Genomic DNA, 57,671 nt, shown 5'->3' with positions numbered 1-57,671 from the left:
CCTGGATCATCGACTTGTTGCAAACCGAGTTCATTAATCCATTGCTTCAATGATGGTCCTGACATTGCTCCGACTGAGGTAAATGCGCCAGAGCTCTTTACCCGGAAAGTGATGTGCTTGGAACCACCAATGTTTGAATTTCGGTCTCATTTGGCGCAATTTTGTCCACGCGAACCTCACCCGCTTGCTATCGTTCACTCAAATATATCAGTGAGCGCAAGTACATAGATCTAGCCAACACCGAAATCGCTTCACGCAAGGATTATACAATTGCGCCAAATTGGCTATGAACACCTTCCGGGACGTCGTGTGCGGGCATGGTGGTCTTTTGTCCTGCACGTGGAGACTCTCGGCTCACGGCCAACCAATCACGGCTGCGCGTGTTGGCTGCCCTAGGCGATGCCCTCATAGTACCTCTGAAGGGCGGCAGCCATGAACAGCGAGGTTTGTCTAGCTGCGTTTCCCGTCTCGGCGACTCGACCCCTTTTCGCGGAACCTGATCCGTGATGTCGAAAGGCTATTTCCGAGCCGAATGGCACAAAGGGATCGCGCGATGAAACAGAGGCGCGGAGAGGACAGGCTTCGATTTAGTAATTGAAAAAAGCATGCGCGCCGGCAGCTCGAATACCCACATGGCATTGAGCAGGAGAACCCAATGTGGGAGTTAATCACAGACCCTACTGTCGAAGCAAAGGTATCCATCCGGCGGGGTCTCCACCGAATGGATACAAGCAAAGCGCATGCAAATAGACTTGGCGTCGCTCGTCGACGAACCGCTCGAGCATCGAGCAAGATCGACGCCAACCAACGATCGAATATTGCGCAATCGGCACGTATTGTGTTCAGACGGAAATGCGAGTGAAAAGCTAAGTTGTGAGATTGTGGGTGTCTGCACACCGACGACAGCGCGTCGGCTGCGACACCCGGCTATCACCAATACTGCAACTGGTCGGGGGCGTCATAGACAAACCCAGCTCACTTCACGGTCTCCGCTACATCACTGACCCCTGTCGCTATCGTCGTCATCGGGGATCATTCGCTGCAGGAGCCGAATAAGATCGCGCGTCGTGCCGTTCGGAAGTCTCCTGAGAACCCGAGCCAGTGTGAGACAATCCTCGGCCTCCTCCGATGTACGGCCCCAAAGATGTGGCGCAGCTTCAAAGATCATATCGATAGGCATAAAGCCAAGAATCTCACACAGATGGATCATCCGGGTAACAGTCATTTTGGAAAATGCCCGCTCGTAGCGTCCGTATACAGGGATGGACAGACCAAGCATTGGAGCAACGTCCGCACGAGACAGGCCTTGCGCTTCGCGTGTCTTTTTCAGGAACGCGCTGATCAATTCCTCCATGTGTCCCAGGGATGTAATTTTGCCGTCGAAACCTGGCTTTCGACAGATCGGCTTGTCAACCTCCGGATCGGCGGTGCTGACGAGGCCTCTCGAACTTCTGTAGCTTGTTAGATCTTCCGTCACCGCACGTCCCTGTTTTCCTGCCACTCGTTGTAGGCGTGCGCCAACTGAGCGGATTTGAACCACTTGTCATCGCCACACTACAACCGTTTTAAATACCCATTTTGGGCATTTTTTGCGTTATAGCAAATATTTGAGGGTTTAGCCAAATTGCTTCAGGAATGCATGCAAAACAGGCGCTGAGACCGGTCGCCCAGTTCCGTGAAAGATCTGTTGCTATGGCCGCACCCGCCACTGAATCATCTAGGTTAGCGTCGAATTTGAGCGAAAATTCACATTCAATGCTCAACATCTTCTAAGCCGTCATCGTTGAGGACGATAAAAAATAATCTCGAAAACCGATCCATTTCCCCGTCCCAGGATATCCCATTTGGCTAGCTGGGAAAGCTCCGCCGTGCTGGAGATCACCCAGCCAAGAACCCATATCGGTTACCGCTCCCGCAAGCGTGTAGGTTCGAAATTCCGCCTCCTTCAACCAAGCTATCGAAGGAGAGCGCTGCATATCCACCTGCTCCGACCTTTTAGTCCGCTAGCAAAAGGCGGTCGGGGACCGACTTCTCGAAGCGGTTTCCTGCCGGCCGACTAGGGCTACGGCAGCGCCGAAATCCTCGCCAAGCCGGTCGAGTTTAAGGCTTCGGCAACATCGCGCCGAAGAGCAACAGGAAGGGCTCAGTCCTCTTCTCCGCTGGGTCTATCGGCAGCGTAACCTCGTGAAGCGTCAAAAGCATTGGTTCGATCGCAATTGACGCAAAGATAACAGTCGCGTGCGATCGCGCACATTGACAGGTTGGCATGATGCAAGTGCCGACGTGCATTGTGAGCTCGACCCAATTCACTCCCAATGCTGGGTCGGCCTTCGGACGGATCGCTCGCAAGGTTGACGGCGTTCACATACTAGGCGGAGTGGCACAATCTACGACTCCCGACACACGGTGAGCACCGGAAGGCGCCTTCTGCCGCCATTGAACCATTCACTAACAATGCTCTGGTGGCACATCAATTGCTTGTAAGAGCCCAGATCTCTGCCGGCAATGGTTCCGGTCCAAGCTCCAGTGGTTACTATCGACGATGACCAACACTTTTAGATGTAAGGCCCATCTTCGCCCATGTCGTACCCTACGAACGGAGCTCGTCAGCGATCATCACGCGCGGCGGCGTGCAGCCGATCCAAAGAGCTTTGTCACGAGCCACTGCTCAGCGCGGGAGCCTCTTCGGCTTTGGATCAAGACGTCGAGAGCAATGCCATTCTGGCCGACAGCGCCGCCAGAGCCAATGTTTTTCGCACGCGATCGAAATAACCGAATTCGTCCAGATGTCATGTCGCCGCGAATGGGACTGCTTCGAGGGATTCCAGCGGGAGATCGCCTTGCCGAGTTAGGGCTCCCACTGGCACGCGGGTTCATTGGTGACGCCGGTGCCGCATGTTGGCCGCCGCACCCCGCTAAACTTAACGGCGCCCTGGAACCTGAAGAGACACAGCGAAATTGGCCTTTTGTTTGGCACCGGTTGGACTAGGCCCGATGTTCGTTTTCGTCTCAAAAGTGGAGATGCGATATGATTTCGAATCACCAAGCCGACGTCGTTGGCGATAGCGACAAGCTCATCGAGCATGCGCTGCGAGCTGCCATGGATAGTGCTTCTAAGTCCGGCTGCGCCGGCTCACCTGCGTGGAGCGCTAGACGCGGCAGTGTTTCCAGGTGGCTCCCGGATGCGCCCCAAGCTCTGCTTGAAAGTCTCCTATGTGTGCGGCGAAAGACATCCTGAGCTGGCGACAAGAGCCGCGGCAGCAATTGAATTGCTACACTGTGCCTCGTTGGTGCATGACGACTTGCCTTGCTTCGATAACGCCGCGCTACGCCGCGGCAGACCGACGGTGCACCGGCTTTTCGGAGAGCCTATCGCCGTTTTGGCTGGCGATGCCTTGATTGTGATGGCTTTCAAATACCTCAGCCTGCAGGCTGCGCTAACACCTGAGTTGGGCGCGCGCATGATCGAGGTGGTTGCGGAGGCGGTCGGCCCCAGTCACGGACTGATCGCCGGACAGTCGATGGAGGCAATGACGCACGTCCCAATCGACCGCTATCACCATTACAAGACCGGCTCCCTCTTTGTCGCAGCGGCCACGTGCGGTGCCCTGGCAAGTGATGTTGATCCGGCCCCATGGTCTAAGGTGGGGGAATTGCTCGGGCATGCGTATCAGATCGCCGACGACATCGCAGATACAGTCGGTCGCGCCGAAGTGCTTGGCAAATTGCCTGCCGTGGACACGCAGCTGAAGCGGCCCAGTATCGTTCGCGGCGAAGGATTGGACAGCGCAGCCGCCAGATTTTACGCGTATCTCGAACAGATAGGTGACACCGTTCCTGCCAGCCCTCACAAACGGTCCTTCGTTAACTGGCTGAATCATGCACTTTGCAAAGGCGTGGCGGGACCGGGAAAAGCCGGGCTAATTCAACAAGCGGCGCTGGATTGCGCACCTTTATGAGCTCCGAATTCCGTTACGCATAACCTAGCTAACCGGCGGCATCATTACCGCTTCATCGTCAACAGCTGCCTCATGAACACTTCGTTCCCTGTATCGAACCCGTGGGCCAGGTGGATTAGAGGTCTAGCTTTAGCGTTAACGGTTTTTGCAACCAGCTAGGCGCCGGCCGACACGAGCGAGCGACGCCGGCATCATCCAGCTGGCGGATGCGCGGAGGGCAACAAGCGCGCCTGGCGCAACGTCGCCAGATTAGGTGAGCCGGTGCAAAAGCAGGCGACGGCCAACTGGCGGATGACGACCTCGAAATGCGCGACGACCGCTTCGGTCGATACCGTAGCCGCTGGCAGCACGCCGGCTGCCTGCCCGGCGATGTCCGCGCCCAGGCGAATGGCCTTGGCCACGTCGACGCCATCGCGGATCCCGCCGGAAGCGATAAGCTTCACCGTTGGCAGCGCCCGACGTACCGCCTGCAAACTGGCCGGTGTCGGGATCCCCCAATCGGCGAACGCCATCGCCACTGCACGGCCGGCGGCATCGCGGGCGCGCTCGCCCTCCACCGCGGCCCAACTGGTGCCGCCGGCTCCGGCGACATCAATCACCGCAACACCCGCCTCGACGAGCGCGCAGGCCACCGAGGCGGACAGGCCCGACCCCACTTCTTTGGCCACGATCGGCACGCCCACGCTACGCGCGGCGCGAGCCATCTGCTCCAGGACGCCGCGCCAGTCGCGGTCGCCATCCGGCTGTAGCGCTTCCTGCAGCGGATTGAGATGGACGATCAGCCCATCAGCCTCCAGCGCATCGACAGCCCGGCGCGCCAGATCAAGGCCGTCGGCCTCACGCAGTTGCGCGGCGCCGATATTGGCCAGCAAGGGAATGTCAGGCGCCAGGCGGCGAAGCGCGCGCGTCAGTCCCTGGGAATTGCGCGATTGCAGGCTCACGCGCTGCGAACCGACGCACATGGCGATCCCCAAGGCTTGCGCCGCCTCGCTCAGATGCCGATTGATGGCCTCGGCGCGTGGCATTCCGCCGGTCATGGAACTGATCAGCAGCGGCGCACGCATGGGCTTGCCTAACAGCGAGGTGCGCAGTCCGATCTGCGTCAGGTCCAGCTCGGGTAGTGCGCAGTGTTCGAACCGGATTTGCTCCCAGCCGGCGGCGACCGTGGCTGGCGCCGTTCGCCGATTAAGCACGAGGTCCAGATGGTCGTCCTTGCGCCGGGTCAGGGCGTCGTCGCACATGCTCGCTCGATCCGCCGTATTGGGCGTTGGCGTTGCGTCGGATCGGACCGAGGGCGCTGCGCGCACGCCGCCGCCTCCCGCGCGTTCACGCCGGCGCACGCTGGCCTCTCCCCGCAGCATCGTTGCCGTAGCGGCTGATCGAGGTCTCGTAGTACTTCGCGCGAATGGCCGCCATGGCCTCGATTAACGGTCCCCATGGCGCAGGAAAGCGTTCCTCCACCATCACTCGGTGCAGCATGCGCTCATGGCCGGCCAGCTCGTCGTTGAGGAAATCCTCCACAGGCATAGCCGGATAACGCTGCAGGAGCAGGATGGCAGCGTTGTCGGCCTCTCCCGCCGACCTATCCTTGGCGCGTCCATGCAGATCGTTCTGCAGGCGCCCTATCGTGGAGATGAGCCGCAGTACCTGGCGAAACGCCGGACGCGCGCGCAGGGTCGCCATGTCCAGCCCCCAAAGCAACGACAGGCAACAGAACACGTTCGCGTAGGCGATCGAATCGATGGAATTGTGCAAGTATTCGGCGTAAGACCAGCGTTGCGCCCCCGCCGCCTGCGCGTGTCCGGCGCGAAGCGCCGCGCAGTAGCACTGGGTATCGTTAAGAAGCTGAGTATAGTCGCGCCTATCGTAGGCGAGCGCGGCCAGGGAAGCGCGCAGCACAGCGCAGCCCTCGAACCCGGGGATCGCGCATGGGCCGCCCTGCCCCAGCGCCTGCTCCACCGCGGCCAGCTGCTCTGGCGCGATCAGGCCAAGGTCGTTGCAATCGTCGAGCCAAAACAGTAGCGCCAACTCGCGATAAAACGCCACGATCAGCTTTTCGTCCTGCGGATCCCGGCCGGTGCGGGCGCTGGTATCGTGCAGGCTCGGTTGGATACGCTGCAGGATGTACTGTCCGCCCCTAACTGCTTCCACGGCATGCTCGTCGGCGAATCCGGTTAGAGAACGCCCCCACTCCAGTACTTGCTGCAGCGCGCTTTCGGTCGGGATCATTGCGCTATTCCTCCTGCTCCCTCGGCCGGGATGCGCCGCCCCCAACGAAGAGCCAGCCACAAGCCGGCGAGTTCGATCACGCGCACGACCCGGGTCGGGCAATACAATTCCTTGCCGATCCACAGCGGCGTCTGCGGCAATTCATGCGCCTCATGGCGAGCGAGCATCCACTCCAACGCGTGCGCGACCGCCAGCGCGATGCGGGCGCGCCCTGTCGGCTCTTCGCGCCCATCCATCACGTGCAAGGCGAACAGCGCATAGGCGGTTTCCTCAAATGTTGACGCGCGACCGGCGCCCCAGCCGCCGTCGTCGCACTGCGCCTGCAACAGCGCCGCCAGCGCGCGCTCGTCGCGCCACTGGGGCACGCCTTGCGCGAGCGCAGCAATTGCATGCGCGGTGGGATACAGCCACGAAACGTGCCATTTTTCATTGTCCCATAGACCGTCCGGGTTGCGATTGGCCTCAAGGTAAGCGCTGGTGCCGGCGGTGGGCTTTCCCAACAGTCTGAACGCATGCAGGGCGTGGATGTTGGTCGACACCGAGGCATTGCGCTCGCCGGGGAAGGTAACGAACAGCCCGCCGATTTCGAAATGGCGCAACGCGTCGGCAGCCGGGTTGCGTCCTGCTAGGCGCAGGATGCACAACGCAACGGCGGTGTCGTCCGCATCGGCCGCGAAGTGCAAGGCCGGACCCAGACCGCGCACGCCCAGACAGGCATCGAGCTGCGCGACGATCACGCCTACCGCCTCGGCGAGCGCGGGATGCGAAAACAACCCGGCCAGATGCAGGGTGTACAGCGACCAGCATGGCTCGAATACGTTGATCGGCCAGACGCTAGGAACGACACCTTCGATGCCGCTACGCGCCGCGCGCGATGCGGCCTGAAGATACCTGTCGGCACGCCCGACCTGTGGCGCGCTCGCCTGTGTGAGGGCGTGCGCACGCCAGGCGGCGGTTGCCGCCGGGCTGATGCCGATGCTGCCGTCGTCGTCCAGGCATGCCGTGGTCGGCGACGTGCCCCAGGCTTCCCAGGAGTGCAACAACGGATGGCCGCTCGGCAGCGGTCCCACCGTCCCCAACTTGGCCAGGCACGCCTGCCGCAACGGCAACAGCGCCGGGTAGCGCGGAAACACCACGTCGTCCACCAAGGATGCGGCCTCGCCGGAGATCTGCGGCAGGATCAGCTCCGCGCCTACCGGCGCGTCTTCCGGCACCGCATCTGCGTAGGGATCCGGCTGGCGCTCGAGGAACCGCGTTGCAGCCTGAACTGCGTCCGCAGCGCCGGGAAGAGGATCGGCACGCTGCAATGCAAGCAACGCCGCCCACGTGGGTGCATGGCGGAACAGTGGGAAGTCAGCACTTCCCCACCCGCCATCAGCCTGTTGCTGCGCCATGAGCCACGCGTATGCGTTCTGCCGACCGGTGACGTTGCCGCGGAAGTGCAAAACGCGCGCCGTGTCGTAAACGGAGGGACTGACGCTGCCGCCATCGCGCGTCTCGTTCAGCAGGTGGCGCAATTCAGAAAGGATCTGTTCGGACAGCGCATTCATGCGGGATGTTCCCTCTGCAGGCAGTTGACGAGAAGCAGGATGGGGCGGACGCCGGGCACCGCCGCGGGCCCGTCGCGGCGAAGCGCACCTATGCTGGCGGCGGTCCGCCGGACAGCGCGGCGGACCGCGGTGGGCAACCGCTGCGATCTGCGCCGTGGAATCGGACACAATGTAGCATCTAGCGCTGCCGCCGGCGGATCGCAGCGGTACGGCGGCGCCTCCGTGCCGACCGGCGCCCATGCGCACGGCGCGTGCTTGAACAGATACCCTTTTGGCCCGCTGCACGGCCTGCGCCAACCGCTCCGCACGCGGCCGCAGTGGGGTGATGGCTTCCTCGGCCTCGGGCCATAGGCCCGGCATTGACTGGCGCGCTGCATGCAGCTCCGTGATCGGCACGCCGGTTGCATTCTTCTCCGCCACATGCTTGCCGGGGGCTTGCCCAGCGTCGTGTCATCCGCTGGCGTGTCATCCTCGACCACCTACGATCCGAAACAGGCGCGATAGCGATCCAGCGCGCGGAACAGCGTAACGCGCGGCATCCTCCGCGACGGCGCATAGCGCGACCATGCGTACGGACGCGCGCACCGGCACTCCGCCGCACGCCTGCGCGCCCAATCCGCCGAACGGGGAAACGCCAGTTCGGTCGTCGTTTAGCATGGAACCCGTCTGCATGTTGTTCATCTCCTTGTACGTGACAGAGAATGCCGCGGCGAGCGGCGAGCCGCGGTGTTGCCGGCGTCGCACCGGGCGCGCGCGCCGAGTGCAGCAATGCCGCCCATCGCCGGCGCCGCTGCCTCCTGACACGGGGCAGACGATCCCAGCTCATGAGAATCCGATGCGGATTGTCATGGACGGATGTGCGGTCGGGTAATAGCGCCGGCCATTTTCGACGCCGCTCATCAACCGCGGCCGCACCCCGGCCTCCTGCATGGTCAATGCCAAGGCGATGCTGAACTGCACCAGCTCCAGCCATACTAGATGATAGCCCATGCAGACGTGTGGGCCGGCACCGAACTGCAGCATGTCCACCGGCCGGATCGGCTCCGTGCGTTGCAGCCATCGTCCCAGACGGAACTGATCAGGCGCTTCGTGCAGCAGCGCCGAGGTCGAGAAATGCAGCAGTGGGATGCACAAATGAGTGCCCGCAGGAATGTGCCGCTGGCCGAGTTGTAATTCCTGCATCGCGCGACGCGGTACGAGCGAGGAAGCCGGATGCATTCGTAGCGTCTCCCGAAACAGTGCCTCTGCGACCGGACATTGCGCCAGGTCCTCGTGCCCGGTCGGCACCGCGCCCACGCGTTGCGCCTCTTCGACCAGGGCGTCCCACAGCTCTGGCTGCTGCGCCAGCTCAATCACCATCCAGGCCATCGTTGAGGCGGAGGTCTCGTGGCCGGCAAGCAGCAGCAAGCGGATATTGGCGACCAGGACGTCATCGGAGAGTGCGCCGTCGCTGCGATCGAAGGCGCTCACCATGTCGTTGATCAACCCGGTGCGCGCGGCGCGCGCGCGCGCGTCCCGGATGAACTGGCGCGACTGCGCGTCGATCCAATCGCGGGCGGCGCGGCCGCGCCGCAATGGCATCCCCGGCAGGTCGATCGGGGGCGCGACCATCAATTGTAGCAGTTGCCGGTACTTGCGATGCCACTCCGACAGGTCTTGGGCGGGGATGCCCATGAGACTGAAGGTGAGTTTAAGCATCAGGTTGCGGGTGTCTGGCAGGATAGCGACTTCACCGCGGTCGCGCCACGCCCTGACCTGAGCCCGAATAATTGGTTCGAACAGCTCGCCAATGCCGGCCTCGGTCAGACCCCTGGGCAGAAACGCCGCATTTATCCCATCGCGCGCCTGCCGGTGCGCGCTACCGTCCAAAGTGACCAACGTTCCGCCAAGGATGTCGGGCGCCATCTCTTCGATCAGTGCCGAGGACACTTCCTTGTGCCGGAGCAATGCGAGCGCATCCGGATCCAGGCATGTCATCAGGTGTCCGGCCGGGCCGAAATCCAGCCAGAAGTGGCTGCCTAGCGTCCTTTCGGCGCGCCGCAGCAGGCGCGGCAGATCGCAGACGATGGCGGGAAGATGCCCGACCAGGGGGAAAGCGCCAGGCATGACCGGGATGTCGTCCCGTAGCCGGTGCCAGCGGTTCAGCGGGTTGAGCAGCATGTCCATCACCAGTGCGACGTTGCGGCTGCTTCGGCGGCGTCACCGGCCGGCAGAGCCGCGCTGTTGCCACCGTCGGCGTAGGTTGGAACATGCGACAACATGCCGCCGTCGATACACAACACCTGGCCGGTGATGAACGCAGCCTCGTCGGAGAGCAGGAATGCGACCAGCGCGGCTACGTCCTCGGGGCGGCCGACGTGCGGCAGGAGCTGGTGCCGGTGTAGATGCCGTTGCATGCACTCGTCCAGCTTGGCGAAGAGGCGTTCCGTCATGATAAGACCTGGCGCAACCGCGTTGCAGCGGATCTTCGCGTGTCCATACTGCGTGGCAAGCGAGGCCGACAGCATGTTCATTGCGGCCTTCGACGCGGCGTAGGACGTCAGTGCGGTGTCGCCGCTGAGCCCTTGGCACGATGACATGTTCACGATCGCGCCACCACCGCGGGTGATCATTTGTGGGATGGCCTGCCGGCAGCAGAGGAGCGTGCCGCGCAAATTGGTCGCCATGGTCTTGTCCCAGACCGCCACGTCCAGGTCGAGGATCGCGCGGTCGTGCGGGGTCAAATGCATGGCGCTCGCATTGTTCACAAGCACGTCTACCCCACCGAAGCGCCGCTTCGCCGTTTGGAAAAGCTCTGCCACCGCCTGCGCATCTGCGATGTCCATGGCCACGGCCAGCGCTTGGCCCGCTTCGGCTGCGATCTGTGCGGTGCAGGCGATGGCAGCGGGGCCATCAATGTCGGCCACCACCACTCTTCCGCCCTCGCGTGCGATGGCGAGGGCGCATGCCTTGCCGATCCCGGCGCCGGCGCCGGTCACCACGGCCACCTTGCCTTTAAATCGTTCCATCATGTTCTCCTGGATTGCGTAGGTCTTCGCTGCATGTCGCTCAGCGTCTGCCTGAGAGGGCGTAGGGCCGGGGTTGGTGCAGTGGTTATCGCCGGCTTCGCTTTCGATCACCCGAATGGCCGCGACCGGGCACTGGCTTTCTGCTTGCCGCACGGCGGCGTGCAGCGCCTGCGGGACCGTCGCCATGCACACTTCGGCCACGCCGTCCGGTTCGCGCTGACGAAAGGCGCCCGGCAGCGTCAACACGCACTGACCAGTGGTTCCGCACAGGTCCTGGTCGACCACGACGCGAACCTCAGCCGCCGCCTGCGCGTGCAGCCGCACCGGCAGCGCGCGGAACGTCCTAAGGAACGCTGAGGGCTCCCGGGTCGGCTGCTCGGCCAAGGCCAACGTGGGGAAGCGCGCCTGGATCTGCGGCAGGCTCTCGGCCAGCTGCACCCTGGCGAGTTGCGCACCTAGGCAGAAGTGGATGCCATGGCCGAAGCTCAGCATAATCTTTCCGTCGTTCGACATGCCAGGCCTGGTGCCGTAGAACCGCACCGGATCGAATTGGTCGGGATCAGCGAAAGCGTCCGGGTCGCGATTGCCGGCCGCGATCAGCACGCGCACGTCCGCGTCCTTCGGGATCACCACGCCACGCAATTCGATGTCGCGCTGGGCGATACGCGGAATGGAGCTGAACATGGCGGGCGCCTCGCAGCGCAGTACTTCTTCCACGAATGCCTCCACCCCTGCGGCGTCTCCCTGCAGCCAGTGCCGCTCCTCGGGGTAGGCCAGCATCGCCAGCACCGCATGGTCGATAGTCGCAGCAGTGGTGGCGAAGCCGCCCAGCAACATGCCCCACAGCATGCTGATCAACTCCGCGTCCGAAAGCGTGTCGGCATCGTCGCTGTGTGCGCCGACCAGTGTCGACACGATGTCGCGGCAGGGATCGGCGCGCTTGCGCAATATGAGGTCGCCGAAATAGGCCTTCACCCTGGCGCTGGCCACGTCCGCCGCGGCGAGCTGTGGATCGCTGGCGTGCGGGCTCAGGCCTTCTAGAATGGCGCTGACGATCGCTGAGAGCTCGAAAATGTCGTCTTGGGGCATGCCGAACAATTCAGCGAAGACAAGCATGGGCAAGGCCAGTGCGAATTCCCGATGCAGGTCCACCGCCTCTCCTCGCTCCAGTGCGGGCGCCATGCCATCCAGGCGGGCTGCGACGATGCGCGCGATGCTCGGCCGCAGGTTGTCGATATGGCCCACGGTGAAATCGCGCGAAATCAGCCGGCGCAGACGCGTATGCGTCGGTGGTTCCTTCATGGCTAGCGTGGACGCCAGCAGATTGAGCGACAGGCTGCTCGCCGCACGCGGGAAATAGCGCGCCAGTTCGGATGGCGCCGGTCCCCGAAACGCATCGCCCGTGGCCTTGAACGCCCAGTAGATGTCGGCGTGGCGGCTCAACAGAAAGATGCCCGACGCCGCGCGGTGCACCGGATCGTGCTCTTGCAACCACCGCATGAACGGGTACGGGTCTTGGATGCATGCTGGCGACGCCAGCTCGGCGAAGGCGTCGTGGCATGCTGCCTTGGTTCCTTGCACGTCCATCTTGGTTACCTGTCGGGTGGCTGATCTGACCGGCGCGCGCCAGGCGCCGTCAAATGAGAAAATTGCGATACCGGGCGGCGTCCGCACCAGATCACCGGCATCTCCTCGAACCCGCCGGTGATGATCTCCTTGCGCAACTTCAGTTCTTCGGGCGCCACGGCCAGGCGCAACGCGGGAAAGCGCTGGAAGATCGAACCGAATACGGCCTTCAGTTCCAGCCTGGCCAGCGCCGCCCCGATGCAATTGTGCTGCCCGTAGGAGAACGCCAGGTGGGGATTTGCGTCGCGTCCGATGTCGAAGACTTCCGGGTCTTTGAAATGGCGCGGATCAAACGAGGTCGCCGGCAGGCCGACCAGTACTTTGCTCTCCGCGGGTATATGCACGCCTGCGATGGTCACGTCGGTCCGGGGATAGCGCATGATGCCGTCCCAGCCCGCACCAGGCGAATACATGCGCAGTATCTCCTCCACCGCCTTGTCCACCAGGGACGGATCGCGGACCAGGCGTTCGCGCTGTTGCGGATGGCGAAACATGGCCAGCAGGCCGAATTCGATCTGCGCAACGGTGCTCTCGTGCCCCGCCACCAGCACGCCCGCCGCGAGGCCGATCGCCTCTTCCTCGGTCGCTTTGCCCTGGTCGACCGCGGCGAGCAGATCCGTCAGCAGGTTATCGCCCGGCTCCTGTCGCTTGCCCCGTATTTTGCCGTGAATGTAGGCGCGGAGCTCTTCCCAGGCCAGGCCCGACGCGCTGCGCGGGCCGCTTTCATGCTGGTGCGTCATCACCTCGTCGGAGAGTCCTGCGAAAAAGGCGTGTTCCTCGAAGGGCACGCCCATCAGCGCGCTGATTACCTTGGCCGGAAGCGGAAAGGAGACATGGCGTCGCAAGTCTGCGGGCTGGGGCTGAACCGCCAGCGTATCGAACAACTGCACAGTGATCGCCTCGACCTGCTGCGTAAGCAGCTTCACCCTGCTGTTGCTGAAGGCCGGCGCCACGATCGTGCGTAACCGAGCATGCTCGTCCCCTTCGTGCGAGACCAGCCATCCCGGCGAACCGAGAATGACCGAATCCGGGGTGAAATCCGTCGGAGGCATTCCCGCGGGCCGGAATGCCGCGTCAGACAGCACCGCCTTGGCCTCGTCATAGCCTGTCACCCACCAGCATTCGTGCCCGGACGGAAGGCGCACGCGGTGGATCGGACCTTTGGCACGTAGCGCCAACATCTCGGGCGAGGGCTCGATGTGATCGACCCGCCACATCGGCAGCGCCGGCAAGGATTGTTCGGACATGGTGACGCTTTACTCTCTGAGCCTGGAAGGGGCGGAAGATGATGGGCAGACTGCGGGCAGCAAATGAGCTAAGACAGCGCGTAGACGACGTCCTCTGCGGCGATTACCAGCGCCAGATCCTCCGACCGCACGAACGGCGGGGGAAGGCACTTCCCAATTCCGGGCGCGCCAGCGCAGCGCCCAGGCACAGATACAGCCCTTAGCCGAGCGGCAGGTGCGGGTTGTGCAGCCGGTTGAAATCGAACATGTCGGTATCGCCATAGGTCGCCCGACCGTAGGAATTGGCGCAGCAGGTTCGACCGCACCCACCTACCGACCCGTCCGCAAACATAACTTCCAGACCAGTCCCACACCCCCGGCTTCCCTCCTGGCTCAAGGTCTGCCGCTTTGGCTGTACCGCCCGCGACGTGGGCGATCGTTGTGGCTCGCAAATGAAGAACTCTAGATCGCATCCAACACTCCTGAGATTTTCCCGGTCACAACGGAGCCACTATCATTGCCACAGCAAACCATCGGGACCTCACGAGACGCGAACAGCGACGCACCGCCCGAAGACCATCGCGCTGCGATTGGCGACATACCGTGACCAGAGCAAATCGCGTGCCGGGGTGAATTCGTGGGCTCAGCAGGCATTTCGTAGCAGCGCGTAGTGTCAAGCTCCCGCCATTCAGTCTCAATGCCGACAACCGCTGAGTACATGTCTGACAAAAGCCTGCTCTAACGCCGGTCTGCGTCCGATAGTCGGCGACCTGCATTGGGATGTCCCCGCGGCGGGCTTTCGTGCAACAATCCGCGCCATCTTCGACGTCGAAGTTGCCCCGCCAGTTTTCGTCCGATGGGCGGGAACGTCGTCGACTGCGCCGAGGCCGCCGCGTTAAAAGCGCCGGCCCTGGGCAAATCTCACTGGACCCGCCTCGACTCACCGTCCGGAACACTGCAATAAAGTTTGCGGAGCTTATTTCCGCCAAATGCAAGTTGCGAACTTGCAGTCATCTCGTTTTGACGTTGTTCTCAATGTTTCCACCCCCGCGCTTACCGAGACGGTCGAGCTTCTCGATCGGCGTAGGTCCAAAAGGCAAACGGGAAACGCTCAAATTTTCGAGGCATGTTCTCTTCCGGAAACATGTCATCTAATCAGAAGCGGCGGTCGGCAACAGTCGCCTTAGTCGGAGGTGCTTTCTAAACCAGACGATGCCCCCAGAAGCCTCCTGCTTGACGATTTCGATCGTCCAGTCACCATGGCCGCACATTGCTCGCCTCAACTAATCTTCTTGCCTGCATCATAGCCGGATATTCCGCCGCTTTCCGTGGTCTTGACGCTTTGGCTGTCGATAATCCCTGCCGTCGGTTGCGCCTCCCGTCCCTCGATTTCCCGCGCCGCCATCACCAGAAGCTGGTTGATGCTCTGCCACAGTCCGATCGCGCGCCAAGCATAAAAATAACCGCGCACTGTCGAAACCGGCGGAAAATCGCCCGGCAGCATGCGCCATTGGCAGCCGCTCGAGGGGATATAGAGGATCGCCTCCACGACCGGGCGCATATTCGTCGTCCGACGCCGCCCGCCACGACGCGCTGGCGGGATCAGCGGTTTGATCAACGTCCATTCCCGGTCCTTCAAATCACTTGGAAAACGAAGCACGTCTCGGTTATGCCCACGGCGAGCGATAGCAGTCCAGCTCATCGAAACCCCATTTGATTTAGCACCAATAGGGAATCACAACTGCCTGTTATCGCACAACTTCTTTTAAATCGGGCTCTTAGACATGTTCCACCTCGATTTCGGAGAATACTTTCGGTTGAAGCGCTTCCACAATATTTGGATGCGTTATTCTTGTTCCAAGAAGACGCTTGTGCTCGCTAATATCGATCCGGGATGGGCGAAATACGTCGCGCAACGCGGCGATACTCGCGTACGGGTCTAGCGAACCACAAAAAAATACGTCTATCGCGACCATGCGTTCTTCGTGCCAGGTATTTACGCAAATGTGCGATTCAGCGAGAATTGCGAAGCCCGTGACGCCCCCATCTTCGCTATATTTTCTATAACTCGATTCCAGCATCGTGGCGCGGCAGTCATGAACGGCTTGCGCTACCGCCGCCTCAATCGCTTCAGTATCTCCCGTATTTTCTGCATCCCACATATCGATAAAGAGATGGGTTCCGGCGCATACTCGGTCTGAGCTAGGGTAATTTATTCCGCCTTTAGGCGCTCCGTTCAGCATATATATGCTCCGCTTCTTGGTTTTGCATTGGGTGTGCAGGCGGCATAGCCATGATCTCCGTGGTGGCTTGGAGAATATCCTTTACGGAGGCTTCGTCTGGGTTTGTACCGCCGGCAATTGGATAGATCTCAGAGGCTTCGCCAAAATTCCTTAACAACGACAGCATGGGACCGGGCGACACCGCCCAATCCAAATAGGTATATTCATTCCCCTGAACCGTGTTTCTCAAAGGGTGTTGGACGGCCCAGTTCATGCTGATTGTGATCAGAGAGCCCGTTTTCCGCCAGCTTTCTAAGGCCGAAAACAATTGCTGCCTTTCAGCAGCTCCCTCGCCCATGCCAAATAGGAGGGATACCCCAACCTTGATTCCGGCTTCGGACAAGATCTCAACTGCTTTGTCCGCGCGTTCCATCCACGAACCCTTCTTGGTGGCGATGTTCTTGTGAAGACCTCCAACAAGTTCTGGGCGCGGTGTCTCGACCCCGATGAAAAGATACTCCAGGCCCATGCGGCCTAGTCTTCGTGCAAGGGCTGGGTTATTAACGATTTGGTCAATGGTCGCTTGTCCGCCAAGCCGCACAGGATTTTCGAGTGGGTCGAATACCTTTTCAAACTGGGCTACGAGGGCCGAATTCCATCCAAGAAGAGTTGAGTCTTCAATGAACGCCGAGACAGGAAAGTTTTCGCCGTAATCTGCCTTGACTACGCGGTGGGCTGCTGCGAGCTGGCCGCATAACCGGTGGGGGCTTGTCTTGAACTGTCGAGGAGGCCCGACAACGCTGACCCTCTCACTGCAGAAGATACAATCATAGATACATCCACGCCCGATGTCGCTGAAGACGTGCGCGGTAGGCGCGCCACCAAACACGTCAAAGCTAGTTGTAATTCCGAACATTTCGGCTGGGGATGGCATCCCATTATAATCGAGCGGCATGCCCGAAGAGCACACAGTGTGGACCTGATCGTCCATGATTGTGCCGGCGATCCAGTGCCCCGGGGTGGTCGTCAGGTGGCCCAATGAGAATTTCGCCTCCCTTGGCGAAAAACCTCTTGCTTCCAAGGAAGCTACGACGCACCCAATTTCCGCGATAAAGTGTTCACCATCTCCGGAGAGCACGATGTCGAAACAGTTGGAAACTTTTCCGTCAGCAATTAGCCGCAGAGGGGACGCTAGATGATGTCTTACACGATTTTCGTCATCCCGATATATTGTTTCGGTGGCGTGGCGACCGCCAAGAACGATACAAACGTCATCGCCTAGAAACTCTCTGATGTATTTCGCTGTCTCAATCGCACCACGGAAGCATATCGACATCGCTCCTATGAGAACTAAATTGGGCCGGACCCGGACTAATAGCGGCGTTAGCCTTCGCTGCACATCGTCCATGTCAGATAGCAGAAGCGTTGATTGTCGCCTGTCACTCCTGGTGCCGCGCCAATTGCTTTCGCCCCATGCACCTTCCGCCTTGGATGCCAGTGACGCAGCATATCTGCAGGCATTGTAGAGGCTTGCCGGATCGGCGCTTGATAATGCCATTTCGCCCGCCTCGCCGTGAGAAAACTGGGGGGCAGAACACGCGATTACACGTAAGCCCACGGGCTTCCTCCACTATCTATAATATTTTTTGAAATGATTCGGGCGGTTAAGCGATCCTTTCTTCGGTATTAGACTTGGTCGTATCCGATGGCATAAGTATTGATACAGCAAATATGCTAGTATAACCGCGACGTACGCAGAATACACCAAGTGGTAATGCTCGGTATATTTGATAATCTGTCCTCCGCCGAAATTGCCTTAAGGGGTGCGCCGTTTACGCCTTGGGTCAAGCTGGGGGACGTTGGACTGCTCAGTTTCATCGCGATCACGTTTTTGTGGCTGGTCTGCCTGCCAAGTTCCTGAATGTATCGACCTGTCGCTCTCGCGCGTGGGCCGGAAGGACATAAATAGCAGGCTCAAGAAATAGATGACCTGAAGCAAAAACGAAGCCGCTAAGGTTACGGCGAACGCTTTGAAGATGGAAAGCGAGGCAGCGTAAGCCGAAACAGCACTGGTGCACGTGACCAGCAGCAGGATGCAAAAAAAGGTTCTAAAGGGCAAGGTCTTGCTCCCCGTTCGTTCGTCCAATGTTTCAACTGCGTCAACGCCGACGATTTCGCCCGATTCGTCCACCCTATGAACGTGCATGACTTCGCCGTGAGCAGGCGTTGAAACAGCGTCTGCAATCAATGCGGGCTGCGCCGTCGACAGCGATCAAATACTTCGGCATTCAGCTGGTGCCATAGGTTGCCAAAAGCCGGGTAAGCGCGAATACGCCAAAGTGGCGACTTCTTCCTTCGCGGCTTCCAACTCGGCAAATGCAATGAATGTCTTCCGCCCTTCAGTGTTGACCTTGTCCAGTGGAACGGGAGGCCTTCGGCAACGTAGTAAACGCCGCAATTTTGAGGCGTCAGCTTTCCGTTTCTCGTGCCCATGGCGCCACGCTCGCGGACTCTGAGCGAACCGGCGCGATAGAGTTCATTCTCGCGGATCCTATCATTCGTCATTGCGCTCATAGGAGCACCGGGGAGCGGCGATCAATACGCACTTGCAAGCTTTCCAGTGCGCCCGCAACGATGAGGCCCTTGTTCACTACTCGGTCCATCGGAACAAACACAGGATCAAGCACCGGCCGGCAACATTCAAAACGTCGCGCGGCTTCCGTCATCATTATTGACGGCGAACGATAAGGTTTACTACCATCGCCTCCCAAAAGCGCTATTTTCCCGGCAAGAGGGATCGGGTACCCGTCAAAGATCGTAAAGGCGGTTAACCCAGCTCGCAAAGCTTCTTCCCCAACAAATAGCGAGTGCATGTCGTCGAAGCGGATCATCTGAATAAGATCACTGCCAATTAAACCGGAGATCGATGCAATGCTGTTGCGATCAGGGAGCTCAGCGGCGCGAAAGATCGCACTTTCCGACTCCAACAGATACACAAAATTTTCCATATCCTTGCCTTCTAATTTCTTGAAAAGAGCCCGTGCCCAGCTGCTTTTGGCTGGAGCGAAAGCGACTTGTCCATCAACTCGGGATAGCGACAACGCGCGGCAATATGCAGATTTCAGTGTGCTGTGTAAATGGTCCTGCGCCAATTCGGTTCGGCTTAAACCAAGCTTGGCTCCGGACGCGGCGCTCCGATAGCGATCATCATGTTGTATTTGATGTGATATTATGATTGGCATGTTTTTATTCCGGCACGCCCCTATACAGAATTCGCGCCAACAATGTACGCGACGATGTTAAACCATACCGGCGGCCGCGCAGTCGACCAGGGCGGGTTCAGCAATCGAACGTGGCGGCCATCGGCGTCGCCGCTCGTATGGCTCGACATTTGTCCCACTTTTGCGGAACGGAATCCCGACCTTGGGCAGATTATGCAAACGAGTGCGTGTTCCAGATTTGACGAGATCTTTACGTTGTACGAATACCCGGCAGAATTAGAAACCATCTCCCACCGCTGCAGACGCGAGCGCCTGAACTCGAAGCTGACGAGTGGAGCTTCTATCAATGCACTCCTTACGACGTTGAAAGCAGAAAGAAAATCTGCAATCGGCGAGTTCCATCCGAGCATCACGACATTTGGCTAGCGCAACCGGGGCAACAGCCGCGCTCACTGTTGGCTTACTCAAGTGCGCTGAGTGCCGCGGTCGCGAATTCGCCCTCGGTCCCCAGGCGTTTTTGGTGCCGCGTTTTGAGCGTTATTCAAAACGCAAATGATGACATCCAATCAATCTATTTTTCCTGATTGGCGACCTTGGTGCATGACGGAGGTGTCTAACCAAGGAAGCCGATCGCGACCGCAGCGGAGAGCGTACAAAAATGCAATAGATAGGAAGCGGCAGATTTTATTGCGTATCCCGGAGAGATACTGGCGCCGCCTTGTTGCTCGCTATGGCGGCGGCCTTCGGAGCGCGGCGAACAGGCCCGGTCTCCAACTACTCTGAGGACTATAGAAGAGACATATGGATAACTCTATCGGCTAACGCGTCTTTGCGCAGGCGTTGATCTTTGATCTTCGCTCGGATTGCTGCATTCAGACTGCTCGATCGGCGCCGCAGATTGAAAGCCTGCGTTTGTCCGTTTGGCGACCACTGGAGGCGGGATCGCCTCCCCGCTGCACGGGCGATCGAGGCTTCAAGTGTCACTTGCTCAAGCTGGCACAATCTTTGAATGTTCGCCTTGCGAGGGCCAAAGCAGCCAACTGAATTCGATTATTGGAGAAAGTGACGAAGCGCATGCCAAATGTGCATCACATCGGGGTCTCGACGATAGCGGACGCAGCACGTCAAACCAGCATAGCCGTCGACCACTGCGACGATTGCCAAACACTCTATGTCAGCCGACCATGCCAGATGGGTCTTAGGTTATATTTTGATGACTATGTGCTCTTCCGCGTTTTTTCGCGCGCACTTGAAGAAATTGAGATGGGGATTGCCACCGCGACCGAGGCAACCGGCCTTTCACTTAGGGAGCTGCGGGATATTCCAACCCGCAGTTTCCCGGCAAGGCTCATCCGCGCCTTTGCCCTGCAAGAGGCGAGTGATTGCGTGCGTGATGCGGAGGAGCAACTGTTGCGCGATATGCTTCTAGCGTATGTCCGGCCAGGCGACCCTGAGGGCGTGCGTTTCGCTAAGATCATTGCGCGACGTTCCATGCGTGAAGACCACCTCTGGCGGGATCTCGGCTTGCTTGACAAGACCGAACTTGGCAGATTGCTGTTCGCGCATTTTCCGGCGCTGGCGGCAGGCAACACCAACAACATGAGGTGGAAGAAGTATTTTTACCGCAAGATTTGCGAAGCTGAAGGCTTTTCCCTTTGTAGCGCTCCCAGCTGCAAGGAATGCGGCGATTTTAATGAATGCTTTCTGCCTGAGGAAAGCGGAAGTCTTTCTGGAGCGGCAGAGTTCGTCGGGCGCCAGATCTTGAAAACGTGAAGGCCCCAGATGCAACCTAGCGGGCTTGTCCGGCGACGTTGGACCGAGAACGGGGATCCTTGCTCCCGATATTTGCGACTGTGCGGCACGCGCAAATGCCACTTCCTTAAAGATGAGCGGTGATGTCGTCGTCGGATGGTGATCATCGGGCGATTTTGATAGCACCTACTAAAATTGCCATAAGCTCTTCGCCGTATTCGACTACGCGATCCACAATTTGTCGGAGCTGAGCGTGCGCCTGGAAAAAAGCATCTGCGACTAGCGCTTTTACTTGATACCTTGCTCCGATCTTTGCTGTAGCCTTCGAGCATTTCCTCAGAATTGACCCGCTGACGATCGAAACCGGCTCTGTTGTCAATCTCAGCCTATGGCGAAACAATCCGGCCGCAAGACTGCAGCTGCCAAGCTGGCGGCATTCCTCCTATGTGTTCATGGAGACAGCATAACAGCGAGTTTGTTGTAAGCGACAATCTCTACTGTGCCTTCATCTGCGTTCTGCTGATCATCCGGCCTTAATCCGACGCGTGGTGCGAAGCCGATCGGCCATCAAGACGGTATCGATCTGTTTGGCTCTACGACTTGCCACACTACTTCTGTCCCTTCGCTTGGGATGTAGGGATACGGACGACATTTGTTGATCTTTGAGGCTAGCGATTTCGAACCGACAAAACCTCACAGCCGCTTCGTCCAGTTTGGCGGCTTCGGGACAAGAGTTTGTCGAACCCGCCTTCGAAAGTTTGGAATTAAATAGCTGAAGATCAGCAAACCAACTGTTTTATATGCTGCTGCCCACATGGCACGGGTTTTGAAGACTGCCCTGGGAGGCGGCGCGAGCTGCCGGCCTTTTACTCAGCGATGGATGGAACGAAAGAAGGAAGGCGATATGTCAGATTTGCGTCAAATCGCATTTTACGGCAAAGGGGGGATCGGCAAGTCCACCACCTCCCAAAATACGCTCGCAGCGCTTGTCGACCTCGGGCAGAAGATCCTGATCGTCGGATGCGACCCGAAAGCCGACTCCACCCGGCTGATCCTGAACGCCAAAGCACAGGACACGGTTCTGCATCTGGCAGCCCAGGAAGGTTCGGTGGAAGACCTTGAGCTCGAGGACGTGCTCAAGGCCGGCTACAAAGGCATCAAGTGCGTGGAGTCCGGCGGTCCGGAACCGGGCGTCGGCTGCGCCGGGCGCGGCGTCATCACCTCGATCAATTTCCTCGAGGAGAACGGCGCTTATGACGATGTCGACTACGTCTCCTATGACGTGCTTGGCGATGTGGTGTGCGGTGGCTTCGCGATGCCGATCCGTGAGAACAAGGCCCAGGAGATCTACATCGTGATGTCCGGCGAGATGATGGCGCTCTATGCCGCCAACAACATCGCCAAGGGCATCCTGAAATATGCCCATTCCGGCGGCGTGCGGCTCGGCGGCCTGATCTGTAACGAGCGCCAGACGGACCGCGAGCTCGACCTCTCCGAGGCGCTGGCTGCCAGGCTCAATTCCAAGCTCATCCACTTTGTGCCGCGTGACAACATCGTCCAGCACGCCGAGCTCAGGAAGATGACGGTGATCCAGTACGCGCCGGACTCCAAGCAGGCCGGGGAATATCGGGCGCTAGCCGAGAAGATCCATGCCAATTCGGGCCAAGGGACCATTCCGACCCCGATTACCATGGAAGAGCTTCGAAGACATGCTGCTCGACTTCGGCATCATGAAGAGCGACGAGCAGATGCTGGCCGAACTACAGGCCAAGGAGTTAGCGGTGGCTGCGGCTCAATAACTGCCGCTGTCGACAGGACGCGCTGGCCCTTGAGCCAGCGCGTCCTTCCACGAAAGACGCTTCGTCGACGACGACCTAACCCGAACCTTGAAAGGGGCAGGGGCCCATGAGCCTTGATTACGAGAATGACAGCGTTTTGCATGAAAAGCTCATTGCGGAAGTGTTAGCGCAATATCCAGACAAGGCGGCAAAGCGCCGCAAGAAGCACCTCAGCGTCGCAACGAGCGGCGACGAGCCTGGCGATGAGCCGAAGGCGCTTTCCGAATGCGACGTCAAATCGAACATCAAGTCCATTCCGGGCGTGGCACGTGCCCAATAGGACCCAGCTTTCGAGGGAAAAAAACGTGTCAAATATTGAATGTGAACGTGACACGGACTGCAGGCGAAAGTCTGTGCGCGCACCGTCGTCGATTTTCGTTCCGAACACAAATAGCGGGGCGCAGTTGCCTTGGTATACTATCTACCCAACAATACAGGAGTTTTCTCCAGAAATCGGCGCCCACACTTATGAGCAATGGCTGAGAAGCCAGGGAACTGATGACGCTGTCTCGCTCTATCTCCACATTCCATTCTGCCGCTCGATGTGCTGGTATTGTGGTTTTCCGACTAGCATCACTCGTCGGGATACTTTGATAACCGATTATCTAGCAATGCTGCGCGAGGAAATCCGCCTGGTCGCCGAGCAAGTGCCGCAGGCACTCTCCGTGGGTGACGTGCACTTTGGCGGCGGATCCCCGACCATTATGCCATCGGCAGACTTCCTGTCGCTAATGGAACTCCTGCGCGGCCGTTTTGCGCTTGAGCGAGGCGCAACCATTGCCATTGAGGTCGACCCGCGCACGTTCACCACCGATATGGCCGAAGCCCTAGAAAGAGCCGGTGTGAATCGCGCAAGCGTCGGTGTGCAGAGCTTCGATCCCGTCGTACAAAAAGCGATCAACCGGATTCAGAGCGAGGCGCAAGTGATGACCGCCGTCGAAAACCTCCGCCTGTATGGGGTCAGGCGTATCAATTTCGATCTGATGTTCGGTTTGCCGAACCAAACCGTCCAGTCCTGTCTAGAGAGCGCAATGTTAGCTATTGCGATGCGTCCCGACCGTCTCGCGGTTTTCGGTTATTCCCACGTTCCATCTTTTCGAAAAAATCAGCGCTTGATTGACACCGCAGCACTGCCCGATATAGCCGCGCGAGCTGAGCATGTGATTAGGCATGGAATAAGGACCCCGCATTTGGGGTGATCGGCGTCCAAACGGGACCCCCATCTGCGATGGGGTTACAACAGCCTCCGGTTTCATCGGAGGCTTTTTGTTTGGATGCTTATTGTGGAAACAATTCTGAAGATACGACGGCTGGCCCATGTGCAAGGCAAGTCGATCAAGGCGATCTGCCGGGAGTTGGGCATATCGCGGAAAGTGGTGCGGAAGGTTTTGCGCACCGATGAGACGGAGTTCAAATACGAGCGAGCCCGTCAACCTCAGCCGAAGCTCGGACCATGGCGCGAACAACTCGATCGGATATTGCTTGCCAATGAGGCCAAGGCTTCCCGCGAGCGCCTGACGCTGATCCGGATATACGAGGATTTACGCGACCTCGGCTATGAAGGCGGTTACGACACCGTTCGGCGTTATGCGAGGACATGGTCGAAAGAGCGCGGGGCCGTGACGGCGGAAGCCTATGTCCCGCTTTATTACGCGCCCGGCGAAGCCTACCAGTTCGACTGGAGCCACGAGATTGTCGTACTGAACGGCGTGACGACAACGGTGAAGGTGGCTCATGTCCGGCTTTGCCACAGCCGAATGATGTTTGTGAGGGCCTATCCGCGAGAGACGCAGGAGATGGTCTTCGACGCCCATGACAAGGCGTTCGCGTTCTTCGGCGGAGCCTGCACGCGCGGCATCTATGATAATATGAAGACGGCGGTGGAGACGGTCTTCGTTGGCAAGGAACGGCAATATAACCGTCGTTTCCTGCAGATGTGCAGCCATTTCCTTGTCGAGCCGGTGGCCTGCACGCCGGCGTCCGGCTGGGAGAAGGGCCAGGTCGAGAACCAGGTCAATCTGGTGAGAGAGCGCTTCTTCACCCCACGTCTGCGCTTCAAATCCTACGATGAGCTGAACGGCTGGCTGCTGGACAAGTGCATCAGCTATGCCCGCGCCCATAAGCATGTCGATCAGACGGAGCACACGATCTGGGAGGTGTTCGATGCGGAGCGGCCGCATATGATCAGTTATCCCGGCAAGTTCGATGGCTTCCACGCCGTCCAGGCCTCGATCGGCAAGACCTGCCTCGTGCGTTTCGACAACAACAAATACTCGGTGCTGTCCACCGCGGTCGGTCGCCCGGCAGAGGTACATGCCTATGCCGACCGCATCGTCATCCGGCAAGATGGCATCGAGATCGGTCAGCACGACCGCTGCTTCGGCCGCGGCGAGACGATCTATAATCCATGGCATTACGTTCCGGTCCTGACCCGCAAGCCGGGAGCCCTACGCAACGGCGCCCCGTTCCATGACTGGGTTTTGCCCGCCGCCATGGAGAAGGTGCGCCGCCGGTTGAAGGCCATGCATGACGGCGACCGGCAGATGGTGGCGATCCTGGAATGTGTCGGTGAGGCCGGGCTTCCCACCGTTGAAGCAGCCTGCCAGGAGGCGCTCGATCAGGGCGTGTTCTCATCCGCCGTCATCATCAACATTCTGGCCCGTAAGCGTGATCCGCAACCGGCCGCCATCCTTTCCATTCCCGATGCGCTTCGCCTGACCCATGAGCCTCTGGCCGATTGCGCACGTTACGACAGCCTCAGGAGGGCAAGCTGATATGGAACGATCCCAAATCCTCGACATGATGGGCACGCTGAAGCTGTTTGGCATGCGCAGCGCATACGACGAGACAATGGCTTCCGGCATCAAACGCCAGCATGAACCGCCCCGTATTGTCGGTGACTTGTTGCAGTCAGAGATTGCTGAGAAGCAGGCCCGGTCGATCAAATACCAGATCGCCATCGCCAAATTGCCGCTGGCCAAGGATATCAACGACTTTGACTTCACCGATACACCGGTCAATGAAGGGTTAGTGCGCCAGCTCGCGACCGGGGCGTTCCTCGCCGAGCAACACAATGTTGTTCTGGTCGGCGGGACCGGCACAGGGAAGTCCCATCTGTCCATCGCGCTTGCCCGTGCTCTTATCCGCAACGGAGCGCGGGGCCGGTTCTTCAATGTTGTCGATCTCGTCAATCGGCTTGAGACAGAAGCACGCAATGGCAAACAGGGGCGGCTTGCCGACTTCATCACCAGGCTCGACTTCGTCATCATGGACGAACTCGGCTATCTCCCGTTCGCTCAGGCCGGCGGCCAGCTTCTCTTCCATTTGATCAGCAGGCTTTACGAGCGGACGTCGGTCATCGTCACGACCAACCTAGCCTTCGGAGAATGGCCCGCTGTGTTCGGCGACGCCAAGATGACCGCCGCTCTTCTCGACAGGCTCACCCACCATTGCGAGATCCTGGAAACCGGAAATGAATCCTGGCGCTTCAAAAACCGCTCTCAAAGCTAAAGCCGAAAAGACAACCAACCCGCGCCCGCAGGCCCCTGCGCTAAATGAAAAGCTCCGGGCCTACGCGCGCTGACCCTATGCAACCAGAGGCAGGGGTCACTTTTGGGAGCCGATAAGGGGTCCCGTTACCAAGCCGATTGACACTGAGCAGGCCTCAGCCATGGCCGATACGTTAGTTGCAGCAGGCTATCTGCAAATCGGTCTCGACCATTTTGCTTTGCCGGATGACGAGCTTGCAATAGCACAGAGAGCTGGTCGTCTGCGCCGCAATTCGCTTGGTTACTCTGCCGAAACCTGCCCAACTGTCATCGGTTTGGGCGCGTCCGCCATCGGTCGTTGCGGCGACGGTTACGTTCAAAACGATCTCACGCAAAGCTGTTATAACCGACACATAGCATCCGGCCGCTTGGCGATCTCAAGGGGCTACCGTTTAACTACCGAGGATCGCGTAAGAGCTGCAATCATCGAACAGCTCATGTGCTACTTGGAGGCGGACATATCAGCAATCTGTACGGCCCAGGGATTTGATCAGACCCATCTAGTGAGTTCAGCTAAGCAGCTAGAGATTCTGGCTGAGGACGGGATCGTTCAGTTTGACAACGGTTTAGTCCGTGTACGGCACGAATGTCGCTCTGCCCTTCGCCATGTCGCTGCCGCGTTCGATGCTTATCTTGGCCGCCAGCCCATCTAGACTGGCAAACGGAGGGCCTTAGAGTGATCACATAATCGAGCTCGAGTTCGTCGAGATGTTAGGCAGGAGGCAAGCCCCAATTGCTCGATTTAAATCGATCGCTGAATTCGAAGTCAATGGCATGTGTCGGTCTCGATCGCGTCACAGTTCAGCTCTCGCCACTGGCAAAGAAATCCGCCGTCAGATCGTGCAAGGTCTGGCGCAGAACGGCTTCACCGGCTCGGTTGCGCGCGCCAACTTGAAGCAGGCGACACCTTCGTTCAAAGCGCCGGACCAGACGCCCGGACAGTTCAGCTTGACGTCACCAATGCGGCTTCGATTGCGCAAGCGGCGGAGACGCGCATCAAGAAACCTGCGGCAGGCTCGATGTCCACAGTGGCGATCGAGCGCGGTTAAATGCCTAGAACATGGCCTAAACACGCTTGTCGTCGATGTCGACGAAATGGGACCGTGCTTGGAACCCTAGCCGTACACAGGTGATGCTGCCGCTGGCTCCGCGAAGCACCGGCGGCAAGAACCATCAACATGCCCAGGGCGACAGGTTGCCTGACGCTGAACAATGATCCTTCGACGTGGCCTAGGAGAACGCTTTCAATGCCGTCACTTGCAATAAACCGGGCTCAACGTGTTGCACTGCGACAGGTCACCGTTCAAACCGCTCCAGCATTGTTCTCAACTGCGCGTTTTGCAGCCTTAGCTTTCTGGCTAGCTGCCCCCTGAGCACCCTGATGTCTTCGTCGAGGCTCATCTGGTCCGCAGTGTGAATTGCCGGGGCCGCGTTTGCAATCGCGGCTGATGCCTTCTTACGCGGGGCGACCTCGAGAGTTCGCACGAACTTCGTAGCATCATGCCCAGCGACGATGTCGGTACCAAGCTCGCCGAATGGAGGTGGATCAGCCGCCTCAACGATTTTGGCGTCTTGGCCGTCGACCTGATCGTGGCTGCGACGAGAGATGGCCTCCTCAGTCTCGTTCATGCCGATACCGATTCCGACTTCTTTGGAAACAACAAACTCGGTGGAAATTGCAGGAGAATGGCCGTGACGGGGAAGCCCCTCGCTTGCCGGTCGAACGGCGCTAATCAGGCTCTTCTCGGCAGGCGTTTCGGTCGGACCGGCAATAGCCAACGGGTCCGGCGTAACCTTTTGGTCCGAGCCGTTTTCTCGCTTTTGTTCGCGACCCGGTGAGATCAGTCGGGCAAGAAGTTTCCAGGGAGACGCCATCTATCTGACCTCGCGTTTTATCCCGCAAGCAGGCAGTGAGTTTTAGGTCCGGCAACAGCATTTACCGTTGCCGAATTGTTTGTCTCGATAAGAGTGTAGATACGGCCGGCTAATTGACCGGCTGCTTATATTAATCGAGCTTGAGCCGTTTGCGCAGATCTTCATTTTCAGCGCGAAGTTTTTCAGCAAGAAGCTTGCGCAGTCGCTGATTTTCTTCTTCCAACTGCAAAAGGTCTGCCATCTCATCGATCGCCGTCATCGGGGCGGCCGGCGCTGTCTGCACAGCTTTTGGAGCGCGGCGCATAGGTGCACTTTTGGCGCTCGCCGTGGCTTCGATCGCCTTTGTCTTGCGCCCTCTCCTCTTTACACCACCGGCCCCGGCCAGAGCAGCTGCTGGCTCTGCCGTAGCGTCAGCGGACGCGGTCTCGAGTGCCGCGGCTTTTTTGGCGCGCGGTTTGCGCTGTTTCTTCGGCGCATTAGGCGTTTCGACAACGGTCTGTCCATCGACATTGGTTGTCGTATTAGTCTCGTCGGCCATGCTCATCTCCTGTGTATCTGATGCAGTTGTCGACGGGCCGAGAGGCGCTGTCAACAACTGCTCGGCCTGATCTTGTTCCGGCAAAGACATTTCGCTGTCGGGTTTGCCACTCTGAGAGCTACCTGACAGAGCAGGCAATGCCTCTTCCTCTAGATCGCGCGCGACTGACTTTAGATCCACATTGCCCCAGATCGAGTTCGATCTGGTATCGAGTTTTCGCCTGCCGTTCTTGTACTCGACGGCAAAACTGCGTTGCACTTTTTTCAATATAAGAGGCCTTGGAGAATCCACGGGGTGGCTGATGTTATGCTGGAACGGCACGAATAGCGCCTACCGGACTTCCAGTCCATACCCACGGACTAGCCTGCGGCCAATTTTTTAGCCCCGCGTTATTTTTTTGAAGTTACCGCGCCTCTGCCGATTTATCGTGGCCCCCGGGGAAGCGCTCGCGCATCCGCCACCGCATCAAGGCAAGTATCGCCGCAGAGGCCTCGGAAGTACTTTCCGACGATGAAATCGTCGCTTGGCTGAAGGAAACCGGCATCAGCATTGCGCGCCGCACTGTCACAAAGCATAGGGAGGCAATGGACAGCCAGAGCTGGCTCGGGAAATTTGAACAGCTAGGATAAGTGGAATTTCTGCCTGACTTTGGCTTAGATGCCGGGAACAGGAGATACCATGACAAGACGACCGCGCCGGAACCATAGCCCGGCTTTCAAGGCGAAGGTGGCGCTTGCCGCTATCAGAGGCGAGCAGACACTGGTGGAATTGTCCCAGCAGTTCGACGTGCACGCCAATCAGATCAAGCAATGGAAAGAGCAGCTCCTTGAGGGGGCGACTGGCGTTTTCGGGGATGAAGCCAAGGCGGAACCAGCAGCCCCAACCGTCGATGTCAAAACGCTGCACGCCAAGATCGGCGAGCTGACACTGGAGAACGATTTTTTGTCCGGTGCGCTCGGCAAGGCGGGATTGCTGGGCGGAAAGAAATGATCGACCGCGAGCATAAGCTATCCGTCGTGCGCCAGGCGAAGCTTCTCGGCTTCAGCCGTGGCAGTGTCTGCCCTCCTCCGTGCAACACCGCCGCGATGTAACGTACGGCTTCAATGTCGATCGAAGGAGTGCCCATGCGGGGCCGGTCAGACTTCCTCTGGTCCGAAGCAACTCTTGAACTCGTCGCACTCCATGCAATTCGAGGCGGTACAGTGGGAAAGCCTCATCCGGCGACATCTGGGCGAAAGCGATTTGTTGGGAGGGAAATCGGACTGGGGTCAGCGGCGAAGACCGTCTTCTATATTGCACACGGCAGCGTCAGGCCGGCCGCAAACTTCTTAGTCGCAAATTCGGACTATCGAAGTCCTGACCGATATCGATACTCAGAGCCGATCCCTGAAGTCGTGAAGGAGCGGCGCACCAACCCCCGGGCTTCTCCTTCGGCTCGCGCTTCACCGACCAGATGCTGCGCACTTACGCTCGGGAAATGATGAAGCGCTTGGCCCACGTTTCGCGGCACTCGCTGCGGCAGCGCTCACCAAGACTGAACGCCGTTTCCTTGCAGCAGGCGCGGCTATCACGCTCATCGATGTGCCAAGACGAACACGCGGCTTGGCTTTGTCGGCTGAACAAGAGTAGCGAAGGAGTGTTGCTTATACGACTAGACACGAGGAGTTCGTCGGTCCGAATGTCGCAGGCGGATCTGCCTTGAACACGGCCGCCATTGAGAGAAGGATGGGGGCGCCGCCCGCTTCACCGGGGAGTCACGCCATCTTTTTTTGGATGCATTCCATCCAAACAATCGATTTTACTGATCGAAACGGTTGCCATTAGAAGACGCTGAAGAAGCGCTTTGTAAAGCGATAATTCGGAGTTCTTAAAATGGGTCCTCGGGTGCCGTGCAGACTGTGCTGGGAAAACGGCCTGGGGCAGTCCGTCTGCTGCCTGGTCTCGATCGTTATCTTGCACTCGAAGTGATCGGCCAGAATCTTGGTCGTTGCTTCTCGACATTTCAGCGGGCTCTCAAGGGACGCACTTTGCCCCGGTCGATGCCGCCTCCTATTCGTCGAGTTTCACCGCGCGCGCTGGTCATCTTTCTACTGCTTCCCCTTAAGGAACACGCGTTTTGCACATTGAGCGCAGATTGGTTCTCACACCGTAGCCTCTGTTCAACGTGATTGATATCAATGGCGGTCTCACCGCATGGGAGCTGAGTTCGGTACTGGCGCACATGCGGTGATAGAGACCGGCGGCAGAACTCTGTTTGCTATGCCTCGGAGCCAACGCAGGCGCACTCGCCGTTGCAAGGACACGGTCTACGACCTTTGCAGCGACGACCAAACGTCGTTGATTTTCCCTTGTGGCTGTGGGGCGGAAAGATGAAGGACTGGGTAATGTGGATACGCAACGCGGCGTTACTGCCGCAAATGCTTCGGTCTGGGTTTCTGATAGCGCCGATTGTCGGCAATCTCACCGATCCGGTCACGATCTGATTTCGGCTTCGGCCCGTGAGCTCTAGCTGCACTGTCAAGCACCACCCTATGAAACTACGAAAGCCGGAGGCCAAGCCAGAGCGACCTACCTTTCGAAACGAACTGGAGAGCAACATGCTGTGTCTAGGGCTCAGTGGCGGTCTAAGCAGAGTCTACGAAAATTCGTTCGATCTACCGAACACCTTTATGCACGATGGGGCTGCGGTTCTCGTTCGCGACGGCCGAGTGATAGCGGCGGTCGAGGAGGAGCGCCTTAACCGGATCAAGCACTCCAACAAGCTACCAACACGTTCGGTTCAATATTGCCTCGCATCTGCAGGTGTTCACCTTAACGACATAGACCGCATCGCGTATTATGCGACCGAGGCCTATTGCAACGCTGTGCTCGAGCGCGTGCGCCTCTCTCACCCAAGCGCCCCAATACCGGATGCGAGGCTGTTGTTGTGTGGATTACTCGGGCAAGAATTTGGTGCCGAAATTGATCCCTCACGTGTCTCCTTCGTGAGCCACCATATGTCGCACGCCGTGAGCTCGTTTTTCATGTCGGGCTTCGAGCGAAGTCTGGTCCTCTCAATTGACGGCGGTGGGGACTTTCTTTCGGGGCTTTTGGCGGTTGGTTCCAGCACGGAGATTGAGCCACTCGTGGCATTCCCGGAGAACGATTCTCTAGGGCTGCTATACTTGGAAACGATCCGCTTCCTAGGTTATGGCGCGTTCGATGAATATAAGGTCATGGGACTCGCACCCTACGGTAATCCCGCGTCATACCGCGCGATCTTCCAACAATTCTACGAACTCCTAGACGACGGTGGTTACCGGGTCTATCTCGACCGAGTTGGTCCCACGTTGCTCAGCAACATCCAAATACGCCAGAAAGGCATGCCGTTCACGCAGCAGCATAAAGATGTGAGTGCTTCACTGCAGGAAGCACTGGAACGGATCGTGTTCCACGTCCTGCGGCATTACACCAAGGTTACCGGCATAGAACGACTGTGTTTGGCCGGAGGAGTGGCTCACAACTGCACTTTGAATGGCAAGCTGCTGTACTCGGGGATGTTTGAAGACATCTTCGTACAACCGGCTGCCCATGACGCTGGCTGCGCACTAGGCGCCGCATTGATGGCGTCTCATGATCTGGGACATCCGGCACCTCGTGAGCGTTTGCAAAACGTCTATTGGGGACCCCACCTGGGGAGCGAAGGAAGCGTGGAGGAGGAACTTGTTGCTTGGGGCCAGCATCTCGACATTGAACGCAGTGATGACGTGACAGGCAAAGCAGCGGAATGGATTGCGGATGGCGCCGTGATCGCCTGGGTGCAGGGACGTTCGGAATTCGGTCCACGGGCGCTGGGCAACCGAAGTATTCTTGCTGACCCGAGGCCGGCCTCAAACAAGGATCGAATTAATATGATGGTCAAGAAGCGGGAAGGCTACCGCCCATTTGCTCCCTCGGTATTGGAGGAGGATGCCGCGAAATTCTTTGATCTGCCAGGTACCTTGCGGGAATTTCCTTTTATGAATTTTGTAGTGTCTGTGCGCGAATCCCAGCGTAGTTCGCTAGGCGCCATAACGCACGTAGATGGTACGGCTCGTTTGCAGACGGTGTCACGCGAGACAAATCCCGCATATTGGGAGCTAATCAATGCTTTCGGGAAGCGAACCGGCGTTCCGATCTTGCTCAACGCAGCAATGGAAATGGCAGCGCTAAGGAATGGGATCTCTCGGGCTCGATACGCCGTCCCAAGAACCACCTTTCTGAGTATGCGTTGGTTCGGTTTGACCGTCCGATTTCCGTTGAGACGAGAAGGCTGGATGACTGGTGCGGCGAAGCTGGCCTAGAGAACATCGATGTCATCTGGATGGATGTGCAAGGAGCCGAGGCCGACGTTATTGCCGGGGGCAATCAGATCCTGAGCAGAACGCGCTACATATATACTGAGTATAGTGATCAGGAGCTCTATGAAGGCCAGCTCCCCTGCGCGCCATTCTTGAGCTCTTACCTTCCTTCCAGATGGTAGTTGAGTATCCCCGAGGAGTGGAGGGTGACGTGTTGCTCAGAAACACGAGCCTATAGCCGTTTCGATCTCCTTTTTTTGCAATTCATTTCCGCCGCCGGTTAGCAAAGTGAACCAATCCTCCTTCGACCTTTGCCGCTGGGCTACATCGTAGAGTCCGATGAGGCGAAATCCAACCGAGTCCTCTGGGATGATAGCGGGCTATCATCACAGTATCAATGGACCGTGTATGACACCGGCAGATCTTTAGGAGATCGATAAGGGATTCCTCGGTGTCACTCCGGTGCATGCGGCGCCCTTTGCCATCCGGGATGAAGGGGGATTGCGGCAACGACATGCGCAAGACCACCGAGGATAGAAGTCGCGATTGGGTGAAAAAGCACCGCCGAAAACAGTGGGTTTGGCGGACACTTGGTGGTTCGGGCTGGCAAGACGTCGTCTCATGCATCAAATGGATGACTCGCATTTAAACAATAGATTTCACCAATTTTCGCGGATGTTCCATAGACGGCCATCTCCACTCCACCGGGTATGATCCGTTGAAAGGCTCTCGACCAATCGAACAACACCCGTAGCCCCGAAGTACCGGCGGCGGGAATGGCATCAATCCTACTTGGTGTCGCCTGGCCTTAGCCAACGAAAGGAAACGTCCCATGAAGGTTATTGGCTACTACCACGTCATCGTCGCCGCGTTGCTCGCATTGACATTGCAGGCCGGGCCGTCGTTTGCAGCAGATGATCGTGACCAAGATTCCGGCCCGGCGATAAGTGACCTCCGCGCAAACCAGACCGGTGCCGACAAAACCCATTCAGCAGAGCACACTCAAGACTGCAATTGCCAAGATGCACCTGCCGAAGAAGGTGAATGCTACGAGTGCGTCTTACCCCCGAAGTACATATTCAAGACGCCGAAGTCATCGACGTCGCAGACCGCAACCTATATCCGCGGAAATCACTGCTACTCGCCAGAATGATCAGGCGCCACTGAATCTTGTCGGTTGAAGATAGCAGTAAGACCATTGAAGCCACGGCGGCTGGAATGTCGATACTTTCCCAATTTTAGGCGACCCTTTGCTTGCTGATCTCTCTCGGCGCCGCACCGCGAGACCGAGCCTTTTCACCTTTTCTCTCCCCACCTCGCTACGGATGAAGACATGCGGTTCAAGGGCCTTGATCTGAATCTCCTCGTCGCACTCGACGCCCTGATGACCGAGCGTAATCTCACGGCGGCGGCGCGCAGCATCAACCTGAGCCAGCCGGCCATGAGCGCGGCCGTCGGCAGGTTACGCACCTATTTCAATGACGACCTTTTTACCATGGTGGGTCGCGAACTCGTTCCAACCCCGCGTGCGGAGCGGCTCGCGCCTTCGGTCCGCGAGGCTCTGCTTCACATCCAGGTCTCGATCATATCCTGGGATCCGTTTAGCCCGGCTCAATCGGATCGCTGCTTCAGAGTCATCCTTTCCGATTACGCCGCACTCGTTTTTTTTGAAAAGGTCGTGAGGCGTGTCGCCCGAGAAGCGCCCGCCGTCTGCTTCGAGTTGCTGCCTATCGCCGATAACTACGATGATTACCTGCGGCGCGGTGACGCCGATTTTCTCATCTTTCCGGAATTGCTCATGTCGCGCGCACATCCTAAGGTGACGCTATTCGAGGAGACCCTCGTGTGCGTGGGCTGCCGCTCGAACAAGCTACTCTCGGAGCAACTTACAATCGAGAGGTATATGTCGATGGGACACGTTGTGGTGAAGTTTGGGAACGCCCGGACGGCTTCCATCGAGGAATGGTGTTTGCTTGAGCACGGGCTTAAGAGACATGTCGAAGTAGTCGTGCAGGGCTTCAGCATGATTCCGTTCATGCTTTCAGGGACCGAGCGCATAGCGACAATGCCCTTACGCCTGGTCAAGCAGCTCGAAAAGACAATACCCCTGCGGATCGCTGACCTTCCGCTACCGTTGCCCGCGTTCACACAGGCCCTCCAATGGCCCGCCCTTCACAATAGTGATCAGGCAAGCCTCTGGATGCGGGACGTGCTATGTCAGGAAGCATCCCGCATGCCCTCGCCGAATGAGGTAATGAGACGTCTCAGGATTTCCTAGCATTCTTACGTGGTTTTGTCGTTGGGCGTGATTCATGGCGTCGGAATGAGGGCCACTTTGAGACGCCGCCGTTACAGCCTCACGGATGAGCGATCGTGTCGCCGCTGGCCCAACAGCCGCGCTGACTGACTGACGACCAAGCATGGAGGAACTGGACAGATGCTCTCCTACGCCCGCCGTTCAACCGACCAATGAAACAAGCTCCTCGACAGTTTTGTCGACAACGCAAGTCGAAGGTTCACGCAGCTCCAATCGACACTAGCAAGGAGCGGCAAACCAACCCCTAATATGGGACGGGTTCACCACATCCGAGCCGTGGCGCCAGATTGCCCTCCGGTGATACCTCAACGTCTTTATTTTTGCGGCAGAACATTCTCACTGCCCCTTTCCACCTGATCGATCACGAGCAGCTTTACCGGCTCGGTGCCGTTGTTCGCCCCTTTATGCCATATCCCCCAGGACTCGACGACAAAATCCCCTGCCGTGAAAATGCTTTCTTTCCCAGATTCTGTATTGGTGACCGTGATTTCCCCGGAAAGCACATAGCCATAGCGCTGATAGCGATGCTGATGAATTGGTAACGTCGCACCGGGCGCAATCTCATAAATCGAAGCGATGACCTCGACGTCCTTCCGTGGAACGATGATGGGCTGACCGGCAATCGTACGATCGGTCCTTAAGATAAGCGTAGCCGCGACCGCTTTGTTTTCGAACGCGTTCGCGGGACACGCCAGAGCAAAGAGCGCCGTGGCGATTGAGATGACCTTCATTTGCTTTTCTCCTGATGCACGCCGGATCTTCCTGAAGGGTGTTTGCTACCGAGTTCGGCCAGTTGCAGAGCGAAAACCTGCATCGTCTCACCGGCGCCGACACGGGTTCATTTGTTCCCAGACTATGATGACTATCTTCAGAGCTCTGCGGGTCTTTTCCAGACACTGCGTCGCAATACCCCTCCTGGCGTGGTTGCGAGTAGCGTCAAGACATCAGGCGCCGACGCAACAGCGCTGCCGACAGGAAGAACGGCAAAATCGCGTAGATGCAAAGCGCGCCTATATGCAGGCCCATGCTGCTCGCGGGACGCCCAAGCATTGCCGGGCGTATGAGGTCGATCGCATGCGCTAGAGGCAAGAACTGCGCTACCTGCTGAAAGGTCGGGGGCAGTTGCGTGATTGGAAACACCGCGCCGCACAAGAACAGCATTGGTGTGAGGACGAGCGTCTGGTAAAAAATGAAATACTCGTAACTGGGCGCAAGTGCCGTGACTACCATCGCCAGGCTCGCGAATGCAAATCCAGTGAGCATGATAACTGGCAACACATAGAGGACTGACGGCCACGTCGCATAGCCTAGCACGGTGGCGACAATTATGATTCCCGTACCGGCAAGAAATGCCTTGCTCGCTGCCCATGCCAACTCACCCAGGATGATGTCCCCGAGTGTCATTTGTGTGTAGAGCATGGCTTCCCAGGTGCGTTGGGCGTGCATTCGCGTAAAAGCCGCGTAAATCGTCTCGAACGTCGCAGACGTCATCGCGCTTGTCGCCACCATGCCGCCCGCCAAGAACGCAACGTAGGTTGTGCCGTCAACGCGACCCACAATAATTCCGAGACCAAGGCCGAGGCCAAACAGGTAGATCATAGGATCGGCCAGACTTCCAACAATTGACGCAAGTGCTACTTTCTTCCATGCCAGATAGTTGCGTCGCCATATCGCAATCCAGTTAAAAGCGTTGGCGGGCAGAGCCGCGGCACAACCTTCACCCATCGTTCACTTCTCCATCTCGCGCCCGGTCAACCGCAAAAACACATCCTCAAGATTCGGCGGACGCTGCAGAATACGCAAGCCCGCGCGCTCCCGTAACCGCACACGCACCTGCTCCGGGTCGGACACATAGCAAAAAAGGGTCTCGCCGCTAATTTCGATGCGATCGGCATATGGCCCGACCAGCGATTCCAATTCATGCGGATCGCCGCCGTAGATCTCAATGACTTCGCACCCGATCAGTTCATCGATCAGGTCATGCGGACGCCCTTCGGCAATGCTGCGACCTCTTTCGAGTACGCAGAGTCGATCGCATAACCGTTCGGCCTCTTCCATGAAATGGGTGGTCAAGATGATCGTTTTGCCGCGCGTAAGCAGGGAACGCAGGCGCTCCCAGATCAGGTGGCGCGCGTGTGGGTCGAGACCGGTGGTCGGCTCGTCCATGACAAGTAGCTGCGGGTCATTGATCAACGCACGCGCTAGCGTCAGGCGCCGCTTCATGCCGCCTGAAAGTTCAGACACACGCGCATTCACCTTGCTCTCTAGGCGTGCAAACTCAAGGAGCGACGGCATGACCGCTTCAACTCTGCGTGTATTCATGCCGAAGTAGCGGCCGTAGACCAGCAGATTCTCGCGCACAGTGAATTCGGGCTCAAGGTTGTCGAATTGCGGCACCACGCCGATACCCTTGCGCGCCAAACGAGCCTGGGCAGGTACCGGCACGCCGAGCACAGTAATCTTCCCCGCATCAGGGGATGTCATGCCAAGGATCATACGTGCGATCGTGCTCTTGCCCGCGCCGTTCGGTCCAAGCAGCCCGAAGCATTCCCCCGGGAAACACGGAACGATAGCGCGTTGACCACGGCCTTGTCGCCATATGTCTTGCTTACGTCGGAAAAATCTATTGCGGGCATGAACATGCCCTCATCTGACCGTCGGGCGCCGTTGACTGGCATTTCTTCGGTTGGGTGGGTTCTTCCTGGTCTATCGCACCGTATGTGTTCATTGCGTCCTCATTAAAGGGCTGCAGCAGCATCCGGGAAAACGCCTCGTCCGTGGTAATTGGCAATCGTGTTGCAGAGCAGCCGAATGTCCCTGAGCTTTTTATATTCGACGAGTACCTCGGCGACTTCGTGGAGAGAGTGCCTGGAATGGTCTGCAATCGTGCAGATTCATCGAGATGGACAACAGCCGGAATTCTCTCCTGGCGTCCCATCCGCGTCTGATGCTTAAACAACATATCGCAATCCGGAGTTCGAGGGCTGACTATATAAGGCGCACGGTCCACCAGGCAGATCGGCGCCACGAGGCGGAGCCACGGGCGCGGGGGCCGCGCGGCACGTATCACGAGGATAAGTCTTGTAAGGAAATGCCCTGTCATTGGAACGAGTTCCGGAGCCCTCGACGGATTCGAGAGAACTTTCAGCATTGCATCCCAGCCATCGATGATGATTTGATCAATAACGCGTGGATCCGGACCGTGTTGCGCCAAGCGGCGCCAATCGCGTCGAGATTGTCGACAGTTTCATATCGCGGGTTGTTGCCCCGCTTCTCCTGCTCGACGCAGAAGGCGAGCCACCCACCCTCGACAAGCGCGTCCGCTCCGTCACGGGTCAATTTAATACCACAGACGCGCATAGTGTCTCCATGTCTGAACGTCGAGGGTTGGGGCCGCTAGGAGGCCGGATTTCGGAAACAGGCGAGTAAGCAATCTTCGTTGACCGACTCACCCCGACACTCAAGCCGCTCTACCTCGAGCAAAGTTTCGTTCAGCATGCCGAGGACCGTCTCAGCACCAGCAACGTGGCCCCAGCGACGACAATTGGCGTCGCGCGCCGATCCGAAAACCAGATATCCATCTGGCGCAAGCATCCGCACTAAATTCCGAACAGCCCCTCTCATCTCGGCTATTCCTCCGATGTAGTAGAGCACTTCCGCCACAACGATCAGATCAAACCTCTCGTCAGGTGAAAACTGTTGAACATCAGAGACTATCCAGCTGATGTGCGGATAATCCCTCATGCGTCGACGCGATCTTTCTATAGCGTGAGGCACAACATCGATCACGGTGAGCCGTTTGCAGTGGGGGGCTAGCTGCACCGTAAATGCGCCGGCAGCGCATCCCACTTCGAGCGCATTTGAGATGGATCCCTGGGCAAGCGCCAAGCGGAGCATTTGCGTGTGACGCTCACGCTCGAATGGATTGGCGTCGAGTCCCCATGGATCGGGTGCAGCCAGTTCCCGATTCAGCAATTGATAATTGTCGATCTGTGTCAACTCGTTCACCTCGGTAAATAGATCTTACTCGTCGCTGCACATGCAGTCAGACGTCGTTCGCGCGGCAGGATCGCGGGCGGGGTTGAGCCTTCGAGGCGCTGTCGCATGTCCAGAACATTCTGTAGTGCGCGCATCAGTCGCCGGATGTTGATTCGAGTTGCCAGCAGAGCTGCGCGACAGCCAGTCGCTATTGCTCAGCGTGCACAGCGCGTAGGCTTTCAAGGGAAGTAGCAGAAAAATATTGATGAATGCATGCAGAGAGAACCCGAGGAACCGTAGTTGGCGGGCCCGAAGCGCGACAACGCTGCAGTGGATCATCGTCATGGCCACAATCATCAGGGCTGCCAACCAAGGCACGGTGCCCGTCAATGCAAGCTGTGCGAGCCCCGTCAGCACCGATAGTGCCAGAAGCGGCGGTCCGAGGTTCTGTCCGACAACGTCGAGCGTAAGGAAGCGATTGAGGTTGGGCAGCAGGCGCAGCCCAAGCAACGTGTCCCGGTACGTGCTCCGCGCCCAGCGTAGTTGTTGGCGCAGATACGGTCCTAGCTTGTTCGGAACGACTGTCGCTGCGATGGCGCTCGGCACGTACTCCGTTCGAAAGCCTGCCTTCAGCATGAGAATGGTGAGATGCCGATCCTCACCGAAATCGCTTGGCTTTCCCCGAAAATACTGTGATTCGTACTGGTCAAGCAGCGAAGCGAGCGCAGAGCGACGGTAGATAGCACATGGACCGCAGCAGCACATAACGGCTCCGAAGCGAGCTTGTGCCGCACGCTCCTCGTTGCAAGCCAGCCAGTACTCCATATCGATCAAACGGGTCAGCCAACTATCGTTTCGGTTGCGGGCCGTCAACTGTCCCATGGCCGCGCCGACAGCCGGATCTTGCATTTTAGGCACGAGTTTCCTGATGACGTCAGATGCGAGGATCGTGTCGGAGTCGACGTTTAACACCATATCTCCAGCAGAGCGGCGTATCGCGGCGATCTGTGCCTTCCGTTTACCGACATTCTGGGGAAGCAGGAGAATATTGAATCTGGGGTCTCGTGCGAAGGCCTCGTGCACAGGTCGCAAAGCCTCGCGATTTTCGGAACCGTCATCAACTAGGTAAACCTGCAGCCTTCCCCCGTATTCCTGACCCGCAATAGAAGCCAGGCACTCCGAAAGCGTGCGGGGATCCTCGTTGAAGCTTGGCACGATGACATCTACGCTGGGCAGCTCGTCAAAGCCGTCCAAGCCCTGGGACGCCAATGAAACATCGGTCGGCAGAGAATAAACGGCCTGCATGCTTTTATAAGCAGTCGAGAGAAGTGTATAAAGCGAGACGGCGACAGTGCTGGTTGTGTCAAGCATATCCATCGGATCTTCAGAACTCCCGAGTAAGCGAGCGGAATACAAAGCCGCGATCATGTAAAGCTGGAATTATCCTAGATAACGCCATAATAGTCTGGTGGCGCAGACTGCGGTCAGTTCCTTGCTGCATTTCACTGGAGGGACAACCGTCGTGCAAGAGCACGATTGACCCCGGTCGGACAGACTGCAGCACATCATTGACAATGGCGTCGGCCCCGGAAGAGACCAGTCTCGTGGATCTACCGACCAGTGCACGGCAGTGAGTTCCGCATTCGCCGAAGCCTTGAGCACTTCTTCGGTCCAGATGCCGTAAGGAGCCCGGATGTGCCGCACCACCGCCTGAGGCGCCGCCATTTTTATGGCTCTGTTTGTCTCGAGTATCTGACGTTGCACCTCGTCGGGTTCGCAGTCAGACAGGTCTGGATGCGTCATTGTGTGGTTGGCGACTTCATGCCCCTCTGCAATCATTCGCTGGATCAATTTCGATTGATCGGCCAGGAACTCGCCGATGACGAAGAATGTTGCCGGCACCCGGTGTTCAGCCAGAATATCGAGAATCTCCGGTGTACAAAATGGATGCGGACCGTCGTCGAACGTCAAATAAACGCTGTTACGACCAGTGCCGTCATCGCGCTCACCGTGCACTTCGCACGAGCAATCGAGGTGCGTCATTGTTCTCGTCCTTTCCGGTAAATTATCCTGGTGTGCCATTCGGAGACCGGCCGCCCAAAGGGTAGGATGATGACGCCGCGCGTGGACGCAGGTCGAAACGCGCGCGGGGCAGCGTGTAGCGTACGCCGTTTCCCAAAATAGCGGTCACCAGACCGCCTCGTCTGAATCTGTCAATACCGCGGCTCGTTGCGGACTGCACCGAGTGCGAATGTAAATTCGAGCGATAGATGATCCCTCGACATGCTCGGAGTTGCGATTCCTTTTCCGCAACGGTTCCCAACGCACGTTAAAGCGCATGCAAAGGCCTCATAATTTTTGCCGATTTGCCAAAGCGTCCGATCTTGCGATCAAAGTGACGATTGGTGGTGAATCCCCGAGCTGTCGACGATCGCAAGGTGATGCAATGGGCTGATCGAACGCTTATGTAAGCATCGCATTCCAAAGCCACACATTTGACCCCTCTACACCACTGGCGCGCCATCGACGACTTGATTTCTGTCAAGATGCCCGTCTAATGGATGACGCCATTCAATTCGTAAAATCGATTGTTTGGATGACACCCATCCACGCCATAGATAAAATTCTGCCTCCACGGGTTCCTGCTAACGGACCGAGCCTGTTGTCGTGGCTGGCGCGGGACTTGCGTCGTCGCTCCCTTGAAGAACTTATCATGGCTCGGCATTGGCGGCTTTTTAACCTGCTCTGGGTAAAGCTCTGGAGCAGATTGAAACCTTCCGGAAGCCTGAAAGCGCCGGATAGAATTGCTCGGCTATGGCTGTCAAACGACTCGAGGAACTTGTCTCACTTGCCGAATTGAAGAACTGACCCCATCGGTTTGCGGTTTCGTTAGATCCGAGCGCTGGCCCCAATCTTCCGCAGATGGGCGGAGCGTCGCTTTTGGCTAAGCGATAACTGTCGCCCGGATGGTGACCACCGTCGAGAGGTGAAAGCAGGCGGTCCATGCTGTGACGACCACACGACTACTTGAGGGGATCAGGATCGAGCCGTTGTCGTAGCGCGGGACACCATTTGGAAGACACCCGGGCGCGATTGGCCTCCAAGTGCAGGTAACCGAGCTCGTCTGAATCAACAACCTGGGCCGCGGCACGACATCGACTGCTTGTCCAGCGAGCCGCAGTTGTGAGACTTCGCCAGCATCGCCGCCACGGTGGCAGCTGTGACGATGGCAGTGGTGCCCACAGTTATCCATGAAGCGGATGGCGATTATCCAAACAATCGATTTACGGATTCCCCGGGATGCTCCAGAAGACGCATGAAATGACGAGATCAGGTACCGGGAAGGGACGGGAATTGGCTAGATCGGCGCCATCCTCGATGAATCGGCGAAGCGCGCCAACATGAGCCGTACCGCAACATACGTCATCGCCCATTTGCACGGAAGCTCCGGCCTCTCGCTCCGACCCAAGTGCGATGCCGATGGGTCGGATCGGGTGCGAGATAAAAGACTGAACGATGACGGAGGGATATGCGGCGGCTTGAACGCCCGGACTGAAAAGGCGTATGGCGCCGCAACTTCCAGTCTGGCAGAAAATCGTAAATCTGTGAGACGAAGGGTCATGCATAAAAATTGGCGAGAATCACGATCGCTGATGCAGGTCCGAATTGATATGCAGAATTTCAGCAGATTTTAAGCCGATGCGCTTTTCCAGAACGAGGCAAAGAACATGCTCGCTGAAGAGGGATCGGTATGTTGTTTCTCGACGGCGGACTGGTTTCGGTGATTGTCTGTGGTCGCTGGCGGCAGCTTGGCGCTATGCACAGCGAACGGGGCGGACGCTGGCCATCGATTGGCGTGGCTCCTGCTATCTCAATCAACCCTTCACGAACGCTTTTACGGTGTTCTTCGAGCCGATTCAAGATATTGCTGGCGTACGGGTGATTTGCGATGACCAGATCAACCAGTTCTCATTTCCGGGACCGTTCTTCCCATCATGGTGGAACAAGCCCACAATCGAGAGCGTTTGCCGCCCCGATGAACAAATTTTCCCGGAACGGGACGAACTGACTGAGCTTCTTCAAGCCCAGGACGATACTGATACCAACAGGGTAGTTTCTGATGCCTGTTTAATGTGGCGGTGCGACCAAGCTGCCGAACGCCAGATATTTCAGAGCCTCAACCTTAGACCTGAAATTCAGGCTCGTATTCACACCATCTATCAGGAGCACTTCAAGGGGCGCAGTATCATCGGTGTGCACGTACGGCACGGCAATGACGAAGATATAATGGACCATACGCCCTACTGGGCCGATCCGGAGTTCGCCTTACGCCAAGTGTGCACTGCCATTGAGAAGGCCAAAGCGCTACCGCATCGACGCCCTGGTTTTCTTGTGTACGGACAGCGCGCAGGTACGGGACCATTTACTGGGTGTGTTTCCCGATCTAATCACTATCCCGAAATGCTTCCAGGCGGCACAGGCCGGGCTATTACACAGTGCATCGCTGGGAGCGGACGGCGGTATCTCTGCTCTTACAGAGATGTACCTTCTCGCCCGATGCGATACGGTAATTCGCTTTCCGCGGACCAGCGCCTTCACGCGCTATGCCCGTCTCTTCGTGTCACGTGTTATTGAGTTCGACTTGAAAGATCCGACTCGCTTGATCTTGACTGACGAGTCGTCCGAGCATGAGCTGGCTTTATGAACCGGCACTCCGCTGAACAAATTCTCGGCGCCCTCGCAGGATTGACGAGAGGTCTTCACTGGATCGTAATGTGGGCGCAGCACGCGACGAGACAAGGCGGGGGCGCATCCTCTCCTAGCGTCTCGCGCGCCCAAAGGCTTGCCGGATCATTGTTGTGAGGGTAGCTATTGGGCGCCTTCGGTGAATGGAAACGGCACCGCGCGCTCGACCCGCATCATTGGCATAGCAAGCTCGCACGTCGGCGATTCCGATCGGACGAGGACATTCGCGCGCCGCAGCCTCGTCGGCGCCTTTGCCGCCGCCCTGCCTGATGCGAGGGCCTTCGTCGGGCTTGGTCGACAGATCGCCATCAAGCTGATGTTCGTGCTCTATGCGGTCGTGGGCGTGGCCGGTGCCGTTGTTTATTCCCACATTCCGACACGTCTGGCAAACCGCGCGAAGAAGCCGCCGCCGCGCTAGGTCCTTAGCGCGCATCGTCCTTGCAACTCGCAGCTCAACTCACGACGCATTCGCAGGCGTGATCGGCTGCGAAAGACAGAAGATGCACTGTTGTAGTCTCCGGCTCCCGCCGCTGCTTGCATGACGGCTTGCGCCAGTCGTTGACAAAACTCAATTGGCCAGTCACCATTCCCGTTGCCCGGCCATTTGTAATGATTAAGTTTGAGGTGGTGCCATGCCTCGCATGATCAGGTTCATGCTCACGCGTTTGGCGACGGGGTTCGCAATTAGATCCGCCGTGGGCTTCTTCGTTTGGCAAAATGGATTTGCCGCGGCAGGCACGCTTGAGAATTATCTCGCGCAGGGCCTGTTCATCTACCTCTTCGCAAGCACCATCAGCATGGGTTATCTCGCGACGGCCCTGCTCCTCGAAGAATAACGCCGGACGCTCTCCGTCGCATGTTGGTGCTCGTTGCGCCCGTTCGTCTGCACTTCCCTATTAAGCCCGCCAGTCCGACGGTATCCGCATGTGTCGTCAGCGCCACCGTTGATGCGGACAAGGCCTGAAGCAAGCGATGAAGACAGTCGAGATGGCAAGAACAATCCCGATGAGCATGACGTCCTGGTACATTTGCGCCTGGCCATAACGGAGCAAGCGATTGATCGCCACATTGACGGCGGTCGAATTCCGGCGCGGTTATCGCCCTGCCCCGAGGTCAGCACGCCTTCCGCAGCAGATCGACGCTGTCGACCACGACGACCCTGCCTCTGACTTCGACCCCTGCAGGACCGAGGGCAGCGAAAGCCCGCGAAAGGGCTTCGGGCGCAACACCGAGTTTGCCGGCCAGAATTCTCTTCCGGTAAGGCAGGCGAAAGGTGGCCTGCGATGCTGAGGCCGGGCAGCGGCTGACGAGGTAATTCGCAACACGCTGTGCAGCCGTGTGCAGCCGGTCTCCCGCTATGCAATCCATGGCACCGAGCAGATGCTGGGTTATGATGCGCATCACGTTGCGATGCATGATCGGATAGCGGTCGGCGAGCACCCGCAACTCCACAAGGTCGAACAACGCGACCTCTGCGCCGTCGGCGGACCATGCGCTGTAGGTGTAGGAGCCGCCTCCCGACAGGAGATATTCGCCGAACGTCTCGCCCGGTTCGCAGATGCAGATATCTGCCTGGCGCCCCGCGGATTCCGACTTCGAAAGTCGCACGAAGCCGCGCATCACGCAATAGACGAACGACGCCTGCTGGCCCTCGGCGATGATCCGCTCGTCCGGTGCGAAGATCTGGAACTGAGCCGTGTCGGCCAGTTCTTCTATCCTTGCTTTGTCCAGGCCGTGAAACAGGTCAGATCGCAAAAGTATGGGATGTCTCGATAGCATCGATCTTCCTTTCGTTTCGGCCGTGAGCGGTTCAAGGTCTTTTGCAATCGGTTTCGTCCTCGACGAGGATTCGCCAAGCTGCTCCTTCAAGGTCGTCGTACTGGCGGCTCGTCAGCGACCAGAGGAACGCCAGGAGACCCATTCCCCCCATCAGCAGTGCGATCGGCATCAGATAGATCAGCATGTTCATGTGGTTTCAACTTCCGCACTTCCCCCGGCAAGCGGCTCGCTCCGTAGGCCGGGGCGCCTGCCGAAGGCATTTAATCGCAGCGCATTCGTCACGACGATGATCGACGAAGTCGACATGGCCACCGCCGCTATCAGCGGCGTTGCCAGGCCGGCGATTGCGATCGGTACCGCAAGCACGTTGTAACCGATGGCGAGAGCAAAGTTCTGGCGAATGAGGCTGGCGGATCTTCGCGCAACGGCGATTGCTTCAGGAACGGCATCGAGACGATCGTTGAAGAAGATAAGGTCGGCGGCTTGCCTGCCGACGTCGGATGCGGTTGCGGGCGCCATCGAGACCTGCGCGGCGGCCAGCGCCGGTGCGTCGTTGATCCCGTCGCCGACCATGAGCACGCGATAGCCCTCGGCGCCCAGCCTCTGGAGTTCCTCGACCTTCTGTTTCGGCGCCAGGTCGCCCAGAGCTTTGCCGATACCGAGAGCCCGCGCTGTGTTGTCGACGACGGCCTGCCTGTCGCCGGATACTATCAGCGTTTCGATACCGGCTGCAGCGAGCTGGCGGAAAGCCTCGGCGGCGCCCGGACGAAGCGTGTCGTCAAACAGGAAACGGGCGAGATCAACGCCGTTTTTCGACAGGACCACCTCCGAAAACGGACTATCGCCTGCGGGCGTGAGCCCGGTTCCGCAGGCAAAGGCCCGGTTGCCGAGCCGATAGAAGTCCGCTCCTTTCCAGGCTTCCAGCCCCCCGCCGGCGATTTCCGTGACCCTGTCGAAGGCGAAGGGGTAAGAGATCTCTATGTCCCGCACCAGACCCTGGGAAAGCGGATGCCGGGAATGCGCCGCCATTGCGCAGGCGATGGCGCTATTGCCCCCGTCGATCGCGTCGGCTCGGACGAGGCGGGGCCGGCCCATCGTCAGGGTGCCGGTCTTGTCGAAGGCCACGATGTCCGCGTCGGCCAGTCTTTCGAGCGCCGAACCGTCCTTCACCATGATGCCCCTGCGGAAAAGTTCGCCGGCGGCGACCACCTGGACCACCGGTACAGCAAGGCCCAATGCGCAGGGGCATGTGATGATCAGCACCGCGACCGCGACCAGCATGGCCTGTTTCCAATCGCCGCCAAGCAAGCCCCAGGCGAGAAAGGAGGCCAACGCCAACAGGTGCACGGCGGGAGAATAAAGTGCTGCGGCGCGATCGGCGACCCGGCGATAACGAGCCCTGCCGCCCTCGGCCGCTTCCATCAGGCCGATGATCTCGGAAAGAAGTGAATCCCTTGCCACTTTAGTCGCCCGCAGGACGAGCGAACCGGTCAGGTTCATCGCACCCGAATTCACCGCGCTGCCTGCGGCGACGGCGACCGGGCTGCTTTCGCCGGTGACGATGGAGAGGTCGACGTCGCTCTTGCCGCTGACGATCATGCCGTCGAGGGGATGCGTTCGCCGGCCGCAATCGAGATCTCGTCTCCAACTGCGATCTCTTCGACCGCAACATAGCGCCGCGACCCGTCCGCCATTATCAGCAGCGCACCGCGCGGCGTTAGTCTGACAAGCCCATTGATTGCAGCGCGCGCCTTTTCCCGCATGACATGATCGAGCGTTCTACCGATCAGCAGGAAGAACAGCAGGGACACCGATGCGTCGAACCAGACATGCTCGCCATGGTGCACGGTTTCCCACAGGGAGACTGCATAGGATAGCGTCACGGCAAGCGAGATCGGAACATCCATGTTGGTGCGCCCGCTTTTTACCGCGTTCCACGCCGATTTGAAGAAGAGGCGTCCCGCATAAACCAGCGCAGGCGCCGCGATCATCGCCGAGATCCAGTGAAACATGTCGCGCGTGGCCGCATCGGCGCCCGACCATACCGACACCGAGAGCATCATGATGTTGGCGGCCGCAAAGCCGGAAACTCCGATCGCCAGCAGTAGCTGGTTCCGGATCCTGTCGGTTTCGAGTGCTGTCGACGTGATGAGATGGGCGCGGTATCCGGCCAAAGTGATCGCGGCGAGGATTTCGGAGGGATCGGTCGCCTTCGCCTCGATCTCCTCCTGATAGACGCAGCTGACACGTCTGGCGGTGAGATTGACCCGGGCTTTCCTGACGAACGCAAGCGCCGACAGTGCTTTTTCGATGGTCAATATGCAGCCGCCACAGTGGACGTCGGGCACGCTGAGGTCGACCTGGCGTAATCCAGCCCCGAGCGGGTGGCTGGCAAGGCGTACCTCCCCGGCGCTGGCAGATGTCGCGCTGAGGGCGAGAACGCTTTCCGCATCCATCGAACAGCAGGTCATTGGCGGAACTCCGCGGTGTCGAAGCGTTTGGCCTCATGCATGACGACCGCCCCATTCATTCTCGATATGGCCTCGACGATCCAGTCGCCGGCGACAACCTGGTGATCAGCTTCGAACCGCCCTTCGCCCGTCTTCCGGAGCGTCAAGCGGAAATCCTCATGATCGCCGACGGGCCGCTTGAAGTTCAGCGTGACATCATCGATCATCGCAGGCGTGCCGGCCTTGTCGTGGATGTCGTAACGGATTTGGCTGCCCTTAACGACGAGCGCGCCCTCGACGCCGGAGGCGGCCATTGCCTTCATCGCTGCCGCCCTGGCGTTGAATTCCTGGCTGGCCACATAGGTGTTTTCCACGACGATGCCACTCCAGCTGGACGCAGCATAGAAGGCCATGGTGGCGTTGACGGCGATCACCACGGCGAAGAATGCCGAGGTGGCAAGCAGCACGTGCAAGCCGGTAAAGCCTCGAGTAGATGTCTTCATTTCACGTCTCCCGGCGCGTTGAACGCCGCGCGATAGCTCGCCCGGTCGGCTTGACCGGCGTCTTGGCCTATATCTTCGATGACGAAGAGGAATTCGTTGATCTCTGCCCCGTCGGGGGCGCGCGTGACGAAGACCTTGAGCGTCGTGGCCGCGTCGGGTTCGACGTGAGCGGTGAAGCTGCGGACATCCTGCCTGCCGAACTCGGGAATGCGCATTGTGCCCCCCTCCAGCCCGACGAGGGTGATGGTCACGTCCCGCGGCTTCGGCACCATGTTGAGGACACGCAGCGTGTAGCCGTTTCGGATGGAGCCGTCGCTTTCCAGAACATATTGAGGGTTCCGGTCGTGGACGACGTTGAGCCCGAGCCGATCGCGGAAGGCGAGATGGACGACCATGGCGATGCCGATCAATGCCCAGACGACACCGTAGAAGACGGTTCTTCGGCGGAAGATGATGCGCCAGTCGAAATGCCGGACGGTCGGGATGAAGCTTCCGTCGTCGTTTCGGACATTGGAGGGCTGGATGGCTGTCCGTCCTCCGTCAGTAGCAAGCGACATATTGCTCGAATATTCCTTGAGCGTCGCATAGGCGATCAGGCCGTGTGGCTTTCCGAGCTTGTCCATGACGCCGCCACAGGCATCGATGCAGAGGGCGCATGTGATGCATTCCATCTGCTGGCCGTCGCGAATGTCGATCCCCATCGGGCAGACGGCGACGCAGGCATTGCAGTCCACGCAATCGCCCACCGGCAGACCCTGAGCCTTCTTGGCATGGCGCGACCGCTGCTCGCCCCGCCAGTCGTTGTAGGTGACAACAAGCGAATTCTCATCCAGCATCGCGCCCTGAATGCGCGGCCACGGACACATATAGGTGCATGTCTGTTCGCGCATGAGGCCGCCAAGCACATAGGTCGTCGCGGTCAGGGTGGCGATCGTGGCATACGCAGCGGCAGGAGCGCTGCCGTCAAACAGTGAAGCCGCCAGGCTCGGCGCGTCGGCAAAATAGGAGATCCACGCTCCGCCCGTGGCGACGGCGATCAGCAGCCAGATCGCGTGCTTGATCACCCGCTTCCTGAGCTTGTCGAAAGTGAAGGGGTCGGCATCGAGCTTCATCCGAGCGTTTCGGTCGCCTTCGACAGCGCGTTCGACGACGAGAAAGAGATCGACCCAGACGGTCTGCGGACAGGCATAGCCACACCAGGCGCGGCCGACAGCGGCGGTGAGGAGGAAGAGGCCGAAGCCCGCCATGACGAGCAGGCCCGCCACATAGTAGAATTCCTGCGGCCAGATCTCGATGAAGAAAAAGAAGAAGCGCCGCGAGGCGAGGTCGACGAGGATTGCCTGATTGGGCGCATAGGGACCGCGATCCCAGCGAATCCATGGCGCGAGGTAATAGGTGCCAAGCGTGAGCAGCATCAAGACCCATTTGAACCGGCGAAATGGCCCTTCGGCGCGTTTCGGAAAGATCTTCTTGCGCGGCGCATAGAGAGGCTGGCGATTGCGCCGGGCGTTGACGGGTTCGACGCAAACGCGGTCAATGTCATTTAGATTGGAGCGGGTATAGAGATTCATAGGACCTGTCCGATTTTCACCACTCTTTTCCCAGCCGTGGCGCATCTGTTCCTTGATGCAGATCAAGAACGACCGTGCAGAAGCGAAAAGGCCACGCCCCAGAGTAAGGGCGTGGCCGGAGGACAGCGGCGGAGAAACCGCTGGGACGTCCTCCACAGGAGCTGAAACTATCGGCTCGTCTGCATGTGGTCTTTGAGGCAGATCAAACTCACCATCGAATTGCCGATCTTTGCCGGGTCGTCCTGCTCCGAAGACGCAGGCATCTGTTGGGCGCGCGCTGAGACACGCGATCGGATAACAGCACGCGGCGTGCCGTAGAGACGGAGGATCGGATTGCGGTCGTGGGCTGTCATGTCTTTTCTCCTTACGTGCCGCCCCCGAGCGCATGAACGAAAATGGTAAGCTCGTTGACCGTTGTGTCCCCCAGGCGCGCTGCCCAGGCAGGCATGACGCCATGTTTGGGAGAGGCAACCTGACGAAGAATGGCGTCTTCACCCCGCGACTTCAGCCAGATTGCATCGGCGAGATCCGGCGCACCCATTTCCGCCTTTCCTTTTGCGTCCTCGCCGTGACATGGGGCGCAATTGTCGAAGAAAACCTGTTTTCCGGCCGCCGCCAGACCGACATCCGAGGGCGTATTGGTCAGCCCCCAGACATAGGCGGCGACCTGCTTCATCTGGATGGGCTCCAGAACACCGGCAAAGGGCGGCATTTCGGAGGAATGGCTATCCGTATCGCCGTCGAAGCGGATGCCATGAGCGATCGTGGTCTGGATGGCATTCAGATCCCCGCCCCACAGCCAGTCGTCGTCGTTGAGATTCGGAAACCCCGGACCGCCGCTCGCTCCCGATCCATGGCAGGGCGCGCAGTTCACCTTGAAAGCGGATGCGCCGCCAGCGATCGCGAATTCACGAAGAGCAGGATCCGCGGCGATCTCCTCCACTGTCTTGGCAGCGATCAGATTATGGAACTTCGTCTGCGATGACTTAGCGAGATTGAGGTCCTGCTGCAGCTCGGCGCGCGTTGAATAACCGAGATAGCCGTTAGTGGCGGAAGTGATCATCGGGATGGCCGGGTAAGCGATGGCGTAGCCGATCGCCCAGAGGATCGTCACGTAGAAGGTCCAGATCCACCAGCGCGGCATGGGATTGTTGAGCTCTTGGATGCCGTCCCATTCATGACCCGTCGTTTCGACGCCGCTCAGTTCATCGATATGCTTTTCCGACATCTCAATCGTCCTTCAAGGGAATATCGGCGGCATCTTTCGCCGTTTGCTTGCTACCTGGGCGAAGGGTGAGCATGACCGCGCCGACGAAGAATGCCGCCATTGCCAGGAGGCCCCAGCTGTCGGAGAAGTGTCTCATTGCAGTGTAAGTTTCCATGGATCACCTCACCGGTAGCCGGTCGCGTCGTCATAGGTCGAGAAATCAACCAGCGTTCCGAGCATCTGCAGGTAGGACACCAGCGCGTCCATCTCGGTCAGCCGGGTTGGATCGCCGTCGAGATCGCCGACATTCGCATTTGGGTAGCGCTTGAGTAGGGCCGCCGCGTCCGCGTTCGGATCGGCCTGGGCTCTCATGTCGGCCTCGGCATTCGCCAGCATGTCGTCGCTGTAAGGCACGCCCACGTCCTCATTGGCCTTGAGGTCCTCTCCGACACTCCTGACCGTCACCTCCTTCTCTTCTAGGAAGGCGTAGCTCGGCATGATTGATTCCGGCACCACGGCCCGCGGATTTGCGAGATGCTGGACGTGCCATTCGTTCGAGTAACGCCCCCCGACGCGGGCCAGATCTGGCCCTGTCCGCTTGGATCCCCATTGGAACGGGTGGTCGTACATCGATTCCGCTGCGAGCGAATAATGGCCGTAACGCTCGACCTCATCACGGAACGGCCGGATCATCTGGCTGTGGCAGAGATAGCAGCCTTCACGGATGTAGATGTTCCGTCCGGCGAGCTCTAGCGGCGTGTAGGGCCGCATCCCTGCCACTTTTTCGATCGTGTTCTGCAGGTAGAACAGCGGGGCGATTTCAACGATGCCGCCAATGCTGACGACCAGCAGCGAGCCGACCAGAAGAAGCGTCGCGTTCTTCTCGAGGGTCTTATGTTTATCAAGTAACGATGCCATGTCTCACCTCACTCGGCAGGCTGTGCCTGGGGCACCAAACTGGTCGGCATTGGGGCTTCGTCGCGCAGGTGGCCTCGGAGCGTCATGAACACATTCCAGGCCATGACGAGGCCACCGGCCAGGTAGAGTGCTCCGCCGACGGCACGCAGCACGTAATAGGGGATCATCGCCGCGACCGTTTCAGCGAAGGAATAGACGAGGAAGCCCTGGGAATTGTATTCTCGCCACATCAGCCCCTGCTGGATGCCCGCGACCCAGAGCACCGCGGCGTAAATCACAATCCCGAGCGTCGCAAGCCAGAAGTGCCAGTTGACCATCCGCAGGCTGTAGAGGCGCTCGCGCCCCCACAGTTTCGGCGTCAGGTAGTATATCGCCCCGAAGGTGATCATACCCACCCAGCCAAGTGCTCCGGAATGCACGTGACCGATCGTCCATTCGGTATAGTGGCTGAGCGAATTGACCGCCTTGATCGACATCATCGGGCCTTCGAAGGTCGACATCCCATAAAATGCGATGGCGACGATCATCATCCGGATGATCGGGTCGGTGCGAATTTTGTCCCAGGCGCCCGAAAGGGTCATTAAACCGTTGATCATGCCGCCCCAGGAGGGCATCCAGAGCATGACGGAGAAGACCATTCCGAGCGTCTGCGCCCAGTCAGGCAGCGCCGTGTAATGCAGATGATGCGGGCCGGCCCAGATATACATGAAGATCAGGGCCCAGAAGTGGATGATCGACAGCCGGTAGGAATAAACCGGGCGGTTGGCCTGCTTCGGCACGAAATAGTACATCATGCCCAGGAAGCCGGCGGTGAGGAAGAAGCCGACGGCGTTGTGGCCGTACCACCATTGGGTGAGTGCATCCTGGACGCCGGAGAAGAGAGAATAACTCTTGGAGCCGAGGAACGAAGCAGGAACAGCGAGGTTGTTGACCACATGCAGCATCGCAATGGTGACTATGAAGCTGAGATAGAACCAGTTTGCCACGTAAATATGCGGCTCTCTGCGCTTCAGGATCGTTCCGAGATAGACGGCCAGATAGGCGACCCAGACGATGGTAAGCCACAGGTCGACGTACCATTCAGGCTCGGCATATTCGCGCGCCTGATTGATGCCGATCACGTAGCCGGTCGCGGCCATCACGATGAACAGCTGGTAGCCCCAGAAGACGAACCAGGCGAGTGTTCCTCCGAAGAGACGCGCGCGACAGGTGCGTTGCACCACATAGAAGGATGTCATGATCAGCGCGTTGCCGCCGAAGGCGAAGATCACCGCCGACGTGTGAACCGGTCGCAATCTTCCGAAATTCAAATAGGGCGCGATGTTGAGGTCGGGAAAGGCGAGCTGCAGCGCGATGATCACGCCGACGAGGAAGCCGACGACGCCCCAGAACACCGTGGCGATCAGGCCGTAGCGGATTACCTCATCGCAATAGCCCGTAAGGTCTGTTTTGCGCTGTTGGCCCGTCGGCGAAAACTCTGCGTTTTTAACAAGCAGCAGCGTTCCCACAACCAGGCAGAGGCAAAGTATACCCATATGGACTGCAAAGAGATGATCGTGCGCGAATGCCGCTGCGAGCAGCGCCAGAAACGCTGCGACCGCGACCACCATCGTTTCTGTCGTGTAATTCATGATGTCGTCCCCAGTGCGCAGACGACCGCCTCGCGGCCGGCTTTCTCGGATTTCGAGGCAGGACTGTCACGAAGACGGGAACGGCTCCTTGATCTACATCAACAAGCGGACTGGAAGCGGTGGACGAACGGACGTTGTTACACTCTGTTACAAACTTTCCCCTTTTGGCACCGCCCGCTATTCCCATGTGACGCAGCTGCTTTCTACCGCACCCACTGCCACAAGGGGGTATGAAGATGCTGTGCAGAACACCACGCGTCCGTCGAGAAGACGTTAAAAGCTCTTCATGCCGGCCAATCCCTCTCGTCGCTTTTCGTAGGCTCGGAGGCGGAAGCCGTCGCGGCCAGTAAGGCGATTTGGTGGGAGGGTGATAAGCCAACCATCTCGTCCAGGTGGAAGAAGGTGTCGTGCGCCTGCTTCGTTTCATCGGCGAAGATCATCGCGTGATAATCGCTCTTCACTTCGCCGACGATCTCAACGGCGCGTCGTTTTCGGAGGATTCCTGTCAAAGGGTCAACTTCCACACACGCGACACCGGGGGATCGACATTAATGCCCTCGCGAACTCCCGACGCGATATGAGCTCAGTCGCGGCAATCCAAAGCTGGTTCAGCAGCGCCGACGTTCGCCGAGCGTGCTTGTCCTCCGGTGATTCCTACATCGCTTGCAGGCTGCCATGTCCCTCGCAAGGGCGCTGGGCAAGCAGGCAAAAATTGGGATCTTCTGCCTTTTATTCCCGAATTTGACGGGCATCAAAGAACCCAAATCCGGCATCTGCTAAAAACATTCATGAGGCTGATTGGGTCTCGCAGAACAGGAGCTTGCAAATGCGGTTAAAATTCAGTCCGATCGCTGCAGCAGCAGCCTTGATTGTCTCGGCAGCGCCGTTGATGGCGGCCGACCATCAGGTTCGGATGCTCAACAAAGGCACGGAAGGCGCGATGGTGTTCGAGCCCGGCTTCCTGAAGATCGCCCCCGGCGACACCGTCACTTTCATCCCCACCGACAAGGGCCACAACGTCGAAACCTTCAAAGGCCTCATTCCGGATGGCGTTGCGGAATATAAGTCAAAGCCGAACGAGCAATATCGGGCGAAGTTCGATGTTCCAGGCGTCTATGTCCTGAAATGCACCCCACATTCCGGCATGGGCATGGTTGCCTTGATCCAGGTGGGCGACAGCCCGGCCAATCTCGAAGCGATCAAGACTGCAAAGGTGCCGAACATGGTGCGTAAGCGGCTCGATGCCGACCTCACACACATCACCCAGTGATAAACGGCAGGTGCGGATGGCCGCGCAGCCCATGAAGATGGCGTTCGCGGGGGCTTTCTGCCTCTCAGGAGCAACTGATGCTCCCGTGAGCATCGAGCAGAGCCAGGCGCGTCAGGCAAGGCGTCCAGGCAGTGGTTAGCGTCGGACACGGTTGTCGGCAAAGCCAATGCCGAAACTTGGCTGGATCATCGAGAACGTCAATGCGGCCTGTGAAAAGAGCTATGATCTGCACGGCAGACCTGCGAAGAAACGCGTGGGCGAGATCACTGGCCCGGCGGCAATCTCGCTGACGACGAATATAACGAGGTCGTTTTTTGCGGGCAGTCGCGAAGGAGATGCCAGCCGAAACCCGCGGTTTCGTTCCGGTCGTCTGAGGAATTGCACGGAAGGCGCCGTCGAACGTTTGATCGAAATCCCGCGGCAGGCAAGTCGTGCTACAATTACGAGACCCCTGCCCTCGTCCTTCGACGTGCTCGAACAACCGCTTTCGTGAGCGGGCGAGAGCCGTCGACCATGCGGCGCTCGGTAGCTCACCTCGCGACAAGGCTCCTTCAGGCGCCTGAGCGGCCGCCATAATCGCGATGGGCACATTTCTGCGGACCGGCGCTTGCCGACGCCACCTGAAAGGTTCGACGTCAGTCGCCAACGATATCCTAGACCGCGGCCTGCCGAGATCGAGCTGTGCTTCAATGAGCCGAAAAGCTCGACGGTAACGACCTCGACGTCCAGGCGGTGATACGGGCGCGCGCCCATCTGCTTGCGACAGGGCGCCCGATGACCGTATTTGTGAGTGCGCCCGCCCTGATTCACACGAACTTGCGACGTCGATCCTCGTCGACGTGCGGTTGTCGACGGGACTCCTGGGAAGATAACCGCAGGGTCCTCGATCGAGAAACGGGAACTCGATGTCTTCTCGCGCGGCCTTTGATGCGTTTCGTGTCGCCGGAACCGATGCAAACTTCCGGCGACATGCATTAGGCTGCCTTGCTGTGCGTGTGCCCGTGCGAGCCAAAATAGGCGTCGAATGCTGCCGCGACTGCACGGACCATAAAGCGCGCCTCCTCGCATACGACAATCCGTTCACCGCTGATCGTCACGACGCCGTCGGCCATGAGCTCGCCGAGACGGTCGTTGCCCTCGACAAGGAAGCCGGTGTCGAAACCCGACCCGCTGCTCAAATGGCCGAGATCGGCTTCGAAATCGCACATCAGCCTCTCGATGACCCTCGCCCGAAGCTTGTCCTCCTCGCTGAGAAGATATCCCTTGGCGGTCGGCAGCACCCCGAAGGCAATCCGCTCGGCATAGAGGCCGAGAGGCACGTGGTTCTGCATATAGCCGGCCGGCAGCCGCCCGATCGCAGATGCGCCGAGGCCGATCAGGCTATCGCAATCATCCGTGGTATAGCCCTGGAAGTTTCTCCTCAGCGCTCTGTTGCGCGCGGCGAGTGCCAACTGATCGTCCGGCAGTGCAAAATGATCGAGCCCAATGCGCTGATATCCGGCGTTCTGCAGCTCCTCGGCGATCACTTCCGCCTGCTCGTTCCGCTGTTTTGCGTCCGGCAGCGATGCTTCGTCGATCAGGCGCTGATGTTTCTTGAAAGCGGGTATGTGAGCGTAACCGAAAACGGCGAAACGTTCGGGACGCAGTTCTGCAGCCAGCCGGACCGTTTCGATGCAAGATTGGACGGTCTGTTTCGGAAGGCCATAAATCAGGTCGAAGTTGATGCTGCTGACGCCTGCTGAGCGCAACCCGGCGACCGCCCTTTCCGTCTGCTCAAAGGATTGCAGCCGCTTGATACCGGCCTGCACGATCGGATCGAAGCTCTGGACGCCGAGGCTTGCGCGGTCGATACCGTTTTCGCCGAGCGCGTCGATCATGGGGGCGACCAATGTGCGAGGGTCGATCTCGACTGCGACGCCGGCTTTCGCTTCGAATGTAAAGGCGCTCCTGAGCTTTGCCATTAGAGCCGAAAATTCCTGCGGCTTCATGACCGACGGCGTGCCGCCGCCGAAATGCACGTACTTGACGGGCACGTCGTTTCCGGCCGCAAAGGAGATAAGCTCGATCTCCTCCTTCATCACGTCGAGATAGTCGGCGACTGGAGCGTCTTGCCGGGTGATGGTTGTGTGGCAGCCGCAGTACCAGCATATCGAACGGCAGAACGGGACGTGGAGATAAACCGAAACCGGGCCAGCCGCGGCGATATGGGCGAGGTTGCCGACATATTCATCCGGCCCCACGGCAGCTGAAAAAGCCGCCGCCGTCGGGTAGCTCGTATAACGCGGAACCCGCGCATCGCCGTATTTGGCGATCAGATCATCGGACATTTTCGCATCCCTTCTCAAAACAGGATGCTTTATGACCTCCGGCCGCGCCGGCTTCCTTGTCCC

At 58.7% G+C, this 57,671-nt stretch carries 42 protein-coding genes and 15 pseudogenes (1 of these 57 only partly in view); 18 read left to right on the top strand and 39 right to left on the bottom strand.

Annotation, left to right across the window (positions count from 1 at the left end; genetic code table 11):
- The 3 genes and pseudogenes from MF410_RS32960 to MF410_RS32950 all read right to left on the bottom strand — a co-directional run.
- On the bottom strand, positions 1-50 hold the 5' end (the start) of the coding sequence (locus MF410_RS32960) for a helix-turn-helix transcriptional regulator (protein WP_063856477.1). Its footprint begins 457 nt before the window's first position; 50 of the gene's 507 nt are visible here — the first part of the coding sequence; its start codon is at positions 48-50; its stop codon lies off the left edge, out of view.
- A 947-nt stretch (positions 51-997) separates the two neighbouring features.
- On the bottom strand, positions 998-1,477 hold the full coding sequence (locus MF410_RS32955) for a helix-turn-helix transcriptional regulator (RefSeq protein ID WP_097622041.1): 480 nt from the start codon (positions 1,475-1,477) through the stop codon (positions 998-1,000).
- Positions 1,478-2,593: 1,116 nt separating this feature from the next.
- Positions 2,594-2,773 (bottom strand): annotated as a pseudogene (locus tag MF410_RS32950) (DDE-type integrase/transposase/recombinase); the annotation flags it as partial.
- Positions 2,774-3,182: 409 nt separating this feature from the next.
- Here MF410_RS32950 and MF410_RS32945 point away from each other — a divergent pair.
- Positions 3,183-3,959 (top strand): polyprenyl synthetase family protein, encoded by a 777-nt coding sequence (locus MF410_RS32945; protein WP_239621161.1) that lies wholly within the window; start codon positions 3,183-3,185, stop codon positions 3,957-3,959.
- A gap of 191 nt (positions 3,960-4,150) precedes the next feature.
- On the opposite strand, the gene fni is transcribed toward MF410_RS32945, so the two are convergent.
- The 14 genes and pseudogenes from fni to MF410_RS32890 all read right to left on the bottom strand — a co-directional run bounded on the left by fni (position 4,151) and on the right by MF410_RS32890 (position 18,828).
- Positions 4,151-5,200 (bottom strand): type 2 isopentenyl-diphosphate Delta-isomerase, encoded by a 1,050-nt coding sequence (gene fni / locus MF410_RS32940; RefSeq protein WP_097622044.1) that lies wholly within the window; start codon positions 5,198-5,200, stop codon positions 4,151-4,153.
- 85 nt (positions 5,201-5,285) lie between these two features.
- A complete protein-coding gene (locus MF410_RS32935) occupies positions 5,286-6,188 on the bottom strand; it encodes a hypothetical protein (protein WP_097622045.1) in 903 nt (300 codons plus the stop codon).
- Positions 6,185-7,738, bottom strand: a complete 1,554-nt coding sequence (locus MF410_RS32930) for a hypothetical protein (RefSeq protein ID WP_054186143.1) — start codon at positions 7,736-7,738, stop codon at positions 6,185-6,187. The genes MF410_RS32935 and MF410_RS32930 overlap by 4 nt, the downstream gene beginning before the upstream one ends.
- A gap of 822 nt (positions 7,739-8,560) precedes the next feature.
- Positions 8,561-9,904 carry a cytochrome P450 gene (locus MF410_RS32925; protein ID WP_097622046.1) on the bottom strand — a complete coding sequence of 448 codons (1,344 nt, stop codon included), beginning with the start codon at positions 9,902-9,904 and terminating at the stop codon, positions 8,561-8,563.
- Positions 9,904-10,746: an SDR family oxidoreductase gene (locus MF410_RS36875; protein WP_054186146.1), complete on the bottom strand. Its 843-nt coding sequence runs from the start codon at positions 10,744-10,746 to the stop codon at positions 9,904-9,906. The genes MF410_RS32925 and MF410_RS36875 overlap by 1 nt, the downstream gene beginning before the upstream one ends.
- A gap of 168 nt (positions 10,747-10,914) precedes the next feature.
- Positions 10,915-10,992: pseudogene (locus tag MF410_RS36870) on the bottom strand (ferredoxin); the annotation flags it as partial.
- Positions 10,993-11,052: 60 nt separating this feature from the next.
- Positions 11,053-12,333, bottom strand: a pseudogene (locus tag MF410_RS36865) (cytochrome P450); the annotation flags it as partial.
- A 5-nt stretch (positions 12,334-12,338) separates the two neighbouring features.
- A complete protein-coding gene (locus MF410_RS32915) occupies positions 12,339-13,619 on the bottom strand; it encodes a cytochrome P450 (protein ID WP_097622047.1) in 1,281 nt (426 codons plus the stop codon).
- Positions 13,620-13,818: 199 nt separating this feature from the next.
- Positions 13,819-13,950 carry a hypothetical protein gene (locus tag MF410_RS36705; protein ID WP_275593058.1) on the bottom strand — a complete coding sequence of 44 codons (132 nt, stop codon included), beginning with the start codon at positions 13,948-13,950 and terminating at the stop codon, positions 13,819-13,821.
- Positions 13,951-14,883: 933 nt separating this feature from the next.
- Positions 14,884-15,300, bottom strand: a pseudogene (locus tag MF410_RS32910) (IS5 family transposase); the annotation flags it as partial.
- Between the two features lie 76 nt (positions 15,301-15,376).
- Positions 15,377-15,841: an adenosylmethionine decarboxylase gene (speD, locus tag MF410_RS32905; protein ID WP_097622241.1), complete on the bottom strand. Its 465-nt coding sequence runs from the start codon at positions 15,839-15,841 to the stop codon at positions 15,377-15,379.
- Entirely contained in the window at positions 15,822-17,156 is a 1,335-nt protein-coding gene (locus MF410_RS32900; protein ID WP_239621159.1) for a radical SAM protein, read from the bottom strand. Before MF410_RS32900 ends, speD begins: the two co-directional genes overlap by 20 nt.
- A gap of 480 nt (positions 17,157-17,636) precedes the next feature.
- Positions 17,637-18,068, bottom strand: a complete 432-nt coding sequence (locus tag MF410_RS32895) for an exopolysaccharide production repressor protein (protein ID WP_239621156.1) — start codon at positions 18,066-18,068, stop codon at positions 17,637-17,639.
- 322 nt (positions 18,069-18,390) lie between these two features.
- Positions 18,391-18,828, bottom strand: coding sequence for a hypothetical protein (locus MF410_RS32890; RefSeq protein WP_007636966.1), 438 nt, complete (start codon positions 18,826-18,828; stop codon positions 18,391-18,393).
- Positions 18,829-20,115: 1,287 nt separating this feature from the next.
- Between MF410_RS32890 and MF410_RS32885 the strand changes: the two genes are divergently transcribed.
- From MF410_RS32885 to MF410_RS32855, 7 genes and pseudogenes are all read left to right on the top strand, one after another.
- Complete coding sequence (locus MF410_RS32885) at positions 20,116-20,814, top strand: nitrogen fixation protein NifQ (protein ID WP_097622243.1); 699 nt, start codon at positions 20,116-20,118, stop codon at positions 20,812-20,814.
- A gap of 883 nt (positions 20,815-21,697) precedes the next feature.
- Positions 21,698-22,592, top strand: a pseudogene (gene nifH / locus MF410_RS32880) (nitrogenase iron protein).
- Positions 22,593-22,698: 106 nt separating this feature from the next.
- Positions 22,699-22,896: pseudogene (locus MF410_RS32875) on the top strand (nitrogenase); the annotation flags it as partial.
- Between the two features lie 88 nt (positions 22,897-22,984).
- Positions 22,985-23,788 (top strand): annotated as a pseudogene (locus tag MF410_RS32870) (radical SAM protein); the annotation flags it as partial.
- Positions 23,789-23,905: 117 nt separating this feature from the next.
- Positions 23,906-25,405 carry an IS21 family transposase gene (istA, locus tag MF410_RS32865; protein ID WP_222135254.1) on the top strand — a complete coding sequence of 500 codons (1,500 nt, stop codon included), beginning with the start codon at positions 23,906-23,908 and terminating at the stop codon, positions 25,403-25,405.
- A 1-nt stretch (position 25,406) separates the two neighbouring features.
- Complete coding sequence (gene istB / locus MF410_RS32860; protein ID WP_222135253.1) at positions 25,407-26,141, top strand: IS21-like element helper ATPase IstB; 735 nt, start codon at positions 25,407-25,409, stop codon at positions 26,139-26,141.
- A 145-nt stretch (positions 26,142-26,286) separates the two neighbouring features.
- Positions 26,287-26,832 (top strand): annotated as a pseudogene (locus MF410_RS32855) (coproporphyrinogen III oxidase); the annotation flags it as partial.
- A gap of 643 nt (positions 26,833-27,475) precedes the next feature.
- Here MF410_RS32855 and MF410_RS32850 read toward each other — a convergent pair.
- Complete coding sequence (locus MF410_RS32850; RefSeq protein WP_097622126.1) at positions 27,476-28,054, bottom strand: hypothetical protein; 579 nt, start codon at positions 28,052-28,054, stop codon at positions 27,476-27,478.
- Between the two features lie 130 nt (positions 28,055-28,184).
- Complete coding sequence (locus MF410_RS32845; RefSeq protein WP_097622127.1) at positions 28,185-28,859, bottom strand: transcriptional regulator; 675 nt, start codon at positions 28,857-28,859, stop codon at positions 28,185-28,187.
- A gap of 185 nt (positions 28,860-29,044) precedes the next feature.
- Here MF410_RS32845 and MF410_RS32840 point away from each other — a divergent pair.
- From MF410_RS32840 to nodD1, 6 genes and pseudogenes are all read left to right on the top strand, one after another.
- Positions 29,045-29,221 (top strand): annotated as a pseudogene (locus MF410_RS32840) (hypothetical protein); the annotation flags it as partial.
- 49 nt (positions 29,222-29,270) lie between these two features.
- Positions 29,271-29,650, top strand: a pseudogene (locus MF410_RS32835) (transposase); the annotation flags it as partial.
- Positions 29,651-31,189: 1,539 nt separating this feature from the next.
- Positions 31,190-32,914 (top strand): carbamoyltransferase, encoded by a 1,725-nt coding sequence (locus MF410_RS32830; RefSeq protein WP_275593059.1) that lies wholly within the window; start codon positions 31,190-31,192, stop codon positions 32,912-32,914.
- Entirely contained in the window at positions 32,842-33,093 is a 252-nt protein-coding gene (locus MF410_RS36700; RefSeq protein WP_275593057.1) for an FkbM family methyltransferase, read from the top strand. The genes MF410_RS32830 and MF410_RS36700 overlap by 73 nt, the downstream gene beginning before the upstream one ends.
- A gap of 650 nt (positions 33,094-33,743) precedes the next feature.
- A complete protein-coding gene (locus tag MF410_RS32820) occupies positions 33,744-34,064 on the top strand; it encodes a nodulation protein NolE (RefSeq protein ID WP_275593056.1) in 321 nt (106 codons plus the stop codon).
- 180 nt (positions 34,065-34,244) lie between these two features.
- Positions 34,245-35,189, top strand: a complete 945-nt coding sequence (nodD1, locus tag MF410_RS32815) for a transcriptional regulator NodD1 (protein ID WP_097622125.1) — start codon at positions 34,245-34,247, stop codon at positions 35,187-35,189.
- A gap of 353 nt (positions 35,190-35,542) precedes the next feature.
- Here the strand turns inward: nodD1 and MF410_RS32810 are convergent, their stop codons facing one another.
- The 8 genes and pseudogenes from MF410_RS32810 to nodB all read right to left on the bottom strand — a co-directional run bounded on the left by MF410_RS32810 (position 35,543) and on the right by nodB (position 41,249).
- Complete coding sequence (locus tag MF410_RS32810) at positions 35,543-35,959, bottom strand: cupin domain-containing protein (RefSeq protein WP_088397132.1); 417 nt, start codon at positions 35,957-35,959, stop codon at positions 35,543-35,545.
- Between the two features lie 205 nt (positions 35,960-36,164).
- The gene (locus tag MF410_RS32805) at positions 36,165-36,953 is read right to left on the bottom strand and encodes an ABC transporter permease (protein ID WP_097622124.1); all 789 of its coding nucleotides are present in this window, start codon (positions 36,951-36,953) and stop codon (positions 36,165-36,167) included.
- A gap of 3 nt (positions 36,954-36,956) precedes the next feature.
- Positions 36,957-37,870: pseudogene (nodI, locus tag MF410_RS32800) on the bottom strand (nodulation factor ABC transporter ATP-binding protein NodI).
- A gap of 99 nt (positions 37,871-37,969) precedes the next feature.
- Positions 37,970-38,262: pseudogene (locus tag MF410_RS32795) on the bottom strand (carbamoyltransferase C-terminal domain-containing protein); the annotation flags it as partial.
- Between the two features lie 110 nt (positions 38,263-38,372).
- Entirely contained in the window at positions 38,373-38,588 is a 216-nt protein-coding gene (locus MF410_RS32790; protein WP_008536485.1) for a carbamoyltransferase N-terminal domain-containing protein, read from the bottom strand.
- A gap of 36 nt (positions 38,589-38,624) precedes the next feature.
- Positions 38,625-39,236: a nodulation methyltransferase NodS gene (gene nodS / locus MF410_RS32785; RefSeq protein ID WP_097622122.1), complete on the bottom strand. Its 612-nt coding sequence runs from the start codon at positions 39,234-39,236 to the stop codon at positions 38,625-38,627.
- Between the two features lie 15 nt (positions 39,237-39,251).
- On the bottom strand, positions 39,252-40,583 hold the full coding sequence (gene nodC, locus MF410_RS32780; RefSeq protein WP_097622121.1) for a chitooligosaccharide synthase NodC: 1,332 nt from the start codon (positions 40,581-40,583) through the stop codon (positions 39,252-39,254).
- Positions 40,584-40,590: 7 nt separating this feature from the next.
- Positions 40,591-41,249, bottom strand: a pseudogene (nodB, locus tag MF410_RS32775) (chitooligosaccharide deacetylase NodB).
- Positions 41,250-42,905: 1,656 nt separating this feature from the next.
- Between nodB and MF410_RS32765 the strand changes: the two are divergent.
- The 3 genes and pseudogenes from MF410_RS32765 to MF410_RS32755 all read left to right on the top strand — a co-directional run bounded on the left by MF410_RS32765 (position 42,906) and on the right by MF410_RS32755 (position 44,788).
- Positions 42,906-43,911 (top strand): annotated as a pseudogene (locus tag MF410_RS32765) (nodulation protein NodZ).
- Positions 43,912-44,091: 180 nt separating this feature from the next.
- Positions 44,092-44,370 (top strand): hypothetical protein, encoded by a 279-nt coding sequence (locus tag MF410_RS32760; protein ID WP_239621152.1) that lies wholly within the window; start codon positions 44,092-44,094, stop codon positions 44,368-44,370.
- A 214-nt stretch (positions 44,371-44,584) separates the two neighbouring features.
- Positions 44,585-44,788: a hypothetical protein gene (locus tag MF410_RS32755; RefSeq protein ID WP_097622120.1), complete on the top strand. Its 204-nt coding sequence runs from the start codon at positions 44,585-44,587 to the stop codon at positions 44,786-44,788.
- 277 nt (positions 44,789-45,065) lie between these two features.
- On the opposite strand, the gene MF410_RS32750 is transcribed toward MF410_RS32755, so the two are convergent.
- The 11 genes and pseudogenes from MF410_RS32750 to MF410_RS36860 all read right to left on the bottom strand — a co-directional run bounded on the left by MF410_RS32750 (position 45,066) and on the right by MF410_RS36860 (position 54,520).
- A complete protein-coding gene (locus MF410_RS32750; protein WP_054185960.1) occupies positions 45,066-45,731 on the bottom strand; it encodes a Crp/Fnr family transcriptional regulator in 666 nt (221 codons plus the stop codon).
- A gap of 31 nt (positions 45,732-45,762) precedes the next feature.
- Positions 45,763-45,921 carry a cbb3-type cytochrome oxidase assembly protein CcoS gene (ccoS, locus tag MF410_RS32745; protein ID WP_004674425.1) on the bottom strand — a complete coding sequence of 53 codons (159 nt, stop codon included), beginning with the start codon at positions 45,919-45,921 and terminating at the stop codon, positions 45,763-45,765.
- Positions 45,918-48,202 (bottom strand): annotated as a pseudogene (locus MF410_RS32740) (cation-translocating P-type ATPase). Before MF410_RS32740 ends, ccoS begins: the two are co-directional and overlap by 4 nt.
- Entirely contained in the window at positions 48,199-48,684 is a 486-nt protein-coding gene (locus MF410_RS32735) for a FixH family protein (protein ID WP_007637017.1), read from the bottom strand. Before MF410_RS32735 ends, MF410_RS32740 begins: the two are co-directional and overlap by 4 nt.
- Positions 48,681-50,255 (bottom strand): cytochrome c oxidase accessory protein CcoG, encoded by a 1,575-nt coding sequence (gene ccoG / locus MF410_RS32730; RefSeq protein WP_097622118.1) that lies wholly within the window; start codon positions 50,253-50,255, stop codon positions 48,681-48,683. The genes MF410_RS32735 and ccoG overlap by 4 nt, the downstream gene beginning before the upstream one ends.
- A gap of 167 nt (positions 50,256-50,422) precedes the next feature.
- Positions 50,423-50,608 (bottom strand): hypothetical protein, encoded by a 186-nt coding sequence (locus tag MF410_RS32725; protein WP_054185956.1) that lies wholly within the window; start codon positions 50,606-50,608, stop codon positions 50,423-50,425.
- 11 nt (positions 50,609-50,619) lie between these two features.
- Positions 50,620-51,483 carry a cytochrome-c oxidase, cbb3-type subunit III gene (gene ccoP / locus MF410_RS32720; protein ID WP_088397122.1) on the bottom strand — a complete coding sequence of 288 codons (864 nt, stop codon included), beginning with the start codon at positions 51,481-51,483 and terminating at the stop codon, positions 50,620-50,622.
- Between the two features lies 1 nt (position 51,484).
- Positions 51,485-51,637: a cbb3-type cytochrome c oxidase subunit 3 gene (locus MF410_RS32715; RefSeq protein WP_004674411.1), complete on the bottom strand. Its 153-nt coding sequence runs from the start codon at positions 51,635-51,637 to the stop codon at positions 51,485-51,487.
- A gap of 8 nt (positions 51,638-51,645) precedes the next feature.
- Positions 51,646-52,380 (bottom strand): cytochrome-c oxidase, cbb3-type subunit II, encoded by a 735-nt coding sequence (gene ccoO, locus MF410_RS32710; RefSeq protein ID WP_007637025.1) that lies wholly within the window; start codon positions 52,378-52,380, stop codon positions 51,646-51,648.
- 8 nt (positions 52,381-52,388) lie between these two features.
- The gene (ccoN, locus tag MF410_RS32705) at positions 52,389-54,011 is read right to left on the bottom strand and encodes a cytochrome-c oxidase, cbb3-type subunit I (RefSeq protein ID WP_007637026.1); all 1,623 of its coding nucleotides are present in this window, start codon (positions 54,009-54,011) and stop codon (positions 52,389-52,391) included.
- Between the two features lie 284 nt (positions 54,012-54,295).
- A complete protein-coding gene (locus tag MF410_RS36860) occupies positions 54,296-54,520 on the bottom strand; it encodes a hypothetical protein (RefSeq protein WP_179874264.1) in 225 nt (74 codons plus the stop codon).
- A 317-nt stretch (positions 54,521-54,837) separates the two neighbouring features.
- On the opposite strand from MF410_RS36860, the gene MF410_RS32695 reads away from it, so the two are divergent.
- The gene (locus tag MF410_RS32695; RefSeq protein ID WP_007637029.1) at positions 54,838-55,281 is read left to right on the top strand and encodes a pseudoazurin; all 444 of its coding nucleotides are present in this window, start codon (positions 54,838-54,840) and stop codon (positions 55,279-55,281) included.
- A 974-nt stretch (positions 55,282-56,255) separates the two neighbouring features.
- Here MF410_RS32695 and hemN read toward each other — a convergent pair.
- The gene (gene hemN, locus MF410_RS32690; protein WP_097622116.1) at positions 56,256-57,608 is read right to left on the bottom strand and encodes an oxygen-independent coproporphyrinogen III oxidase; all 1,353 of its coding nucleotides are present in this window, start codon (positions 57,606-57,608) and stop codon (positions 56,256-56,258) included.
- Between the last annotated feature and the right edge of the window lie 63 nt (positions 57,609-57,671).

This window comes from Rhizobium sp. C104 (genome assembly GCF_022354505.1).
GTDB lineage: Bacteria > Pseudomonadota > Alphaproteobacteria > Rhizobiales > Rhizobiaceae > Rhizobium > Rhizobium redzepovicii.
This window is presented reverse-complemented; position numbering and strand designations above follow the sequence as displayed.

Coding starts and splice junctions, on each gene's coding strand:
- MF410_RS32930 (WP_054186143.1), bottom strand. CDS start 7,738: ATGAATGCGCTGTCCGAACAGATCCTTTCTGAATTGCGCCACCTGCTG.
- istA (WP_222135254.1), top strand. CDS start 23,906: ATGCTTATTGTGGAAACAATTCTGAAGATACGACGGCTGGCCCATGTG.
- MF410_RS32790 (WP_008536485.1), bottom strand. CDS start 38,588: ATGCGCGTCTGTGGTATTAAATTGACCCGTGACGGAGCGGACGCGCTT.
- nodD1 (WP_097622125.1), top strand. CDS start 34,245: ATGCGGTTCAAGGGCCTTGATCTGAATCTCCTCGTCGCACTCGACGCC.
- MF410_RS32945 (WP_239621161.1), top strand. CDS start 3,183: ATGCGCCCCAAGCTCTGCTTGAAAGTCTCCTATGTGTGCGGCGAAAGA.
- MF410_RS36705 (WP_275593058.1), bottom strand. CDS start 13,950: ATGTTTGCGGACGGGTCGGTAGGTGGGTGCGGTCGAACCTGCTGCGCC.
- MF410_RS32890 (WP_007636966.1), bottom strand. CDS start 18,828: ATGGAAAATTTTGTGTATCTGTTGGAGTCGGAAAGTGCGATCTTTCGC.
- ccoN (WP_007637026.1), bottom strand. CDS start 54,011: ATGAATTACACGACAGAAACGATGGTGGTCGCGGTCGCAGCGTTTCTG.
- hemN (WP_097622116.1), bottom strand. CDS start 57,608: ATGTCCGATGATCTGATCGCCAAATACGGCGATGCGCGGGTTCCGCGT.
- MF410_RS32810 (WP_088397132.1), bottom strand. CDS start 35,959: ATGAAGGTCATCTCAATCGCCACGGCGCTCTTTGCTCTGGCGTGTCCC.
- MF410_RS32805 (WP_097622124.1), bottom strand. CDS start 36,953: ATGGGTGAAGGTTGTGCCGCGGCTCTGCCCGCCAACGCTTTTAACTGG.
- MF410_RS32820 (WP_275593056.1), top strand. CDS start 33,744: ATGAAGGTTATTGGCTACTACCACGTCATCGTCGCCGCGTTGCTCGCA.
- ccoG (WP_097622118.1), bottom strand. CDS start 50,255: ATGAATCTCTATACCCGCTCCAATCTAAATGACATTGACCGCGTTTGC.
- fni (WP_097622044.1), bottom strand. CDS start 5,200: ATGTGCGACGACGCCCTGACCCGGCGCAAGGACGACCATCTGGACCTC.
- ccoP (WP_088397122.1), bottom strand. CDS start 51,483: ATGTCGGAAAAGCATATCGATGAACTGAGCGGCGTCGAAACGACGGGT.
- speD (WP_097622241.1), bottom strand. CDS start 15,841: ATGCTGAACGGAGCGCCTAAAGGCGGAATAAATTACCCTAGCTCAGAC.
- MF410_RS32830 (WP_275593059.1), top strand. CDS start 31,190: ATGCTGTGTCTAGGGCTCAGTGGCGGTCTAAGCAGAGTCTACGAAAAT.
- nodC (WP_097622121.1), bottom strand. CDS start 40,583: ATGGATATGCTTGACACAACCAGCACTGTCGCCGTCTCGCTTTATACA.
- MF410_RS32750 (WP_054185960.1), bottom strand. CDS start 45,731: ATGCTATCGAGACATCCCATACTTTTGCGATCTGACCTGTTTCACGGC.
- MF410_RS32715 (WP_004674411.1), bottom strand. CDS start 51,637: ATGGAAACTTACACTGCAATGAGACACTTCTCCGACAGCTGGGGCCTC.
- ccoS (WP_004674425.1), bottom strand. CDS start 45,921: ATGAACATGCTGATCTATCTGATGCCGATCGCACTGCTGATGGGGGGA.
- istB (WP_222135253.1), top strand. CDS start 25,407: ATGGAACGATCCCAAATCCTCGACATGATGGGCACGCTGAAGCTGTTT.
- MF410_RS32885 (WP_097622243.1), top strand. CDS start 20,116: ATGCCAAATGTGCATCACATCGGGGTCTCGACGATAGCGGACGCAGCA.
- MF410_RS32850 (WP_097622126.1), bottom strand. CDS start 28,054: ATGGCGTCTCCCTGGAAACTTCTTGCCCGACTGATCTCACCGGGTCGC.
- MF410_RS36875 (WP_054186146.1), bottom strand. CDS start 10,746: ATGGAACGATTTAAAGGCAAGGTGGCCGTGGTGACCGGCGCCGGCGCC.
- MF410_RS32925 (WP_097622046.1), bottom strand. CDS start 9,904: ATGGACATGCTGCTCAACCCGCTGAACCGCTGGCACCGGCTACGGGAC.
- MF410_RS32695 (WP_007637029.1), top strand. CDS start 54,838: ATGCGGTTAAAATTCAGTCCGATCGCTGCAGCAGCAGCCTTGATTGTC.
- MF410_RS32755 (WP_097622120.1), top strand. CDS start 44,585: ATGCCTCGCATGATCAGGTTCATGCTCACGCGTTTGGCGACGGGGTTC.
- ccoO (WP_007637025.1), bottom strand. CDS start 52,380: ATGGCATCGTTACTTGATAAACATAAGACCCTCGAGAAGAACGCGACG.
- MF410_RS32935 (WP_097622045.1), bottom strand. CDS start 6,188: ATGATCCCGACCGAAAGCGCGCTGCAGCAAGTACTGGAGTGGGGGCGT.
- MF410_RS32735 (WP_007637017.1), bottom strand. CDS start 48,684: ATGAAGACATCTACTCGAGGCTTTACCGGCTTGCACGTGCTGCTTGCC.
- MF410_RS32915 (WP_097622047.1), bottom strand. CDS start 13,619: ATGTCCGAACAATCCTTGCCGGCGCTGCCGATGTGGCGGGTCGATCAC.
- MF410_RS32900 (WP_239621159.1), bottom strand. CDS start 17,156: ATGTCGATATGCTTCCGTGGTGCGATTGAGACAGCGAAATACATCAGA.
- MF410_RS32725 (WP_054185956.1), bottom strand. CDS start 50,608: ATGACAGCCCACGACCGCAATCCGATCCTCCGTCTCTACGGCACGCCG.